A 56,682-nucleotide genomic window follows, 5' to 3' on the forward strand; every position below is an offset into this window, starting at 1 on the left:
CAGGGCTACCCCCGGGTCAAGGAGATCATCATGCAGGACCTCGGCGCCTCGCTGATCTACCTGCCCAGCCACGCCGCGGACTTCCTGTCCCCGCAGGTGCGGCCCTACCTCGACAAGTACGTGCGCGGCTCGAACGGCTACGAGGCCGTGGACCGGGTCAAGCTGATGAAGCTGATCTGGGACTCCATCGGCACCGAGTTCGGCGGCCGCCACGAGCTCTACGAGCGCAACTACTCCGGCAACCACGAGGGCGTGCGCGCCGAGCTGCTCGGCGCCGCCGAACAGTCCGGCATGGCCGGGGCGATGAAGGGCTTCGCCGAGCAGTGCCTCGACGAGTACGACCTCAAGGGCTGGACCGTGCCGGACCTGGCCAACAACGACGACGTGTCGATGTTCCGCAACCGCTGACCGGTCCGGTGGGTACCGGGCGCGCCGTCCACGCTCCGGCGTGGGCGGCGCGCCCGCGTCTGCGGCCTGTTCAGCGACCGCGGTCCCCGTCGGCGAGCCGCCGGTGGTGGGCGTTGCGGATCCGCAGGACGACCGTGGCCAGCAGCACCGCGGTCAGCGACCCGGTCAGCACCCCGATCTTGACGTGGTCGTCCTGCGGGGTTCCGGTGCCGAACGCCAGCTCCCCGACCAGCAGCGACACGGTGAACCCGATGCCGGCGAGCTGGGCCAGCCCGAGCACGTCCCACCAGCCGAGGTCCGGCGAGAGCCGGGCGGCGGTGAACCGCTGGACCAGCCACGTCGCACCCAGCACGCCGACGGTCTTGCCGACGACCAGGCCGACGATGATCCCCAGGGTCACCGTGTCGGTCAGCGCGGCGCCGAGGTTCCCGCCGCCGACCACGGTCACCCCGGCGGCGAAGAACGCGAACACCGGCACCGCGAACCCGGCCGAGATCGGCCGCCAGCGGTGCTCGAAGTGCTCCGAGAGCGACACCCCGTGCACCCTCCGGTGCCCGAGCACCGGCACCGCGAAGCCCAGCAGCACCCCGGCCACCGTGGCGTGCACGCCGGAGGCGTGCACCAGCACCCAGGTCAGTGCGGCGAGCGGCAGCAGCACCCACCAGGCACGGACGCCGCGCTGCACGGCCAGGGTGAACAGTGCCAGCGGCACCAGGGCACCGAGCAGTGCCGGCGCGGACAGCTGCTCGGTGTAGAAGATCGCGATGATCGTGATCGCCAGCAGGTCGTCGACGACGGCCAGGGTCAGCAGGAAGATCCGCAGCGCCGCGGGCAGGCTGGACCCCAGCACGGCGAGCACGGCGACGGCGAAGGCGATGTCGGTCGCGGTGGGGATCGCCCAGCCGACGAGCGCGTCCGGGTTGGACAGGTTGATCGCGACGTAGATCAGGGCCGGCGCGATCATGCCGCCGACGGCGGCGGTGCACGGGAGCAGTGCGTGGCGCGGGTCGCGCAGGTCACCGGCCAGGAACTCGCGTTTGAGCTCCAGCCCGACGACGAAGAAGAAGATCGCGAGGAGCCCGTCCGCGGCCCAGGTGGCCAGCGGCAGGTCCAGGTGCAGCGCGGCGGGCCCGACGGTGAACCCGGCCAGCGCGGTGTAGGCGTCGCGCCACGGGGAGTTCGCGAACAGCAGCGCGAGCACGGCGGCGCCGACGAGCAGCACACCGCCCACCACCTCCGCACGCAGCAGGTCGCCGAGGCGGCGGGCGGGCGAGGTGGCGGCGGGGGTGTTCACGGGCGCTCCGGGGGCGTCGGCGGGCAGCGGTCATCGCTCGCCGACCAGACTTCCCGGCACACCGGGAGGGACCCTACCGTAGGGCCGCCGCCACCGACGCCAGCTCCCGGATCCGGTCGACGTCCCCGGCGGCCACCGCGTCGGCCGGGGTCAGCCAGGTCCCGCCGACGCAGGCGACGTTGGGCAGCGCCAGGTAGTCCGGCGCACTGTCCACGGTGATCCCGCCGGTCGGGCAGAACCGCAGCTCCGGCAGCGGCCCGGCGACCGCCTTCAGGTACGGGCGCCCGCCGGCGGCCTCGGCCGGGAAGAACTTCATCGCGGTGTGCCCGCGTTCGGCCACCGCCAGCATCTCCGAGATCGACGACGTGCCGGGCAGCAGGTCCAGGCCCGAGTCCTCCATCGCGTCCAGCAGCCGCGGGGTGGTGCCGGGGCTGACCAGGAACCGGGCACCGGCGTCGGCGGAGGCCCGCACGTCGGCAGGCGTCCGGACCGTGCCGGTCCCCACGACGGCGCCGGGGACCTCGGCGGCGATCCGGCGCACGGCCTCGGTGGCGGCCGGGGTGCGCAGGGTGACCTCGATGACGGGCAGCCCGCCCTCGACCAGCGCCCGGGCCAGCGGCACCGCGGCCTCGGCGTCGTCCAGGACGACGACCGGGACGACCGGGGCCTGTTCCAGCAGCTTCTCGCTCATGACTCCTCCTGGGATCGTCGGTCGCCGTCCGCCGGGGCGGGGGCTCGCCGGGCGCAGGGCCCGTCGGGGTTCGGGACTACAGGATGACCGCGGCACCGCGGTCGGCCGGGCCCACGGCGGCCCGGAACGCGGCGAAGAGCTCCCGGCCGGTGCCGACGGCCGCACCGGGCACCCCGGTGCGCCCGTCCGGCTCGCGCCCGTCCGGCTCGCGCCCCTCCGACTCGCGCCCCTCCGACTCGCGGGCCTCCAGCTGGCGTGCTTCCAGCTCCTCCGGGGCGACCAGCAGCGACAGCGTGCCGTCGAGGGTGTCGAGCCGGATCCGGTCGCCGTCGCGCACCTGCTGCAGCGGCCCGCCCTGCGCGGCCTCGGGCGTCACGTGCAGCGCGGCCGGGACCGCGCCGGACGCACCGGACATCCGCCCGTCGGTCACGATCGCGACCTGCTGCCCCCGGCCCTGCAACACACCGAGCGCCGGGGTGAGCTTGTGCAGTTCCGGCATCCCGTTGGCCCGCGGCCCCTGGTTCCGCACGACGGCGACGAGATCGCGCCCGTCCAGCCGGCCGGCGTGGTAGGCGGCGAGCAGCTCGTCCTGGTCGTCGACCACGACCGCGGGGGCCTCGACGACGCGGTGGTCCGGCTCGACGGCGGAGGTCTTCACGACCGCGCGGCCGAGGTTGCCGTGCAGCACCCGCAGGCCCCCGTCCGGGGCGAACGGGTCGGCGACCCCGCGCAGCACCGACTTGTCCAGACTCTCGGCCGGGCCCTCCCGCCAGACCGGCGCGGCCGCGCTCCCGGAGCCGTCGCCGGAGGTGTCCAGGAAGGGTTCGCGGGTGTAGCGCGACAGTCCGGGCCCGTCGACGGTGTGCACGTCCTCGTGCAGCAGCCCGGCCCCGAGCAGCTCCCGGACCAGCACCGACGTACCGCCCGCGGCCTGGAAGTGGTTCACGTCGGCGGTGCCGTTGGGGTAGATCCGGGCCAGCAGCGGCACCACAGCGGACAGGTCGGCGAAGTCGTCCCAGGTCAGCTCGACGCCCGCGGCGGCGGCCATCGCGACCAGGTGCATCGTGTGGTTGGTGGACCCGCCGGTGGCCAGCAGCGCCACCACCCCGTTCACCACCGCCTTCTCGTCGACGATCTCGCCCATCGCCGCCGCCGGGTCACCGGCCGCGGCGAGCGCGCGGCGGGTCGTCTCCGCGGTCAGCGCGTCGCGCAGCGGGGTGCCCGGGTTGACGAACGACGACCCCGGCAGGTGCAGGCCCATGATCTCCATCAGCAGCTGGTTGGAGTTCGCGGTGCCGAAGAACGTGCAGGTCCCCGGGCCGTGATAGCTGCGCGACTCGGCCTCGAGCAGCTCCTCGCGGCCGGCCTCGCCCGCGGCGTGGGCCCGGCGGACGCGGGCCTTCTCCGCGTTCGGCAGCCCCGAGGACATCGGGCCGGCCGGGGCGAGCAGCACCGGCAGGTGCCCGAACGACAACGCGCCCATCACCAGGCCCGGAACGATCTTGTCGCAGACCCCGAGCAGGACGGCGGCGTCGAACATGTCGTGCGAGAGCGCGACCGCGGTCGACATCGCGATGACGTCGCGGGAGAACAGCGACAGCTCCATCCCGGCCCGGCCCTGGGTGATCCCGTCGCACATGGCGGGGACCCCGCCGGCGACCTGGGCCACCCCGCCGGCGTCCCGGGCGGCCTGCTTGATCAGCGCCGGGAACGTCTCGAACGGCTGGTGTGCCGAGAGCATGTCGTTGTAGGCGGTGACGATCGCGACGTTGCGCGCCGGCGACGCGGTGAGCGTCAGCTTGTCGGGGCCGCAGGCGGCGGCGCCGTGCGCGAGGTTCGCGCAGCCCAGCGACCCGCGGCTGGGACCGGCCGGTTCCTGTGCGGCGGCGGAGCGGATGCGCTCGAGGTAGGCCGCGCGACCGGCGGCGGACCGGGCGACGACCCGGTCGGTGACCTCGGCGAGGACGGGATGCGGTTCCGGGGCGGCTGTTCCGGGAGCAGCGGTCACGGTGCGGCGATCTCCAGGTGGTGGGGTGGTCTCGGACTGCGTGGTCTGCGTGGTCTCGGACCGTGCGGCGCGCGGGCGATGGTGCGTCGGCACCGGCGCAATACGCACCGTATCGAACCACTTCCGCACTCTCAAGACATATATGTGAGCTGATCAGCGTTTTGCCAGCTCAAAGCCCTGTGGTTCACTGGACGAATGCGAGGACGCACCCCGACCAGCGCGCCCGCGACCGCGGGCGAGATCTTCCGGCTGGTCCGGGACGGCGTGGCCGGCACCCGGACCGAGATCGGCCGGGAGACCGGCCTGTCCCGGACCGCCGTCGCCGCCCGCGTCGGGCGGCTGCTCGCCGACGGGCTCGTCACCGAGGTCATCGGCGCGGCCGCCACCGGCGGGCGGCCCGCCGCGCGCCTGGAGTTCAACGCCGCCGGCGGCACCGTGCTCGCACTCTCGATCGGCGTCAGCCGGTCGAAGGCCGCGGTCTGCGACCTCACCGGCACCGTGCTGGCCGAGGACGTGATCGACCTGCCGGCGGCGGTCGGGCCGCACCGGCTGATCGGCGACGCCGTGACCGTCCTGGAGAAGCTGCTGCTCGACGCGGGGACCGGCGACACCGGGATCCGCGGGATCGGCCTGTCGATCCCCGGCACGGTGGACGCCGCCCGGGGCTGGTCGGTCGGCGTGCCGTCGCTACCGGGCTGGGAGCGGATCCCGCTGCCACCGATGCTCACCGAGCGGTTCCCGGCCCCGGTCCGGGTGGACAACGACGTGAACGTGATGGCGCTGGCCGAGCAGGCCGCGCACCCGGACGTCGACGACCTGCTGATGGTCAAGATCGGGTCCGGGGTGGGTGCCGGCCTGGTCTCCGGCGGCGCCCTGCAGCGCGGCGCGTGGGGGGCGGCCGGGGAGATCGGGCACATCCCGGTCCACGACGGGCCGGGCATCGGCTGCGGCTGCGGCAACGTCGACTGCCTGGAGGTGCTGGCCTCCGGCCGGGCACTGGTGCGCGACCTGGCGGCCGGGCGGCCGGAGGGCGCGGTGTCGACGATCGCCGACGTCGTCGCGCTGGTGAAGCAGGGCGACCCGGACGCCGTGCGGCTGGTCCGGATCGCCGGGCGCCGGCTCGGTGAGGTGCTCGCCGCGGCGGTGAACCTGGTCAACCCGGCCCTGGTCGCGATCGGCGGCGACCTCGTGGGCGCGTTCGACCCGCTGGTCGCCGGGGTGCGCGAGGCGATCTACCGGCGCTCGATGGCGACCGCGACCCAGAGCCTGCGGATCGAGCCGGGCCTGCTCCACGGGCGCAGCGGCGTGATCGGCTGCGCGATCCTGGTGCTGGACGAGGTGCTCTCCCCCGCCTCGGTCGACGCGACGCTGTCGTCCTGACCCGGCCGGGAAGTCCTGGGCTCACCCGTCCTGCGGTCCTGCCCTCACACCGTGGGCGTGCGCAGCAGGTCGAACCGCATCGCCCGGGTCAGCGTGAAGCCCATCGCCCGGTAGAGCCGGATCGCGCCCTCGTTGGCCGCCGACGCGTGCAGCACCGGACGCTCGCCGCGGGCCACGATCCCGGCGGCGACCACGTTCACCAGGCGCCGGGCCAGGCCCTTGCCGCGGAACTCCGGGTCGGTGCACACGGCGCTGATCTCGGTCACCCCACCGGTCACCCCGCCGGTCGCGGCCGCGCCGCCGCCGTCCGGTCCGATCCGCATCCGCTCCCCCGCCATCGCGATCAGCCTGCCGTCGTGCCGGAACCCGACGTAGCGACCGAGCTCGGCGGTGCGGTCCAGCCACGGTCCGGGCCGGGTCCGTCCGGTCAGCTCGGCCATCGCCGCGTGGTCGGCCGGCCCGAGCTCGACGGCGTCGACGTCCGGCTCGCCGGGCACCGCGGCGCCGTCCATCTGGACGCCGGCGAACCGCTGCACCAGCTCCCAGCCCGCCGGCAGCACGGGCGGGACGTCACCGGCCCGCACCACGACGACCTCGCTGCCCGGGTCGCACAGTGCGGCGAGGTCGGCCCAGTCGTCGCCGGTGGGGTCGAGGGGCAGCCCGGCGAACGGGCAGACCTCCGGATGGAACCGGGCGGCGGCGCCGCGGACCGCGCCGAACGCGCGTTGCGGGCCGGTCAGCGCGGCCGGGACCGGGTTGCGCAGGACGGCGTCGAGCGGGTCGTCGGAAGAGGTCACAGGTTCGCTACGGTACCCGCCGGTCCGCCGCACCGGACCCGTGGCGCCGCCGACGTCGCCCGCGTTGCCGTCGCTGAACGCGCCCCCGCGCACGGGGCCGAACGGACCAGGAGTGCCCATGACCGTCGTCGCCGACGCCTTCGCCGCCCGTCACGGCGGTGCCCCGGCCGGGGTGTGGTTCGCCCCGGGGCGGGTCAACCTAATCGGCGAGCACACCGACTACAACGACGGCTTCGTGCTGCCGTTCGCGCTGCCGCACCGCGCGGTGGTCGCCGCGGCGCCGGCGACCGGGCCGGTGAGCCGGGTGCGGTCGGCGCAGGAACCCGCGGGCGCGGTCGAGTTCACCGCGGCCTCGGTCGCACCCGGTGACGTCGGGGGCTGGGCCGCCTACGTGGCCGGGACCTGCTGGGCGTTCCGCGAGGCCGGGTACCCGGTCGGCGAGGTCGTGCTGGAGCTGGACTCCGATGTCCCGGTCGGGGCCGGGCTGTCGTCGTCGGCGGCGGTGGAGTGCGCGGTCGGCGTCGCGCTGGCCGGGCTGGCCGGGGTGCAGGTCGCGCCGACCGAGCTGGCGCGCATCGCCCGGCGGGCGGAGAACGAGTTCGTCGGCGCGCCCACCGGCGGGATGGACCAGATGGCCGCGGTGCACGGCCGGGCCGGGCAGCTGGTCTTCCTCGACACCCGCGACGACACCGTCGAGCGGGTCCCGTTCGACCTGGCGGCGCACGGGCTGGAGCTGCTGGTGATCGACACCCGGGCGCCGCACGCGCACGCCGGCGGGGAGTACGGCGCCCGCCGCGCCGACTGCGAGCGCGCCGCCGCCGCGCTCGGGGTGCCCGCGCTGCGCGACGCGGTCCCCGCCGACCTCGACCGGCTGCCCGACGACCGGGTCCGCCGCCGCGCGCGGCACGTCGTCACCGAGAACGCCCGGGTGCTCGAGGTGGTGCGGCTGCTCGGCGCGGGCGCCGACCCGCGCGGGATCGGGCCGCTGCTCGACGCCTCGCACACCTCGATGCGCGACGACTTCGAGATCACCGTCCCGCACGTGGACGTGGCGGTCGAGGCCGCCCGCGCCGGCGGTGCGACCGGCGCCCGGATGACCGGTGGCGGCTTCGGCGGCTGCGTGATCGCCCTCTGCCCGGAGGACGCGGTCGGCGGGGTGACCGCCGCGGTCGAGCGGGCCTACGCCGAGCGCGGCTGGGCCGCACCCGCGGTGTTCCCCGGCACCCCGTCGGACGGCGCGGGCAGGCTCGCCTGAGCAGCCCGTGGCACCGGCGCCTACCGTGGTCGGCAGCAGAGTCTCGGGTGGGGGCATGACAGCAGCGGAACGGGACGGGGCCGGCGGTCCCGGCCACACGGGGACACGCGATGCCGCGGTCGAGGCGGTGCTCGCCGCGGCGCGGGTGCTGGTCGGGCTCAGCGCCCAGTCGGTGGCCGAGCTGGCCGACACCGTGACGCTGCCGCAGCTGCGGATCCTGGTCATGGTGGCCAGCCGGTCGCCGTCGAGCCTCCGCGAGGTCGCCCAGGAGCTCGCCGTCCACCCCTCCAACGCCACCCGCGCGGTCGAGCGGCTGGTCGGCGCCGGACTGCTGCGGCGTCGCGACGACCCCGCCGACCGCCGCAACCTGCTGCTCGAGCTCTCCCCCAGCGGGCAGGATCTCGTCGCCGGGATCATGGAGCACCGGCGGGCCGCGGTCGGCGCGATCGTGGACCGGATGCCGGCCGCGCACCGCGACGCCCTGGGCACCGGGGCCGCCGCGTTCGCCGACGCCGGCGACCCGATCCCCCGCTCGGCCGTCTGGTCCCTGGGCTGGCCGACCTGACCGGCTGATCGGCCCGGCACCCGGCCGTGTGCATCCGCCCGACCCTCGCTCCGCAGCGGTGAGCGGCGACACACCTCGATTGCGCTTGCGCAATCAGTGCGGCTACGCAACCGTGGAGGCGCGTCGACGAGGACGAACCGACAGGGGTTGTGGTGGACAGGCTTGTGATGGATACCGAGGACGAACGAGTGGTCGGCACGTCCGGCCCGATCAGCACGGCCGGCCCGGGACCGTCGGACCCCGAGTGGCTCGACCGACTGGTCGACATGCACGTGCTCAGCGAGAACGGTGACGCCGAGGCGGCCGCGGCCGCCCGGGAGTGGCTCGATCGCGATCCCGAGGCACGCCGCGTCTGGGGCGAGGTGCAGCGCACCTGCGAGCTGCTGCACACACAACCCAGCGGGTGATTCGGCAGTGATGTGATTCGGCGGGGCCCCGCGGTGCACGATCTCACGCACCACGGGCCCCGCTTCCGCTCTTGGAAGACGGATCCGAATCGGTACAGTACGGAAAAGGCCCGTACGGCCGACCAGGCACCAGAGGATCCCGTTCAACCCAGGAGAGGGCTCGTGCCGCACACGCTTCCCGTCATGGACGCCGCCGACATCGTCGTCTTCGGCGGTACCGGCGACCTCGCCATGCGCAAACTGCTGCCCGCGCTGTACCTGCGCGACCGCGACGACCAGCTCGCCGAGGGCACCCGCATCGTCGCCGTGTCCCGCTCCGGCCTCGGCGACGACGGTTACCGGGACAAGGTCGACTCCGAGCTGCGCCGGACCGCGCCCCGCTGGGCCGGCCCCGACGCCTGCGCCGACGACGACGTGCACTCCCGGTTCCTGCGGCGACTGCACCACGTGACGCTCGACGTCGCCGACGACGACTGGTCCGAGCTGTCCGGCCTGCTGGGGCCCGCGGACGAGGACGGAGCGCGGATCCGCGTGCTCTACCTCGCCTCCGCGCCGCAGCTGTTCGGGCGGATCTGCGTCGGCAGCGCGCAGGCCGGCATCGTCGACGACCGCACCCGCGTGGTGCTGGAGAAACCGCTGGGCCACGACCTGAGCTCGGCGCGCGAGATCAACGACGAGGTCGGCTCGGTCTTCGCCGAGGAGCAGATCTACCGGATCGACCACTACCTCGGTAAGGAGACCGTCCAGAACCTGCTGGTCCTGCGGTTCGGCAACTCGCTGTTCGAGCCACTGTGGAACGCCGGCCAGATCGACCACGTGCAGATCACCGTGGCCGAGTCGATCGGCGTCGGGAACCGGGCCGACTACTACGACGACAGCGGCGCGCTGCGCGACATGGTGCAGAACCACCTGTTGCAGCTGCTCTGCCTGGTCGCGATGGAGCCACCCGCGCGGATCGACGGCGAGGGGGTGCGCGACGAGAAGCTCAAGGTGCTGCGCTCACTGACCCCGCTCGAGGGTCCCGGAGTCGTCCGCGACACCGTGCGCGGGCGCTATACCGAGGGGCTGGTCGACGGCACCGCCGTGCCTGGCTACACGACCGAGCTGGCCGAGTCCCGGGCCGGTACGCCACGCGAGCAGGAGCCCTCGAACACCGAGACGTTCGTGGCGCTGCGCGCCGAGGTCGCGAACTGGCGCTGGGCCGGGGTGCCGTTCTACCTGCGCACCGGCAAGCGGCTGGCCCGGCACGCCTCGGAGATCGTCGTGCAGTTCAAGCCGGTCCCGCACTCGATCTTCCCGGCGTTCGGGGAGGAGCTGCCCGCGAACCGGCTCGTGCTGCGGCTGCAGCCCGACGAGGGCGTGCGGCTGCACATGACCGCGAAGGAGCCCGGGCCCGGCGGGATCCGCCCGATCCCGGCGCCGCTGGACCTGAGCTTCGCGCGCACCTTCGGCGACCGGCTGCCGGACGCCTACGAGCGGCTGCTGATGGACGTGCTGCGCGGCAACCCGACCCTGTTCATGCGCCGCGACGAGATCGAGGCCGCCTGGCGCTGGGTGGAACCGATCATGCGGACCTGGGCGGACACCGACCAGCAGCCGCGCCCGTACGCGGCGGGCAGCGACGGCCCCGCGGCCGCCGCGACGCTGATCGAGCGCGACGGGCGTACATGGGGCTCGTGAGTGGTTGTCGCGGCCCTGACCGCGACAACCACTCACGACCGGCTTCGCCCCACCGAGTACAGGTGTGAGTCCGGGAAGTGCCGGGCCGCGAGCGCCTCGCCGACGATGACCACGGCGGTGCGCTCGATCCCGGCCTCCCGGACCGCCGCGGGCATCCCCGCCAGGGTCCCGCGCAGCACGACCTCGTGCGGCCGCGACGCGTGCGCGACCACGGCGGCCGGGCAGTCGCCGCCGTAGGCCGGGGCGAGGGCCTCGACGACCTCGTCGATGCGGTGCACGGCCAGGTGCAGCACGACGGTCCCGCCGGCCTGCCCGAGGGCCACGAGCCCCTCGTGGTCGGGCATCGGGGTGGCCCGGGCCGCGATCCGGGTGAGGGTCACGGTCTGCGCGACGGTCGGCACCGTCAGCTCCCGGCCCAGCGCGGCGGCCGCCGCCGCATAGGCGGGGACCCCGGGACACACGTCGTACGGGACACCCTGCTCCTCGAGCCGGCGCATCTGCTCGGCCAGCGCGGAGAACACCGACGGGTCCCCGGACGCCAACCGGGCGACGTCGAGGCCGTGCCGGTGCGCGCGCACCATCTCGTCGGTGATCTCGTCGAGGGTCATCAGCGCCGTGTCGATCGTGCGCGCGTCGGGCGGGCAGATCTCGAGCATCTCCGGCGGCACCAGGCTGCCGGCGTAGAGGCAGACCGGGGACGCGGCGATGAGGTCACGGGCCCGCAGGGTCAGCAGGTCGACCGCCCCCGGCCCCGCCCCGATGAAGTGCACGGTCACGACTGGGATCCCTTCTGATAGCTCCACAGGGTCACCGGCATCGCCGTCCGCCAGCCGTGGAAGCTGTGCTCACCCACCCCGTCGGCTCCGCCTCCTGCCGTCCCCGGCCGGCGGCCGAGGGGTTCGGCGCGGGCCACCTGCAGCCGGACGAGCTCACCGCCGTGGTCGGCGTGCGCGGCGGCGAGCCGCGCCTCGGTCTGCACGGTGACGGCGTTGGCGACGAGCCGGCCGCCGGGCCGCAACGCGGCCAGGCAGGCGTCGAGGACACCGTCGCGGGTCAGTCCGCCACCGACGAAGATCACGTCCGGCTCCGGGAGCCCCGCGAGCACCTCGGGTGCCCGCCCGGTGACGACGCGCAGGCCCGGCACCCCGAGCGCGGCGGCGTTGGCCGCGACCCGGTCGGCACGCTCGGAACGGGACTCGACGGCGACCGCGCGGCAGGTCGGATGTGCCCGCATCCACTCGATGCCGATCGAGCCGGAGCCGGCGCCGACGTCCCACAGCAGCTCGCCGGGCCGCGGGGCCAGGTGGGCGAGGGTGACGGCCCGGACCTCGCGCTTGGTCAGCTGGCCGTCGTGGTCGTAGGCGGCGTCCGGCAGTCCGGGGGTCTCGCCGGGCGGGCGCAGTCCCGGGTCGGGGCGGCACTCGATGCCGACGACGTTGAGCGCGTCCGACGGGCCCCGCCAGCCGGCGGCGGTGCCGGTGACGATCCGCTCGTCGGGGGCGCCGAGCCGTTCCAGCACGGTCATCGCCGAACCGCCCCAGCCGGCGCCGGTGAGCAGCTCCGCGATCTCGGCCGGCGACCCGGCCCCGGCCGACAGCACGACGACGCGGGCCCCCGGGGCCAGGGTGCGGCGCAGCGCGTCGAGCGGGCGCCCGACGATCGACACCACCGGCACGTGCTCGGACGCCCAGCCCAGCCGGGCGCAGGCGAGGGCCACCGACGACGGGTGCGGCAGCACCCGGAGCCGCTCCGGTCCGGCGACGCGGGCCAGGGTCGCGCCGATCCCGAAGAACATCGGGTCGCCGGAGGCGAGCACCGCGACGCGGCGCCCGGCCAGCTCGTCCAGGATCCCGGGCAGGGCCGGGACCAGCGGCGACGGCCACGCCCGGCGCTCCCCCGGCACGGCGTTCTCCCGGGCAGTGTGCTCCCGGGCGGTGTGCTCCCGGGCAGTGCGCTCCCGGGCCGCCTGCTCCCGGCCGGTGTCGCCCTGGGCGGCCTGCTCCCGGGTGGTGCGGTCCCCGGCCCCGGGCAGCAGGTCGAGCTGGCGTGGCCCGCCGAGCAGCACCTCGGCCTCGCGCAGGGCGGCGCGGGCGGGTTCGCCGAGCCCGGCCCAGCCGTCCGCCCCGATCCCGACGACGGTGATCACCGGCCCGTCCGGTCCGGGATCACCCATCGGTCTTGTCCGTGACCCCGGCGCTGTCGAACGTCGCGACGTCGGCCATCGCGCGTGCCGCGCCCTGCAGCACCGGCAGGGCCAGCAACGCCCCGGTGCCCTCGCCGAGGCGCATGTCGAGCTCCAGCAGCGGCGTGCACCCCAGGTGCTCGAGCACCAGGCGTCCACCGGGCTCGGCGGAGCGGTGCCCGGCCAGGCAGTACCCGGGCACGTCCGGGGCGAGCGCCGCCGCGACGAGCGCACCGGCGCCGGCGATCACGCCGTCGAGCACCACCGGGGTGCGCAGCGCGGCGGCGCCGAGCACGAACCCGGCGAGCCCGGCGTGCTCGAGCCCGCCCACGGCGGCGAGCACGCCGATCGGGTCGGCCGGGTCCGGGCGGTGGCGCTCCAGGGCGCGGCGCACGACGTCGGTCTTGCGGGCCAGGGTCGCGTCGTCGATGCCGGTGCCGCGCCCGGTCACCGTGGCCGGGTCGGCGCCGGTGAACGCGCAGACCAGCGTGGCCGCGGCGGTGGTGTTGGCGATGCCCATGTCGCCGGTGAGCAGGCAGCGGTTCCCGGCGGCCACCAGGTCGCGGGCCACCTCGATGCCGTGCTCGACGGCGCGGCGGGCCTGCTCCCGGGTCAGCGCGGGCCCCTCGGTCATGTCGGCGGTGCCGTGGGCGACCTTGCGGGGCAACAGACCGGGCGCCGGGTCGAGGTCGGCGGCGACACCGACGTCGACCACCTGCACCTCGGCGCCGAGCTGACGGGCGAAGGCGTTCACCACGGCCCCACCGCCGACGATGTTGCCCACCATCTGCACGGTGACCTCCTGCGGCCACGGCGTGACGCCCTGGGCGTGCACCCCGTGATCGCCGGCGAACACGGCGACGGCGGCCGGTGCGGGTACCGGCGGGATCGGCGTCGCGGCGATCCCGGCGAGGGTGACCGCGACGTCCTCGACCCGGCCGAGCGCCCCGCGCGGCTTGGTCATCCGGTCCAGCCGCTCCCGGGCGGCGCCGCGGGCGGCCTCGTCGACCGGGCCGACCGCGTCCACCGTGGACTCCAGCAGCGCGACCGGCTCGGCGCCGGGCAGGCCACGGCTGCCCCAGCCCTCCTGGTGCACGGCCCACTCCAGCGGGCGGCGGCGGGCCCAGCCGTGCCCCTCCAGCTCGGGGCGGTCCGGGAAGGCGTCGACGTGCCCGACGCAGAGGTAGGCCACGACCTCCACGTGCGGGGGCAGGTCCAGCAGCTCGTGCAGCTCGGCCAGGCCGTCGTCGCCGAAGAAGCTCACCCAGCCGACGCCCAGGCCCTCGGCCCGGGCGGCCAGCCAGAGGTTCTGCACGGCCAGCGCCGCCGAGTACGGCCCCATCTCCGGACGCCCGTGCCGGCCCAGGGTGTGCCGGCCGCCGCGGGTCGGGTCGGCGGTGACGACGACGTTGAGCGGGGTCTCGCGGATGGCCTCGATCCGGATCGAGCGCAGCGCCTCGGCCCGGGCCGCGGGCAGCGAGGCCGCGTAGCGGGTGCGGTGCTCGTCGACCAGGGTGTGCACCCGTTCCCGGGTCGCCGGGTCGCGCACCAGCACGAAGTCCCACGGCTGGGAGAAGCCGACGCTGGGCGCGGCGTGCGCCGCCCGGAGCACCCGGGTGAGCACCTCGTCGTCGATCGGGTCGGGCCGGAACCCGGTCCGGACGTCGCGGCGGGAGTGCAGCACGTCGTAGAAGTCCTGCACCCCGGTCCTCCCGATGATCACGCTCTGGCGGCGAACGAGCCGACCACACGCCTGTGCAGCCGCGCAACCGACGTGCCGGGGGCGGTCGGGCACCTCACATACTGGCGGGCATGAACTGTCCCTGCGGCACCGGCCGTCCCGAGGACGCCTGTTGCGCCCCGGTCCTCGCCGGACGCCCGGCCCCGACCGCGGAGGCGCTGATGCGCAGCCGCTACACCGCGTTCGTCCGGGGTGACACCGCGCACCTGCTGGCGTCCTGGCATCCCTCGACCCGCCCGCGCCGCCTGGGCCCGGACCCGGGCACCGTCTGGACCGGGCTGGAGATCCTCGACCGCACCGGCGGGTCGATGTTCGAGACCGACGGCGTCGTCGAGTTCCGCGCGCACCACGCCGGCGGAGTGCTGCACGAGCGCAGCCGCTTCGTCCGCGAGGACGGCCACTGGTTCTACGTCGACGGCGTGCTGGACCCGACTACGTAACACCCTGTCTCCTGATCACGACTCATCGTGGGTTCCATGATCGGGGGTAGGGATGGGCAAGCCGGATCAACCACGCGACCCGAAGACCGGAAAGTGGGTTCGGCGTGGCGGGCTCGGTCTCGGTGCCGCCGCCATCGCCATCAGCGTTGCCGCGCTCGGTGGCGGGCTCGGTGCCAGCAGTGCGGTGGGGGGCGCGGCAGGAGGCGGGTCGTCCGTCTCGTCGGGCGTCGGCGGCTCCGGCTCCGGCTCGTCGGCGGCTCGCTCCGGCCGGGGCTCCTCCGAAGCACGCACGGTCCGCGCCCGTGACCGAAACCAGAGCGCTGTGGCCCGCCGGCTCGCTCGCGAGGGACGGGACGTCCAGCGGCGCGACGGTGACGTCACCACCGACTGTTCCGCGGTCTCCTACGGGCAGGTGCGGGCGTTCTTCACCGCGACCCCGTGCGACGCCGTCGGCCGCGCGCTGTTCGAGGTGCGGGAGGGCGGCGCCCGGGTCGTCGTCGCGGTCGCCGTGGTCGACATGCCCTCCGTGGACGGCGCGGTCGCCCTGAAGCGCCTGGTCGACACCCCGGGGACCGGGAACGTCCGCGAGCTGCGCACACCTCGCGGCGTGCGCTGGACGGGACACCACTACCGCTCGGCCCGGGACGCGACGACGGTCGTCAACGCCCAGGCCGAGCCGGTCGGCCCCGGCGCCGCGGCGGCCCGGCTCGCAGGTCGCGTGGCCCGGGAGGCCGGCACGGGCTGAGTGGTCCCGGCCCACCACCACCGCTCCATGATCGGGGAGTCGTGGTGATCCGGTGCCGGATCCGGCACCGGACCGACACGACTCCCCGATCACCGCCGGCTCACGGCGGCCCGGGACGGTCCCGGGACGGCTCGGCGCGCGGCCCCGCCGGGTCGGGCAGCCGGCTGCCGTACAGCCGCCACCCGCTCGCGGTCGGCTCCCAGTGCAGTTCCTCCCACGGGTCCGGGTCGATCAGCTCGAGCCGGGCCCAGAGCTCCTCGTGGGCGCGACCGGCGTCGCGCAGGGCGCGACCGAGCCGGACGAGGGCCCGGACGACGGCGCTGCCGCTGCTGTCGGGACGGGTGTTCGCACTGGTCATGACGTCGATCCTGGTCCCGGCGGGACCCGTCCGGAAGCGACAGGAACGACCGGGTTCGACAAGATCCCGCCACGGTTGTGAGCGCGCCGAGCGCGCGGCTAGCGTCCCCGGACGTGGATCACTCACCGCTCGGCGACGCGCCCACCGGAGGCCCCCTCGACGGCGTGCTGGTCGCCGACTTCTCCCGGGTGCTGGCCGGGCCCTACGCGACGATGATGCTGGCCGACCTCGGCGCGACCGTGATCAAGGTGGAGGGCCCGGGCGGGGACGACACCCGCACCTGGAAGCCGCCGGTGCTCACCGACCCGGAGCACGGCGACATCGCGACATACTACCTGTCGATCAACCGGAACAAGCGGTCGATCGTGCTGGACTTCACCGACCCGGACGACCTGGCGACCGCGCGGCGGCTGGCGCAGCGCGCGGACGTGCTGGTGGAGAACATGAAGCCGGGCGGGATGGCAAAGTTCGGCCTCGACCACGCCTCGGTCGCCGAGCACAACCCGTCGGTCGTGTACTGCTCGATCTCCGGGTTCGGCAGCCGCGGCGGCGCGCACCTGCCCGGCTACGACCTGCTCGTGCAGGCCACCTCCGGGCTGATGAGCCTGACCGGCGAGGCCGACGGGCCGCCGTACCGGGCGGGCGTGGCGGTGTTCGACGTGCTGACCGGGCTGCACGCGGCGCTGGCGATCTCCTCGGCGCTGCGGCACCGGGAACGGACCGGCCAGGGCCAGCTGCTGGAGACCAACCTGCTCTCGGTCGCGGTGTCGGCGCTGGTCAACCAGACCGAGGCCTACGTGGCCGCCGGGGCGGTGCCGCACCGGATGGGCAATGAGCACCCGAGCGTGTTCCCCTACCAGCCGATGCCGACCAAGGACGGCGAGCTGATCGTCATCGCCGCCAACGACGCGCAGTTCCGCAAGCTCGCCACCGTGCTCGGCGATCCGGCGATGGCCGAGGACCCGCGCTTCGCCACCATGTCCGACCGGATCTCGCACCGCGCGGAGATCGAGCAACGGCTGCTCGCCCGGCTGGCGACCCGCACCGCACAGGAGTGGTACACCGCGATCACCGAGGTCGGCGTGCCCTGTGGACCGATCAACTCGGTCGACGGCGGCGTCGCGCTCGCCGAGGAGCTCGGTCTCGAGCCGGTGGTCCGGGCGCCCGACGCGGCGGCCGTCCCGACGGTCCGCAACCCGGTCACCTACTCGGCGACCCCGCCGTCGTACCGCCGTTCGCCCCCGCCGGTGGGAGCGGACTCCGCGGAGATCCGGAGCTGGCTCAACGGATAGCGTCACTCCCCGCTTTTCGGATAGCATGAGTATCCGCTCAACGGAGAGGACGCGTCATGGCCCAGTACACCCGCACCACCAACGCTCCCACCGACGACGGGACCGGCATCGTGGTCTTCCTGATCGGCATGCGCTTCACCAGGCCCTGGCGGGTCGACGCCTGGCTGCCGGTGTTCCTCGCGATGCCGCGGATGCTCGCCGAGCTCGCCAAGGATCCGGGGTCCGGCCTGCTCGGGCACCGGCTGGTACTGGGCGGCGACGGCCCGCTGGTGATCCAGTACTGGCGGGACCGCGAGTCGCTCTACGCCTACGCCGGCGACACCGGACGGCTGCACCGCCCGGCGTGGGCGGCGTTCAACCGGCGGGCCCGCCGGGTGCCCGGCGCGGTCGGGATCTGGCACGAGACGTTCGTGGCGGGCGAGTTCGAGAGCATCTACGGCGACATGCCGCCCACCGGGCTCGCGAAGGCCCTGGGAGCACGCCCGATCGACCCGGCCACCGAGGGCGGCCGGCGGCGCCTGGCCGCCACCCGCCGGACGGCCTGACCGGCGCCGCACGACCCGCCGCGACCCGGCGGTGCGAACCGGGCCGGGTCGCCCACACGGCCCGCGACCCCGGGAACCCCTCGATCTCCCGGGGGCGGCGGGCCGCGTGACCTACAGGATCCGGCGCACCGGTCCGATCCGGCGCAGCGCCGCGGCCGCGGTCCAGCACAGCGGCGCGGCGAGCGCGAACAGGATCAGCGCCTTGACCGCCGCGGGTGCCGTCACCGCCGCCAGCGCCACACCCAGCCAGGCCACGATCGGCGCGTGCAGCACGTACACCGCGTAGGCGTTGGTCGACAGGAAACGCGCCCGCGGGCCGGGGCGGTCCAGCCACCGCCGCGCGGCGACCAGCACCACCACGATCGCGCACAGCGCGAACAACCCGTGCAGCACTGCCGCGACGGCCGAGATCGCGGTACCGCCCCCGGCCGCCGCCTCGCCCCCGAGCAGGCCGACGCCGACCAGCAGCGGCGCAAGGAGCACCGCGATCACGGCGGCGGTCACACCGGTCCGCGGGCGCAGCCGGTCGAACCAGCCGCGGCGGCCGCCCGCGACGCCGAGCGCGAAGCACAGCGCGTACTGCGGCAGGGAGCCGGCCGACGGCAGGACCGTCCAGAACGTGCCGTTCGGGACGACGACCCACCACGCCCAGGTCACCGCACCGAGCGCGAGACCCGCTGCGGCGATCGCGAGCACGCCCGGCACCCGGCCCGGCGCGCCACCCGGGCGCAGCGCACCCGCCGCCCGCAGTCCGGCGTAGACCAGCGAGAACACCAGCAGCAACAGCACGAACCACAGTGGACCGGGGTCCAGCGCGGTCAGCGCGAACCACAGCGGGTTCTCCTGCCCGCCGGCCGCCGGCAGGTAGTAGATCGGCTTGAGCAGGAGCACGAAGGCCAGGAACGGCACCCCGAGCCTCAGCAGCCGACCGCGCACGAACCCGGCCACACCGTGCCGGTCCACCGAGCCCGGCACGAACCAGCCGGAGATCAGGAAGAACGCCCCCATGAACCAGGCCTGGTTCAGCACGACGACCAGGTCCAGCAGCGAGGCCGACCCGTCGGCCGGCGGTTCGTGATACGTCCAGGCCGGGATGTGCGAGTAGGTGACGGCGCAGTGGTGGACGATCACCAGCGCGGTCAGCACCACCCGCACCGCGTCCGGCCACGCCGTGCGGAATCCGGGCAGCGCCCCCTCGGCCCCCTCGGCTCCGGCGGGCCCGGCCCGCTCCCCCGTCGTCGTCATGACCCCTCCCCCTCAGGTCGTCGGATCGCCGCCACCATCAGGTCGGCGAGTTCCTCGGCGTACGCGACGAGATCGGTCCCGGGATGGGCGATCCAGTACACGAACATCGAGTCCAGTGCGGACTGCACCGTCACCGCCATGACGCGGTGGTCGAACCGGCGGACCTCGCCGGCGGCCTCGGCCCGGCCGTACATCCACTCCAGACCGCGGTACAGCTCCTCGTTGTCGGCCATGCCGTACCGCAGCCGGCCGTCCTTGCGCCGCAGGTGCGTGACGATCTCCCCCACCGCCACCAGCTCGTCGCGGTGCTCCCGGCCGTCCCGGGCGACGGCGAGCACGTGTGCCCGCACCGTCTCCAGTGGACCGAGGCCCTCGAGCTGCGGCAGCACACGTTCGGCGATGCCGGTGTAGATCGCAGTCACGCACTCCTCCATCAGCTCCTCCTTGCCGGAGAAGTGGTAGGAGATGACCCCCTTCGAGATCCCCGCGGTGCGCGCGATCGCCGCCAGGGACGTGTTGCCGAAACCCTCCGCCGCCAGGGTGGCGACGGCCGCCTCGATGATCTGCCGTCGCCGCGCCTGCTCGATGAAGGTCTTCTGGCCTGTCGTCCCGGAATCTGACCGCACGGCCAGAAATTTAGCTGTCCGGACAGAGCGGGTCAACACGGTTCCCTCCGACGGCCCGGCGCCGGGGTGCGGTCGGAGCGGCCGCGGGTCGGGGCGAGGGCACGGAGCAGGCCGTGATGCCGAGCAGGCCGTGATGTGGAGCAGAGCCGGGCCGTGGGCCGAACCGGGTACGGGTCGGCGCAGCCCGCGGGGCCGGGCCCGGCGCGCATCAGCGCAGGCGGCTGAGGTCAGGACCGCTGGGGTCGGGTCCGGGTACGGGTCGGGCCGCGCACAGGACCCCACCGATGTGGGGCGGGAAGAGTGCGGGCGGGACCGTGCAGGTCAGGACCGATGCGGGCCGGGGTCCGGCGCCGCGCCGGTCACGGCGCGGCGTGCACCCCGACCTCGGGCGGGTCGTGCGGGTACCGGGAGACGGCGACGGCACACAGCTGGCCGCTGCAGCCCTGGGCCAGTGCCGAGGTCCCGCGGTCCCGGGTGAGGACGTTCGGGTTGCCGTGCACGCACAGCCCGTCGTCGCCGTGGCCGGGACGCTCCGGGTCCGGGCGCGGGTCCCACCAGGCACCGGTGGGCAGCTGCACCACCCCGGGCCGGATGTCGTCGGAGAGCCGGACCGCGGCCAGGCAGGCCCCCCGGTCGTTGTGGATCCGCACGACGTCGCCGTCGACGACGCCGATCCCGCCGGCGTCGGCCGGGTGGATGCGCACGACCTCGCGCCCGGAGCGCTTGGCCGCGGCGGAGTGCGCCCCGAAGTCCAGCTGGGAGTGCAGCCGGGTGGCCGGCTGGTTGGACACCAGCCAGAACGGGTGCCGCTCGTCGGGGGCCTCGGTGGGCTCCAGCCAGGCCGGGTGTCCGGGATGGTCGGCGAGGCCGTGCCCGGCGATCGTGGCCGACCCGACCTGCACCTTCCCCGACGGCGTCGGCAGCGGGCTACCCTGCGGGTCGGCCCGGAACCGGGCGAGGACACCGCCGTCGTCGGGCCGCTGCGGGAGCTCCAGCTCGCCGCGCTCCCAGAACTCCTCGAAGTCCGGGGCGTCGAGCCCGCGGTCGGCGAGTGCCTTGCGGGTGCGGTCGTACATGTGGACCAGCCAGTCGTGCGCGGTCCGGCCCTCGGTGAACTGCTCACCGTGCCCCAGCCGCCCCGCCAGGTCGGCGAGGATCTCGTAGTCGTCGCGGGCCTCGCCGTGCGGCGGCACGAGCTGTTTCATCGCGACGACCAGCGGGTCGGAGCTGGTGGCGCCGATGTCGTCGCGCTCGATCGTCATCGTCGAGGGCAGCACGACGTCGGCGTGCCGCGCCGTCGCCGTCCACATCGGATCGTGGACGACGAGGGTGTCCAGCTCGGCGACGGCGCGGCGCAGCCGGCGCAGGTCCTGGTGGTGGTGGAACGGGTTGCCGCCGGCCCACCAGGCCATCCGCACGTGCGGGTAGGTGCGCTCGGCGCCGTCGTAGACGTAGGTCCCGCCCGGGTCCAGCAGCATGTCCGCGACCCGGGCCACCGGGATGAACGAGCCGACCGGGTTCGGGGCGCGGGAGAACGTCGGCACCGGCACCGCGTTGCGGGTGCGGCCGTAGTGCCCGAGCGAGCCGAGCCCGTAGTTGAACCCGCCGCCGGGCAGCCCGATCTGGCCGAGGACGGCGGCCAGCGCCGTCCCGCCCCACACCGGCTGCTCGCCGTGCTCGGCGCGCTGCAGCGACTGGGCCACGGTGACCAGGGTGCGGCCGTAGGCGATCCGCCAGGCCAGCTCCCGGATCGTCGACGCGTCGATCCCGGTGATCGCGGCCGCCCAGCCGGCGTCCTTGACCGGTGCCGCGAACAGGTGGTCCCGCAGCTGCTCCCAGCCGTCGCAGTGGGTGGCGAGGAACTCGGCGTCCTCGCGTCCCTCGGCGACGACGGTGTGCATCAGGGCGAGCATCAGCGCGACGTCGGTCCCGGGCCGGATCGGCAGCCAGGTCGCGTCGAGCTCCTCCGGCAGGTCCGGACGCAACGGGCTGACCAGCACGAACACCGCGCCGCGGTCGCGGGCGGCGCGCATGGCGCCGCGTTCGACGTGCCGGCTCACACCTCCGGCGGCGATCGCGGAGTTCTTCAGCGCCATCCCGCCGAAGGCCAGCACGGTGTCGGTGTGCGCGGCGACCTGCTCCCAGGTGACGGCGTAGCGGGTGACGGCGTCGAACGTGCCCAGGACCTGCGGGAGGAGCACCTCGGCCGCGCCGCCGGAGTAGGTGTTGACCGAGCGCGTGTAGCCGCCGGTGACCGCGAGGAACCGGTGCAGCTGCCCCTGGGCGTGGTGGAACCGGCCGGCCGAGGCCCAGCCGTAGGACCCGCCGTAGACGGCCGCGTCGCCGTAGGTGCTGCGGACCCGCCGGGTCTCCTCGGCCAGCCGGTCCAGCACGGCGTCCCAGGAGACCGTCAGGTAGTCGTCCCGGCCGCGGGCCGGGTCCCGGCCGGGGCCGCGCTCCCACCATCCGCGCCGGACCGCGGGCGCGGCGACCCGGGCCGGGTGCCCGACGGCGGCCGGGACGTTGTCCAGCACCGGTGACGGGTCCGGGTCACCGGGGTGCGGGCGGACCCGCAGCCGGGCCCCGTCGTAGCGCGCCCGGAACACGCCCCAGTGCGCGCTGTGGGTCTTCTCGGTGCCGGGGTCCCGGGTACCGGATCCCCCCGGGCCGGCGGGTGCTCCGGCCGCTTCGTTGGTGTCGATGGTCCACTCCGCACGCGTCGATCCGTCCCGGCAGCCGCTGCCCACGCTATGCCGCGCGGGACCGCATGCGGAAGGGACGGTGCGGGAAGGTCTGGGCATGACCACTTCCGCGGAACTGCTCGTCGACCACTTCGGCCGCATCGACGAGCTGGTGCACGAGATCCTCGACGGCCTCACCGAGGCCGACCTCACCCGCCGCCCGGAGGGCGCCGGGCAGCCCGGCAATCCGATCGGCTGGCTGGTCTGGCACCTGCTGCGGGTCCAGGACGACCACCTGGCCGAGGCGTTCGACACCGGCCAGATCTGGATCGACGACGGCTGGGCCGAGCGGTTCGGACTCGACCTCGACCCGTTCGACACCGGCTTCGAGCACACCTCGGCCCAGGTCGACGCCGTCCGGACCACGACCGGGCTGCTGACCGGCTACGGCGAGGCGGTCCACGCCCGGACCGTCGAGCTGGTGGGCGCGCTGGCCGACGAGGACCTGTCGCGGATCCTCCCGCCGACCTACGGCGAGGGGATCAGCCTGGGTGAGCGGCTGGTCAGCGTGCTCGGCGACGACCTGCAGCACGCGGGGCAGGCGGCCTACCTGCGCGGGCTGTTCGGGGTGTGACCGCGCCGCCGCATAGGCTGACGCGGATGCCCACCTCAGCCGTCCCCGACCTGACCGCGCTCGCGCTGCTCGTCGCCGTCGCCCGCACCGGTGACCTGGCCGCGGCCGCGCGGGAGTCCGGGCTGTCGGTGCAGGCCGCCACCGCCCGGATCCGGGCGGTGGAGCAGCAGGTCGGCGCCCGGGTCGTGGAGCGCGACCGGCGCGGGCGGCGGGCCGGGCGGCTCACGTCCCGGGGCGTGCTGCTGGTCGAGTGGGCGGGCCCGCTGCTCTCCGCCGCCGACGACCTCGGCGTGGCGGTCGCGGCGTTGCGCCCGGCCCGCGACGGCGGGGAACCGGTCGTGCCGGTCGCGGTGGCGAGCGCCGCGGAGGGGCTCCTCCCGGGCTGGCTGGCCGAGCTCAACGGCCACGCCGGTGCGAGCCGCGTCGTGCTGGTCGACACCGCCGACCCGGCGGGCGCGGTCCGCGACGGCTCCGCCGCCGTCGGCATCGTGGAGACCGCCGGGCCGCTGCCCGGCCTGCACGCGGCGACGGTCGCCACCGACACCCTCGTGCTGGTCGTGGCCCCGGGCCACGCGTGGGCGGGCGGCCCGGGCGTCGACGCCGCCGAGCTGGCCGGCACGAGGCTGGTGACCCGGCTGCCGGGCAGCGGTTCCCGGCCCGCGCTGGCGGCCGCACTCGCCGCGGCGGCGCCGGACGCCCCGGTCGCCGCGCCGGCGCGCGAGCTGGCCGCCGACACCGCCGTCCGCTCGGCCGTACGGGCCGGCGCCGGCCCCGCGGTCCTCCCGCAGCAGGTGGTCGCCGCCGACCTCGCGGCCGGGCACCTGGTCGAGGTCGCGGTGCACGGCGCCGATCTCGGCCGCGAGTTCCGTGCCGTCTGGCAGGAGGGCACCTCACCGCAGGGGACGGCCCGGGACCTGCTCCGCATCGCCACCGGCGGCCGGATCCGCTGAGCGGGCCCGGCGGAGGGCGAGCCCGCCGATCCCGGCCGCGACCAGGCACGCCACCGCACCGAGGGCCAGGCCGCCACGGCCGCCGAGCTGCTCGCTGACCCAGCCCGCGACCGGGCCGCCGATCGGGGTGGAGCCGAGGAACGCCACCGACCACAGCGCCATCACCCGGCCCCGCATGCCCGGCGCCGAGGCCAGCTGCAGCGTGCTGTTCCCGCCGGCCATGAACGCCACGCTCGCCATGCCGACCAGCCCCATCGCGACCAGGGCGACCCACAGCACCGGTGCGAGCGCCGCCAGGCCCAGCACCACGCCGAACAGGGCCGCCGTCCGGACCAGCGAGGGCAGCCCGGTCCTCCCCCGCCCGGCGACCACGAGGCCGCCGACGACCGCGCCGACCCCCATCGCGCCGGTCAGGTAGCCGTAGGTCGCCGCGTCGCCGCCGAAGGTCTGCGACGCCACGACCGGCAGCACCACGGGGAACTCGTAGGCCAGGCAGCCGATCAGCGCCATCATCACCAGCGGCACGAACAGCTCGGGGTTGCCGCGCACGTAGGCCAGTCCCTCGCGCAGCTGTCCGGGCCCGCGCGGCGCGGGTTCGGCCGGGGTGAGCGCGGCGACGTCGAGGCGTAGCAGCGAGGTGACGACGGCGGCGAAGCTGGCCGCGTTGACCGCGAAGCACACGCCCGTCCCGCCGGCGACGATCACCAGCCCGGCGATCGCGGGCCCGACCGCGCGGGCCGCGTTGACCAGTACCGAGTTGAGGGTGACGGCGTTGCGCAGGTCGTCGCGCCCGACCAGCTCCTGCACGAACGCCTGCCGGGCCGGGTTCTCGAAGGCCTTGTTCAGCCCGAGCACGGCGGCCAGCACGTAGACGTGCCACAGCACGACCGCGCCGGTCAGTGTCAGGACCGCGAGCGCGAGCGCCTGCAGGCCCATGAGCGTCTGCAGCCCGATCATGAGCCGGCGCCGGTCGAGCCGGTCGGCCCAGACCCCGGCGTACGGGCCGAGCAGCAGCGTGGGCAGGGTCTGGATCGCGACCACGGTGCCGAGCACCGCCGCGGACCCGGTGAGCTCGTAGACCAGCCAGGACTGGCCGACCGACTGCATCCAGGTGCCGATCAGCGAGATCGACTGGCCGCCGAACCACAGCCGGTAGTTGCGCCCGGACAGCGCCGCGAAGGTGCGTTCGGAGAACGAGCGCACCGCGGTCCGGGCGCTCACCGGGCGTCCTTGAGCGACGACGCGAGTGCCTCCAGGGCGGGCAGCGCGCCGCGCAGGCCGCCGACCTGGTCCGCGGTCAGGCCCTCGACGTGCTCGGCCAGCAACCGGCCGCGCTCCTCGCGCTGGCGCCGGTGCTCCGCGGTCCCCGCCGCGGTCGCGGCGACGCGCACGGCGCGCCCGTCGGCCGGGTCGGTGTCGCGCACGAGCAGGCCCGCGGTCTCGAGCTTGCCGGCGAGCCGGGAGAGCATCGTCGGGTTGAGGCCCTCGACGGCCGCGAGCTCCCCCATCCCGATCGGGCCGCGCACCACCACGGTCCCGAGCACCGAGACCTGGGTGCGCGTCAGGTCGGCCCCGCGGGAGTGCCGGTCCAGCCCGCGCGCGATCCGGGCCAGGACGACGCGGAGCCGGGCGAGTTCGTCGGGGTCCAGGTCGCCCATCACGCTCCATTTGTTTGCCTATCGGCAAGCATATACCCGGGCAGGATCGCGGGCAGCCGGGAGCGCGGCGGGGTGGAGCGGGCGGGCCGTGGGTCAGCCGGAGGCCGGGCCGGGGTCCTCGCGCAGCCGGGACGCGAGCCGCTGCAGGTCGTCCCGCAGCCGGAAGAGCTCGTCGATCTCCATCCCGGTCGCCCGGATGACCTCCTGCTGGGCATCGGCCGCCTGCTCACGCAGCGCCCGGCCCGCCTCGGTCAGCGAGATCTGGACGGTGCGCTCGTCGTCCGGCCGGCGGGCCCGGGTGATCAGCCCCCGCTTCTCCAGGCGGGCGAGCATCGGCGAGAGCGTCCCGCTGTCGAGGAACATCCGGTCACCCAGCTCGCGCTGGGGCACCGAGTCCTCGGCCCACAGCACCAGCAGCACCGCGTACTGGCTGTAGGTGAGCCCGATCGCGTCGAGCACGGGGCGGTAGCACCCGGTCATCGCCCGGGAGGCCGAGTGCAGCGCGAAACAGAGCTGCTCGTCGAGCGCCAGCGGCGCGACGCGTGCCGGACGGTCCATCCGGACAGCGTAGGACCCCGCCCACCGGAGGACATCCCGCGGCGAACGCCGGCCGGCGCCGTCACGTGCGGTGCCGTCGTGTGGTGCCGGCATGTGCGGGGCCGGCGTGTGCCGGGCCCGCACATGCCGGGTCGTCGCGTGCCGGGTCGTCGTGTGCCGGGTCGTCGTGTGCCGGGCGCGGCGCGCCGGGACCACTATGGTCGGCCCCGAGCCGGAAGGGGTGGGCAGTGATGGACGAGCGCGACCGGAGGCACCTGCGGCGCTGTGTCGAGCTGGCCGAGGAAGCGCTCTCGGCAGGCGACGAACCGTTCGGGTCGGTGCTGGTGGACGGTGCGGGGACGGTCCGCGCCGAGGACCGCAACCGGGTCGCCGGCGGGGACCGGACCCGGCATCCGGAGTTCGAGCTGGCCCGGCGCTCGACCACGCTGCTGACACCCGACGAGCGGGCCGCGGCGACCGTGTACACCTCGGGCGAGCACTGCGCCATGTGCGCCGCCGCGCACGCGTGGGTGGGGCTGGGGCGGATCGTCTACGCCAGTTCGACGGCGCAGCTCGCCACGTGGAACCACGAGATGGGACGCCCGCCCGGCCCGGTGCGGCCGATGCCGGTGTCGGAGGTGGCGCCGGGGGTGCGGGTCGAGGGCCCGGACCCGGACCTGGCCCCACGGGTGCGGGAGTTGATCGAGCGCTTCCACCGCGGGAGCTGACGGCTCCCGGGAACTGGCAATGCCCGGGACTGGCAACGCCCGGGAGCCGACGCGGCCTGGGAGCCACGAGGGCGCGGAAGCCGAGGGAGGGTCCGGGGCGCGGCCGCCCCCGAAGCGGCCGCGCCCCGGACCGTGCGCACGACGGACCGGAAGGCTCCCCAGCACCCGGCCCGTTCCGAGGTCCGGTTCCCTTCGGGATACCCGCTCGCCGCGAGCCCGGCACGTGATCCGCCCGAGTTCACCCGATCTGCCCAGCGAGGACGGGGTGCGAGGTCCGGCCGGGCGAGGTCCGCGGCGCTCAGGCCGCCGGGCCGACCGGGAACCGCAGGACGGCACCCAGGCCGTCCGTGAGCGTGACGTCGTCGTCGGGGCGGGTGAGGACGACGGCACCGTCGGCCGCCGCCACGGCCCGGACCAGGGCGTCCGGCGCCGGCACCGGGGTCGTCGTCGCGTCGGGCAGGTCACCGGACCGCTCGGCGACCGCGGTCGGGTCGGCACCCACGACCAGCTCGGTGCCGGGCACGGCGGACGGGTCGACGAGCAGCGTCTCCACGGCGTGCGCCCGGGCCGCGGCGGCCACGCCGGCCACCCCGGTGACCGCGAGCCCGTCCGAGCGGCCGGAGGCGGTCGCGAAGCTCGTCAGGTACTCGCCGCGCCGGCGTTCGCGGACGTCGCCGGCGGCGGCCCGCACGGTGTCGTCGACCTGGTCGGGCACGGCGCCGCCGGTGTTCTCGATCTCGGCCATGACCTCCGCGGAGGCCGGGGTCAGCTCGTCGCGCAACCGCGCCCGGGCCGGGGCGTCCCCGGCCACCACGAGCAGCGCGGCGTTGCCGCCGCGGACCAGCTTGTCGACCCGTTCGGCGACCGCGTGGGCGTTGCGCTTCCAGGTCTCCTCGACCCGGGCGTCGGCACCGCCCTCGCCGGGTCCGGCCGTGCCGGCCTTGTGCACCGGGCCGGAGGAGCCGGAGTCGACCGTCTCGACCGTGCCGTCGACGGCGCGGATCTCGCCGCCGGCGTTGTCGATCGCCACGACGACGGTCGGGACGTCCTCCCCGACGGCGGCGAGCACCGGAAGCAGGTCCGGCACGCTCCCCCAGCTCGCGGTGCCCCGCTCCGGCGGGATCTCGGTGTGCCGGTCGAGCAGCACCTGCCGGGCGTCCGCGACGAGGACCCGGCCCGCGGTGCCGTCCGGCACGTCCGCGTCGGTGACCGCGTCGTCGAGCACCCCCAGCATCGCGTCGTCGGCGCCGGCGTCGGCGAGGCGCTCACGCAGGTCGCGCCACCGCAGCCGGTACTGCTCGGTCGCGTCGGCGGTGTCGTGCGTGGCGTCCATGACGACCGTCGCGAACGGGCCGTCGCTGTCACTCAGGGGTCGGATCCACTCGGTACGCATCGCCTTCGACGTTCCCGGCACACGGCCGGGCAAACCCGCTGTGCGTGACGGCCCGCGCGGCGGGTACCCCGGCCTACATGGGTGATGACTTCGAGGACCGGATCCTGCTCACCATCGGTCCGGACGCGGCCTTCACGTACCTCTCGGACGTGCAGAACCTGCCGGGGCACTTCGCGGCACTGCGCGACGCCCGCCTGGTCGCGTCCGACCGGGTCGAGGTGACCGCGGACGTCGGCGGCACGCGGGTCGAGGGCGAGGCGTGGCTGCACCTCGACAACGCCGCCCGGCGGATGACCTGGGGCGCACCCGGGCCGGGCGACTACCGCGGCGAGCTGACGGTGCACGACGCCGGACCGGGCTCGGAGGTCGTGGTGCGGCTGCACACCGAGCAGGCCGGCGGCGTCGACGTGCAGCAGGGGCTGCGCGACTCGCTGCAGCTCATCGGGGAACGGCTCGGGCAGGCCTGACGCCCCACCGCGGGTGGTTCGTGCGGTCCCTCCCGCTGCTCGGGCACACTCGGTGACCACTGCGGCAGGCGATCCGCTGCCGCGGTGTCCGAACCGACCAGCCCGGGAGTGTCGTGCCCGCACCGAACCAGCACACGTCCACACCGCACTCCCCTGTCGCGGCCGGACGGCCCGCGGCGCCGGTCCTGGCGCTGCGCGTGCTGACCCTCGCCACCGTCGTCGTGCTGGGCTGGCAGTTCGCCACGGCGGCCGGCCTGTTCACCGGGAGCGGCCCCGGCCCGCACGGGGCCGGGGCGATCGTCCTGCACGTCGTGACCGGCCTGACCGCGCTGGCCGCCGGCTGGCTCGGGGGCGTGCGCGGCGGTCCGTGGTGGCCGACGGTGCTCGCCGCGGCCGCGTTCGGGTTCACCTTCGTCCAGGCCGCGTTCGGCGAGATCTCCGGACTGGTCGTGCACCTGCCCGGCGCGATGGCGCTGACCGTGACCACCGTCTGGCTGGCCGCCTGGTCGTTCCTGCGCGCGCCGTGACGGTGGCGGTGTGGGCTTCAGGAGCGGTGTGGGCTTCAGGAGCGGTGTCCGATTCGCCGGGCGGGAACCCGCCGCCGCCCATAGTCTCTCCCGGACCGGTTCCACACAGGCCGGGTCCACACATCCGGCAGGGGCTCCCCACTGGCCCCACGGTTGCGGCGGAAGGCGGCATGATGGTGGTCGAGACGGAACAGGCCGGCCGACGGGAGCGGCAGCGCGCCGACCCGGACCCGGCCTCCCCGGCCCGCACCTGGACCGACGATACCCGGGACCGGGTCCGGGCCGTGGTCGACGAGACCGTGCGCCGCCGGTGCGCCGAGCACGTCCACTCCATGCCCGGCGCCGGGTTCGTCACCGACGTGCTGGTCGACTTCGTCTCCCGTGGCAAGTATCTGCGCTCGATGTTCGGCTACCTGGGCTGGCGGTGCGCCGCGCCCGAGTCCGCCGCCGCGCTGCACGCCGTCGCCGGCCTCGAGCTGCTGCACGCCTTCGCCCTGCTGCAGGACGACGTCATGGACGGCTCCCGGCTGCGCCGCGGGAACCCCACCGTGCACGTCCAGCTCGCCGGCTGGCACCGCAGCCGGCAGCTGTCCGGCGACCCCGACCGGTTCGGCGAGTCCGGTGCCACCCTGCTCGCCGACCTGTGCCTGGTCTGGGCCGAGCAGGCCATGCGCGAGAGCGGGCTGCCCCGCACCGCGCTCGACCGGGGCTGGCCGCGCTACGACACGATGCGTTCCGAGCTCGCGGTCGGCCAGTTCGCGGACCTGCTCAACGACGCCCGCCGCACCCCCGCGTTCGACGACGTCCTCGACGTCCTGCGCCGCAAGTCCGGCAACTACACCGTGCGGCGTCCCCTCGAGCTCGGCGCCGCCATGGCCGGTGCCGACGACGACCTGCTGGCGCTGCTCGGCGACTACGGCACGATGGTCGGCGAGGCGTTCCAGATGCGCGACGACGTCCTCGGCGTCTTCGGCACCGACGCCACCGGCAAGCCCACCGGCGACGACCTGGCCGAACGCAAGGCCACCAGCCTGGTCGTGCTCGCCCGCGAGCTCGCCGACGACGGCACCCGCGACCGGCTCGACGCCCTGCTCCACGGCCCGGGCCCGGCAGACCCCGCCGGCCGTCCCGACAGCCCCGCCGGCCCCGGAAGCACAGTCGGCCCCGGAAGCACAGTCGATGTACCGGCGGCCCGGACGCTGATCGAGGCCACCGGCGCCCGCCGCCGCCTCGAGGAGCTGATCACCACCCGGGTCGAGGGCGCGCTGCGGCTGGTCGACGGCGCGGTCGCCGAGGGGCGGCTGCCCGACGACGTGGCCGCCGTGCTGCGGGCGATGGCCGTGCGCTGCGCGGACCGGATCGCTTGAGCGGCACCCGCACGGCCCCCGCGACGGCGCCGGTTCCGTCCGGTCCTACCCTCCGGATCATGGTCGACACTCCTGTTTCCCGCGCCCCCCGTACCGGAGCCGTCGGCCGCGCCGGCCTGCCCCGCCACGAGGTGCCCACCCACTTCGACGACGGCGCGGGCGACTACGACCGCCTGGTCGGGATGAACCCCGGCTACCACGACCACCTGCGCGCGTCCGCCGCGCGGATGCGGCTGCCGCACGACGGCGCCGGCCTGCGGTTGCTCGACGCCGGCTGCGGGACCGGGGCCTCGACCGCCGCGCTGCTGGGTGTCGCACCGCGCGCCGAGATCGTCGGGGTCGACGCCTCGGCCGGGATGCTGGAGCGGGCGCGGACGAAGCCGTGGCCCGGATCGGTGCGGTTCGTGCACACGACCGCGGAGGCGATGGAGGGCGTCGAGGGGCCGTTCGACGCGATCCTCGCCGCCTACCTGCTGCGCAACCTCGACGACCCGGACGCCCAGCTGCGCCGCTTCCGCGAGCTGCTGCGCCCCGGCGGGACGCTGGCGCTGCACGAGTACTCGGTCGCCGACTCGCCGCGGGCCCGCGCCGTCTGGCACGCGGTCAGCTGGGGCGTGATCATCCCGCTGGGCCGGGCCGCCACCGGCGAGACGGCGCTCTACCGGCACCTGTGGCGCAGCGTGAACTCCTTCGACGGTGTCGGGCGGCTGCGGGACCGGATGCGGGCCGCCGGGTTCGACGCCGTGCACTCCGAGACGATGACCGGCTGGCAGAACGGCGTCGTGCACACCGTCCTGGGGACCCGCCCGTGAGTACCCGGCCGACCGACCCGCGCCGGGTGCACCACCCGCCCGCGGGCGGGCTCGGGGACGCGGGCCTGCTCGGCCGGCGCCCGCGCGCGGTCGTCGTCGGCGGCGGCATCGCCGGGCTGGCCGCGGCGACCGGGCTCGCCGAGCGGGGTGTCACGGTCGAGGTGCTCGAGCGCGAGTCCTACCTGGGCGGGCGGGTCGGCGGGTGGCGGGACCGCCTGCCGGACGGCACGCCGGTGTCGATGGGCCGTGGCTTCCACGCGTTCTTCCGGCAGTACTACAACCTGCGCAACCTGCTGCGGCGCGGCGACCCCGGCCTCGACCGGCTCGTCCCGCTGGAGGACTACCCGCTCGTCGACGCCGAGGGCCGGGTCGACTCGTTCCGCTCGCTGCCCCGCACGCCGCCGTGGAACGCCGTGCTGTTCGCCCTGCGCAGCCCCACCTTCCGGCCGTCGGACCTGCTGCGGCTGGACCCACGGGCGGCCGCGCCGCTGGCGAACGTGTCGGTGCCCGGGATCTACGAGGCCCTCGACCACGTCGACGCGGCGAGCTTCGTGGAGTCGGTCAACTTCCCGCCCGCGGCCCGGCACCTGGCGTTCGAGGTGTTCTCCCGCAGCTTCTTCGCACCCCCGTCGGCGATGTCGGCGGCCGAGCTGGCGACGATGTTCCACCTCTACTTCCTCGGCTCGTCCGAGGGGCTGGTGTTCGACGTCCCCGACGACGGGTTCGACGTCGCGCTGTGGGAGCCGCTGCGGCACTACCTGACCACCCGCGGTGTCACGTTCCGGACCGGCGTCACGGTCTCGTCGGTCAGCAGGGTCTCGTCGGCCACCAGGGGCTCCCCGGCCACAGGGGACGTCCACGGTGGATGGTTCCACGTGGATCATTCCGACGGCGGTACCTCCGGAGTGGACGCCGTGGTGCTCGCCCCGGACGTCGCCGGGCTGCGGGAGATCGTCGCCGCGTCTCCCGGCCTGGGCGATGCCGGCTGGCGCGCCGACGTCGCCGCGCTCGGCAGCGCTCCGCCGTTCCTGGTCCAGCGGCTGTGGCTGGACCGCCCGGTCCGCGCGGACCGGCCGCCGTTCCTGGGCACCGGCGGCCTGGACCCGCTGGACAACATCTCGGTGCTGGACCGCTACGAGCAGGACGCGGCGGCGTGGGCCGCCCGGCACGGCGGGTCGGTGGTCGAGCTGCACGCCTACTCGGCCGTCCTGCCGCCCGACGAGGTGCGCAGCCGCTGCCTGGCCCGGCTGCACAAGATCTACCCGGAGACCGCCGGGGCGCGGACCGTCGGCGAGCTCGTCGAGTGGCGCGCGGACTGCCCGATGTTCGGCGTCGGCGACTTCGCCCGCCGGCCCACCGTCGCGTCCCCGGTGGACGGCCTGGTGCTGGCGGGGGACGGTATCCGGATCGACCTGCCCGTGGCGCTGATGGAACGGGCGGCAGCCACCGGCTGGCAGGCGGCGAACCGGCTGCTGGCCGGCTGGGGGCTCGCCGGGCACCCGCTGGAGACGGTCCCCACCGGGGGGCGGCTCGGGCCGCTGACCCGTGCCGCCGCCCACGTGATGCGACAGCGCTGAGACCGGGCCGCGCCACGAGGTCGACGAGCACGAGGGCACCGAGCACGAGGGCGCCGAGCACCCGGAAGACGAGCACCAGGAAGACGAGCCCGAGGAAGAGGACCCGTGATGACCCTGCTGTCCCGTCTGACCGAGCGGTGGCCCGCGTCGTGGCCGCTGCAACCGCTGCCGGCGTCGCAGTGGGCGCGCCAGGGGCCCACCCACGCCGGGGCCGACCCGAAGCTGATCGCGGCGGCGCTGGAGCGGGCGCAGGCCCGCCCGTCGGGGAACTGGTTCGTGCTCGCGGCGAGCCGGCAGGTGCGGGCCGACCGGCCGTTCGGCACCACGGTCGGCGGGACCGAGCTCGTCGCCTGGCGGGACACCGCCGGTGTCGTGCGGGTCGGCCCGGGCGCCTGCCCGCACCTCGGCGCCCCGATGGCACTCGCCGCCGTCGACTGCGGGGAGCTGGTGTGCCGCTGGCACGGCCTGCGCCTCGGCGCGCAGTCCGGCCCGGGCTGGGCGCCCCTCCCCGCGCACGACGACGGCGTGCTCGTCTGGGTCCGGCTCGACGACCTCGGCGGGGAGGAGCCCACCGAGGCCCCCGTCGTCCCGGCCCGCCCGGCCGGCGCCGTCCTCGACGCGGTCACCACGCTCACCGGCGTCTGCGAGCCGGAGGACATCGTCGCCAATCGGCTGGACCCGTGGCACGGCGCGTGGTTCCACCCGTACTCCTTCCAGCGCCTCGACGTGGAGTCCGCCCCGGCCGTCACCGAGGTCACCGAGGCCGAGGACCGGTTCCTGGTGACGGTCACGTTCAAGGTCGGGCCGGGGCTCGGCGTCCCGGTGCGGGCGGAGTTCGTGTGCCCGGAGCCGCGCACCGTCGTGATGCGGATCGTGGAGGGCGAGGGCGTCGGCAGCGTCGTCGAGACGCACGCGACCCCGCGCGGGCCGGGTCACGACGGCCGGCCGCGCACCTCGGTGATCGAGGCCGTGGTCGCGGGGTCGGAGCGCCCGGGGTTCGCGGTCGCCTCCCGGGTCGCGCCGGCGATCCGGCCGATGATGGCCCGGGCCGCCACCCGGCTCTGGCGCGACGACCTGGACTACGCCGAGCGCCGCTACACGCTGCGGGCCCGCCCCTGATCGCGGGCCGTCCCTGATCGCGGGCCGTCCTGATGGTGGCCCGGCCCTGGTCACTCCGGGACGACGGCGGTGTCCACCGGACGGCCCGCCTTGCGCAACGCCCGCGGCGGCATCCCGAACCAGCGCCGGGCAGCCCGGGTCAGCACGGACTGCTCGGCCAGGCCGACCATCGCCGCCACCTGGGTGAACGGCAGGTCGGTGCGGGTGATGAGCCGCTCGGCGACGTCCCGGCGGGCCTCGTCGACGATCTCCTCGAACGTCGTCCCCTCCGCGGCGAGGTGGCGCTGCAGGGTGCGCGGGTGCACCCGCAGCAGCCGTGCCACCGAGCCGACCCGCACCGGGCCGGTCCCGAGCGAGCGGTCCACCGCCGTGCGGACCCGGTCGGTGACCCGGCGGCCCGGCCGGTCGAAGTGGGTCTCCAGGTACTCGATCGCGATGGCCCGCACGGTCTGGTCGCCGTCGAGCGGGCGGCGCAGCAGGTCGGCGGGCACCCGCAGCAGCGCCGCGGGCCGCTCGAAGCGCACCTCGGCACCGAAGAAGTCCCGGTAGCGCTGCTCCGGGGCCAGCGCCGGGTGCGGCAGGTGCACCGACCGCAGCCCGTACGCCCCGCCGGCGAGCAGTCCCACGATCCGGTGCAGCACCCCGGTCCCGAGATCGGCGACGTGCGGCGGCAGCGGCTCGGTGCTGCCGTACTCCACGCCGGTCACCCCGGCGACACGTTCCGGGTCGGGCACCGCGGCGACCGTCAGGACCGGTGAGTGCACGTAGAGGTAGCGCGAGGCGCAGTCCAGCGCGTCGCCCAACGTCGCCGAGTTCTGCACCGCGACGGCCAGCGGACCCAGCACCTCCGGGCCCTGCCGTTCCGCGAGCCGCAGCCCCAGGTCGGCGCAGTCGAGCTCGGCGGCCGCGGTCTCCAGCACCCGCGCCACCGAGCGGGTCGGGACCAGGGCGTCCGGGTCGGCACCGTCCACCGCGGCCTCGGGCAGCCGGAACCGGGCGAGCATCTCGCTGCCGTCGCCGCCCAGCTCCCCGATCAGCGCCGGCAGCCCGCGCAGCGCTCTCGCCCGGGTGAGCGATCCCATTCCCATGTCGTGTCAGGTTAAGTAGTTGTCGCGCGAGGTCAAGTTACTCGCGGTAGGTTTCGGGCACACTGGCCGCAGCGACGCACCAGCACGGTCGACGACGACCACAGGCACGGCAGAGCAGGAGGCCGCTCCATGACCCAGCCCACCGACTCCCCCGGCGCGGCCGAGCACCGGGACGTGATCATCGTGGGCGCCGGCCTGTCCGGCGTCGGCGCCGCGTGCCGGCTCCAGCAGGAGCTGCCCGGCAAGGACTACCTGATCCTCGAGGGCCGCGAGAACATCGGCGGCACCTGGGACCTGTTCCGCTACCCGGGCATCCGGTCCGACTCGGACATGTTCACCCTCGCCTATCCGTTCAAGCCGTGGCGGAACCGCAAGTCCATCGCCGACGGCGACAGCATCCGCGACTACATCGCCGAGGCCGCCCGCGAGTACGGCGTCACCGAGCGCATCCGGTTCGGCAGCCGCGTCGTCGGCGCCTCCTGGGACTCCGCGACCGCCCGCTGGACCGTCGAGGTGACGACGGCGCAGGGCACCCGGCACTACAGCTGCTCGTTCCTGTTCATGTGCTCCGGGTACTACGACTACGACCGGGGCCACCAGCCCGAGTTCGCCGGCCGGGAGGACTACGCCGGGACCTGGGTGCACCCGCAGTTCTGGCCGGAGGACCTCGACCACACCGGCAAGCGGATCGTCGTCATCGGATCGGGGGCGACGGCGGTGACGCTCATCCCGTCTCTGGCCGGCGACGCCGAGCACGTGACGATGCTGCAGCGCTCGCCGTCGTACCTGACGGTGCTGCCGAGCACCGACCCGGTGGCCGACCGGTTGCGCCGGTTCCTGCCGGCCCGGCTCGCCCACCGCCTGCTGCGGCTGCAGTACGTGACGCTGACCCAGGCGTTCTACCAGCTGGCCCGCCGCAGGCCCGAGCGTGTCAAGAAGGTGCTGCGCGGGCTCGCGCTGAGGTTCCTCCAGGACGAGTCCTACGTGGACGAGCACTTCACACCGTCCTACGAGCCGTGGGACCAGCGGCTGTGCGTGATCCCCGAGGGCGACTTCTTCACCGCGATCAACAAGGGCACGGCCTCGGTCATCACCGACCACATCGACCGGATCACCGAGCGGGGCATCCGGCTGCGCTCCGGCACCGAGCTCGAGGCCGACGTGATCGTCTCCGCGACCGGGCTGTCACTGAAGCCGCTGGGCGGCATGACGATCCATGTCGACGGCGAGCAGGTCGACATCGGCAAGACGGTCACCTACCGCGGGCTGATGCTCTCCGGCGTGCCGAACCTGGCGTTCTGCATCGGCTACGTCAACGCGTCCTGGACGCTGCGCGCGGACCTGGTCGCCCGGTACGTGCCCCGGCTGCTGGGGCTCATGGACCGCGAGCAGTACGCGGTCGCCACCCCGGTGCCGGCCGTGTCACCGGACCGCCCGCTGCTGGACCTGCAGTCGGGCTACGTCCAGCGCTCCGCGCACCTGTTCCCCCGGCAGGGCCGCCGCGAGCCCTGGCGGCTGCGGCAGAACTTCTTCCTCGACGCGATCGGGCTCGGCCGGGCCGACCTGCGCCAGGACATGTCGTTCACGCCGGCGTCCGCGGTGGGGGCCCGCTCGGCCGCGGTCACGAAGCCGTCCGTGGCCGGCATCGCCGTGGACCGGGCTCCGGCCCCGGACAGCGACACAGCCCCTGACAGCGACACAGCCCCGGCCGCTGCCACAGCCCCGGCCACCGACACCGACACCCCGGCCCTGCAGGAGGTCACCTCGTGAGCCGCACCCCGTTCCGCTTCGCCGAGGGCACCGCCGTGGTCACCGGCGCGGCCGGCGGCATGGGTGAGCACGTCGCCCAGATGCTCGCCGAGCGCGGCAGCGACCTCGTGCTCGTCGACCGCGACGGCGACCGGCTCGACGCGGTCGCGGCCGGGATCCGGGACCGCCACCCGGGCCTGTCGGTGACCGTCGAGACCGTCGACCTGGCCGTGCGCGACGACGTCGACGCGCTCGCCGCCCGGATCCTCGCCGCACACCCACAGCTCCGGCTGCTGGTGAACAACGCGGGCGTCGCACTGGGCGGCGACTTCGCCCGGCTCACCCTCGACGAGTTCGACTGGGTCATGGACGTCAACTTCCGGGCCCCGGTCCGGCTGACCCACGCCCTGCTGCCCGGACTGACCGCGCGACCGGGCGCGCACGTGGTGAACGTGTCGAGCCTGTTCGGCCTGATCGCGCCGCCCGGTCAGTCGGCGTACTGCTCGTCGAAGTTCGCGCTGCGCGGCTTCTCCGAGGTGTTGCGCGCCGAGCTCGCGCAGCTCGGCGCCACCGTCACGACCGTGCACCCCGGCGGGATCCGCACGGGCATCGCGCGGTCGGCCCGGGTCGGGGTGAACATCCCGGCCGAGGAGGCCGAGCGCGGGCAGCGGGACTTCGAGAAGCTGCTGACCTTCCCCGCCGACCGGGCGGCCCGGATGATCGTGGAGGCGATCGCGACGCGCCGCCCGCGGCTGCTCATCGGGGCCAGCGCCACGGTCCCGGACCTGCTGGCCCGGATCGCGCCCGCGCACAGCCTGACGCTCTTCTCCCGGCTGGTCGGCGCGTCGGGACGGCGCGCGACGCCGGCCGGAGCCCGGTGAGCGCCCCCGCCGTGCCGCGCACGGTCGACGTCCGTGGCACCCGCATCCGGGTCCGCGAGTCCGGCGACCCGGCCGGTGAGCCCGTCCTGCTGCTGCACGGCATCGGCCGCAGCCTGGAGGACTGGGACGACCAGCACGAGCGCCTCCCCGGTCACCGGGTGATCGCCGCCGACCTGGCTGGGTTCGGCTACTCGGACCGGGTGCCCGGGACCGCCACCGTGGAGAAGCTCGCCGACACCGCGGTCGCCACGCTCGACGCGCTCGGCGAGACCCGGCCCGCGCACGTCATGGGCAACTCGCTGGGCGGCGCGGTCGCCCTGCTGATCTCGGTGCGGCACCCGGCGCGGGTCGCCTCGCTGGTGCTCGCCGACCCGGCCGGGTTCGGGTCCGAGGTGTCACCGGCGCTGCGGATCCTCGGCGTCCCGCTGCTCGGCAGGTTCCTGCTGGGCCGGCTCGACGCCCGCGCCGCCCGCAGGGCCGAACGGGCGCTGTTCGTGGACGGGTCGCTGGTCACCGAGGAACGGGTGCAGCGCAGCGTCGACATCGGACGGCGGCCGGAGTTCGCCGCGACGTTCCAGGAGATCGCGACCGAGCTGGGCCACGTGCTGCGCGGGATCCGGCCGGGCTGGCGCCGCGCGCTGCTCGGCGCCGCCGCGCAGGCACCGAAGCCGACGCTGGTCGTCTGGGGCGAGCGGGACCTGATCCTGCCGGTGTCCCAGCTGCGGGCCGCGGCGCGGGAGCTGCCGCACGTCACGACGCACGTGTTCGGCCGGGCCGGGCACATGCCGCAGATCGAGGTGCCGGACCAGTTCGCTGCGCTGGCTCGTGAGTGGTTATCGCGGCCCTGACCGCGATAACCACTCACAGGTAGGGTCCCCCTCATGCGGACAGCGCCCTTCCACCGGGGCGGGGCGTGGATCGCCGCCCTCGCCTGCCTGCCCGTGCTCGTCGCGTGTGGCCTCGGCCCCAACCCGGTGACCAGCGCGGTGTCCGGGAAGGAGGCCCCGGTCGCGGCGGCCGCGGCCGACCTGGTCCCGGTCACCGTGCAGGTCCCGCCCGGGCTGGACGCCGCGCCGTTCGACGAGCCCCGTGAGGCGCTGGTCCCGCCGGGCTGGACGTTGTCGGTGTCCGCCCGCATCCCGGACGCCCGGCTGGCCGCGTGGACCCCGGACGGCGAGCTGCTGGTCTCCGTCCCGGACGCCGGACGCGTCGTGCTCCTGTCCCCCACCGGCGAGCAGCGCCCGCTGCTGGAGGGGCTGACCCGCCCGCACGGCCTGGCGTTCTCCCCGGACGGCGGCACCCTGTACGTCGCCGAGTCGAACCGGGTCGGGACCTACACCTGGGCCGGCGGGACGGCCACCCCGGCCGGCGTGGCCGTGGACGGCCTGCCCGACGCCGACAGCCCCGACCTGCGCGGCGCCTACGGCCACCAGCTCAAGTCGGTCGCGACCGGACCCGACGGCGCCGTCTACGTCTCGGTCGGGTCCACCGGCAACATCTCGGTCGAGGACCTGTCCGCGACACCGCCGCGGGCGTCGATCCTGCGGGTGCCGCCCGGCGGCGGACCGGCCGAGCCGTTCGCGGTCGGCGTCCGCAACGGGACCGGGCTGGCGGTCGCACCGGACGGCGCGGTCTGGTCCGCGGTCAACGGCCGGGACAACGTCCCCTACCCCTACGACCGGCCCTACGGCGACGCCTCCGGCTCCTCGCTGGGCCAGGTGATCGACGCCTACGTCAGCGACCACCCCGCCGAGCCGCTCGCCCGGCTCACCGCAGGCCGCAACCTGGGCTGGCCGTACTGCAACCCGGACCCGGACACCGAGCCCGGCGTGGCGGGCAGCCCGCAGGACCTCGCGGACGTGCCGCTGGTCGCCGACGCCGAGATGAACCCGGGCGGTCGCGAGCTCGACTGCACGACCCTGGCACCGATGGAGCAGTCGTTCCCGGCGCACTCGGCGCCGCTGGGCCTGTCGTTCACCTCCGGCGTGCTCCCCGGCCCCTACGCCGACGGCGCGCTCGCCGGAGTGCACGGGTCGTGGAACGCCGACCCGCCGGTGGCGCCCGAGGTGTCGTTCTTCCCGTACCGCGGGGGCGCCATGGGCCCGCAGCAGACCCTGGTCGGGGGCTTCCAGGACCCGTCCGGGGCGCGCTGGGGGCGCCCGGTCGCCGCGGTCGCCGGGCCCGACGGCGCCGTGTACATCACCGACGACGACGCCGGCGCGGTCTACCGGCTGGCCCCGCCCGCGTGAGCGGTACCGTCGGCCCCGGTGCCGGCACGGCACCGACCGGCGAGGAGGGGCGATGCGGATCGTGGACTGGGCCGACGACGCCGAGGGCGGCCCGGCCGTCGTCCTGATCGACCAGCGGGCCCTGCCGCAGCGCACCGACCAGCTGCACCTGGGCACCGTCGACGAGGTCATCGACGCCGTCCGCTCGCTGGCCGTGCGGGGCGCACCGAGCCTGGGTATCACCGGTGCCTACGCGGTCGCGCTGGCCGCGCACCGGCACGGCACCGCCACACCCGACGCCCGGGCCGCCGTCCGGGCCGACGCGGAGCGGATCGCGACCGCCCGCCCCACCGCCGTCCCGCTCTCGCTCGGCGCCCGGCGGGCGCTGTCCGCGCTGGCGGGCGGCCCCGCGGCCGTGCTCGCCGAGGCACGCGCAGTCGCCGCCGAGGCCGCCGAGGTGCACGCGGCCGCCGCCGGCCGGGCCGCCGACGAGGTGCTGCGGCACTGCGGTCCCGGCCCGGTGCGTGCGCTCACGATCTGCAACACCGGCCCGCTCGCCACCGGCGCCGTCGGCACCGCGCTCGGCGCGATCGTCGAGCTGCACGGGCGCGGGGCGCTGGCGGAGGCGCTGGCCTGCGAGACGCGGCCGCTGCTGCAGGGCGCGCGGCTGACCGTGTGGGAGCTGGCGCGCGCCGGGGTGCCGCACCGGCTGTGCGTGGACTCCGCGGGCCCGGCCGCGATCGCGAACGGCCTGGTGGACGTGGTGCTCGCCGGCGCCGACCGGATCGCCGCGAACGGCGACGTCGCCAACAAGATCGGGACCTACATGCTGGCCTGCGCCGCGGCCCGCTCCGGGGTGCCGTTCATGATCGTCGCGCCGGAGGAGACGATCGACCCGGGCACGCCGACCGGGGCGGACATCGTCGTCGAGGAGCGGCCGGGCGACGAGGTGCGCGAGCACGCCGGGACGCCGATGACGCTGCCCGGCACCCCGGTCTACAACCCGGCGTTCGACGTCACCCCGGCCGAGCTGGTGACCGCGATCGTCACCGAGTCCCGGGCGTGGGCGCCGTCGCCCGCACCTTCCGCGCCTGCACCGCGAACCGCCGCAGCGCCTCGCTGACCTCCGCCGCGGACAGCAGCCGCGGCTCGCCGACGGCACGGGCGCGCAGCCACACGTCGCACAGCCACTCCAGCTGGCGGGCACCGTCGTAGGCCTCGGCGAGGGTGTGCCCGACGACCAGGGTGCCGTGGTGGGCCAGGACGACGCCGGTCCCCACCCCCAGCGCCGCCATCGCGTTCTCGACCAGCTCGTCACTGCCGAACGGGGCGTAGTCGGCCACCTGCACGCTGCCGCCGAACATCGCGATCTGGTAGTGCACCGGCGGGACGTCGCGGCGCAGCAGCGACAGGGCCACCGCGGCGGGCGAGTGCGTGTGGACCACGGCGCCGGTGCCCGCGCGGGTCTGCGCGGCCAGGTGCAGCGGCAGCTCGCTGGTCGGCTCCCGGGAGCCCGCCACGACCGCGCCGTCGCCGGTCACGAGCACGACGTCGTCGGGGGTCATCGTCTCGTAGTCCACCCCGGACGGCGTGACGGCGATCAGGTCACCGGTGCGCACCGAGAGGTTCCCGGACGTGCCGACCACCAGGCCGTCGCGCACCATCCGGCGCGACCAGCGGCACAGGGCCTCGCGGGCGGCGTCGTGATCGGTGTCTGCGGGCATGGGTTCATCATGACCGCACCGCCGCCGGCGGGCCCAGACCCTCTTTCGCGCGGGCGGGCTCTGCCATGATCTGCGGCCATGGACACCCGCGCCGATGCCGTGGTGGTCGGGGCCGGGCTCGCCGGCCTGGTCGCCGCCGCCGAACTCGCCGACGCCGGCCGCTCGGTGCTCGTGCTGGACCAGGAACCGGAGCAGAACCTGGGCGGGCAGGCGTTCTGGTCCCTCGGCGGGCTGTTCCTGGTCGACACCCCGGAGCAGCGGCGCACCGGGATCCGGGACTCGGCCGACCTGGCGCTGTCGGACTGGCTCGGCTCGGCGGCGTTCGACCGCGGGGTCGACGACCCGGCGGGCGACGACTTCTGGGCCCGCCAGTGGGCCACCGCGTACGTGCACTTCGCGGCCGGGGAGAAGCGGGCGTGGCTGCACGCGCAGGGCGTGCGGTGGCTGCCCGTCGTCGGCTGGGCCGAACGCGGCGGCCACCTCGCCGACGGCCACGGCAACTCGGTCCCGCGCTTCCACCTCACCTGGGGCACCGGCCCCGGCGTGCTCGAGCCGTTCGTGCGCCGGGTGCGCGCGCACGAGGCGGCCGGGCGGATCACGCTGCGCTTCCGGCACCGGGTGGACGGCCTCACCGTCACCGACGGCACGGTGACCGGTGTGCACGGCACGGTGCTGGCCCCGGACGCCGCCCCGCGCGGGGTCGCCACGAACCGCGACGCCACCGGCGGGTTCACCGTGCACGCCGGCGCCGTGCTCGTCACCTCCGGCGGGATCGGCGGCGACCACGACCTGGTGCGCGCGAACTGGCCGCAGCGGCTGGGGCCGCCGCCGGCGCACATGATCTCGGGGGTCCCGGCGCACGTCGACGGCCGGATGCTCGCCCGTACCGAGGCCGCGGGCGGGCGGGTCGTCAACCGGGACCGCATGTGGCACTACACCGAGGGCGTGCTCAACCACTCCCCGGTGTGGGACGACCACGGCATCCGGATCATCCCGGGCCCGTCGTCGCTGTGGCTGGACGCGACCGGCCGGCGGCTGCCCGCCCCGAACTTCCCCGGCTTCGACACGCTCGGCACGCTCGCGGCGCTGCGCGCCACCGGGCACGAGCACTCCTGGTTCGTGCTCACCCGGAAGATCATCGAGAAGGAGTTCGCGCTCTCCGGGTCCGAGCAGAACCCCGACGTCACCGGCAAGGACCTGCGCGCCACGCTCGGACGCGTCCGTTCCGGCACACCGGCCCCGGTGGAGGCGTTCACGCAGCACGGCGCGGACTTCGTCGTCGCCGACACCCTCGACGAGCTCGTCGCCGGGATGAACCGGCTGACCGGGTCGGAGCCCGAGCTCGACGTCGAGCTGATCCGCCGCCAGGTCGTGGCCCGCGACCGCCAGCTCGACCATCCCTTCGGCAAGGACCTGCAGGTCATGGCGATCCACAACGCCCGGCGCACGCTCGGGGAGAAGCTCGCGCGCACCGCGCCGCCACACCGGCTGCTCGACCCGGCTGCGGGCCCGCTGATCGCCGTGCGGCTGCACGTGCTGACCCGCAAGACCCTCGGCGGGCTGCAGACCGACCTGTCGGGACGGGTGCTCGGTGCGGGCGGCTCGCCCGTGCCGGGGCTGTGGGCGGCCGGCGAGGTCGCCGGGTTCGGCGGCGGCGGGGTGCACGGCTACCGCGCTCTGGAGGGGACGTTCCTGGGCGGCTGCCTGTTCTCCGGGCGCCAGGCGGGGCGCGCGATCGCGCTGGCGACCTGAGCGCCGGCCGGGTCTAGAGGAGGTCGCTGCGGCTGATCACCCCGACCAGGACGCCGTCGTCGTCGACCACCGGGACCACCCGGAACCCGCGCTGCGAGAGCAGCTGGTCGGCGTCGGCGAGCGGGTCGCCGGGGCGCACGACCTCGACGTCGTGGGTCATCACGCCCGCGACCGTGCGGGCCCGCATCATGCGCCCGCCCTCCACCGAGCCGTGCATCAGGTCCGCCTCGGAGACGATGCCGAGCAGCCGGTCGCCGTCGTCGACGACCGGGACGGCGGTGAACCGGTAGGACAGCAGCACCTCGGCGGCCTCGTCGAGCGCCAGCTCGGGCGGGATCGCGACCAGCCCGCCGTCGGTCATCACGTCGGCGACCCGCAACGAGGAGATCGGGCGGGCGCCGACCCGACCCGCGCCGCGCGGTGCCATCGCCTCCGGCAGCGGTGCGGCGGCCACGCTGCCGCCGAGGCGCCGCGCCGCCCGGCGGAACACCCCGCCGGCGTTCCGCTGCCGGAGCAGGTCGCTGCGGGTGATCACCCCGACCACCACCCCCTTGTCGACCACGGGCACCAGGCGCAGCTCCCCGTACACCCGCATCCGGTGCGCGACGATGGACACGTTGGTGGTCGGCAGCACCGACAGGACCTGCTCGGTCATCGCGTCACCGACCGTCGCCTCGGGCTCCCCGCGGTGGCGCAGCACGTCGACCAGGCTGATGACGCCGACCAGGGAGAAGCGCCGGTCCACCACCGGCAGGGCGGAGAAGCGGGACTCGGCCATCCGCTCCTGTGCCCGGGTCAGCGACGCGTCGGCCCAGATCGTGACGACGCGTTCGGTCATGACATCCCGCGCTCGCAGCACCATGCTCCGACGGTAGCGCCGGTGCACCCCGGCCCCGGCGTTGCAGTCCGCAAGCGTGTCACCCCGGCCCGGGCTCGAGGTGCCCGAACCGGTGCCGGGTCCGACTGACGGCCTGCTCGCGCAGCACCGTGAGCAGCTCGCGACGGCCGTCGGTCAGCACCGGGGTGTCCACCAGCGACGCACCGGCGTGCGCCGCGGCGACCCGCAGCGTCCGCGGCAGCGCGCCGAGGACCCGGATCCGGTCACCGGGGCGCGGGTCGAGCTCCGGACCGGCGTGCACCCCGCCAGGGACCGGGCCGGCCGGGAGGCCGGGGCCGTGCAGGTGGACGAGGACCCCGGCGGTCGCGGCGGCGAGCAGCACCCGCAGCACCTCCGCCCGGGTCGCCCCCGCACCCACCCACAGCGTCAGCGACGGCAGCGGCCGGTAGCGGAACACGTTCGCCTCCGCGGCGATGCCGGTCGGGTCGTGCTCGGGCGCGAACTCCGCCCGCCAGGCCGCGGCGTCCGAGGCCGCCGCCCGACGCAGCCGGGCCCGGTCGGCGTCGCCCAGGTCCGCGGCCGCGGCCAGGACCCGGTCGGCGGCCCGGCCGGAGGTGTCATCGGGCCCAGCGGAGTTCAGGGCCTCGGTGGGTACCCGGTCCGGGGCGTCGTGCCAGGTCCCGAACTGGGCGACGTAGTTCGGCCCGCCCGGTTTCGCACCCGGCCCCAGCACCGAGCCCGTCCACCCACCGAACGACTGCCGTTGCACGACCGCCCCGGTGATGTGCCGGTTGACGTAGGCGTTGCCGACCTCCACGGTCGCGCACCAGTGCGCGATCTCGTCCTCGTCGAGGGAGTGCAGGCCGCCGGTGAGCCCGAACCCGGTGCCGTTCTGCCACCGGATCGCCTCGTCCAGGTCGCGCGCCGCCATCAGCCCCAGCACCGGGCCGAAGCACTCGGTGCGGTGGAACCAGCTGCCCGGGGCGACCCACGCACGCACGCCCGGGCTCCACAGCCGCGGGCCGAGCCGCCGCGGCCGGACCAGCCACCGCTCCCCCGGCTCCAGGGTCGTCAGTGCCCGCAGCAGCTTCCCGGACGGTTCCTCGATCAGCGGCCCCATCGTCGTCGACAGGTCCGACCCGGGCCCGGGGCGCAGGGTCCGGACGGCGTCGACGAGCTGGCGGCGCAACCGCCGCCCGGTCGCCGAGCCGGTCGCGGCCGGCCCGACCAGGATCGCCAGCGACGCCGCCGAGCACTTCTGGCCGGCGTGCCCGAACGCGGACCGGACGAGGTCGGCGACGGCCAGGTCGGGGTCGGCCGCCGGGGTGATCACCAGCGCGTTCTTGCCGCTGGTCTCGGCGAGCAGGTTCAGCTCCGGACGCCAGGACCGGAACAGCGCCGCCGTGCCGGACGCGCCGGTGAGCACCACCCGGTCGACGTCGGGGTGGGTCACCAGCCGTCGTCCGGCCTCGTCCTCGTCGGCCGGGAGCAGCTGCAGCGCGTCGCGCGGGATCCCGCCGCGGTGCAGCGCGGCGACCCCGGCCTCGGCGCAGGCACGCACCTGCGGGGACGGCTTGAGCAGCGCCGGGGCGCCCGCGGCGAGCGCGGCGAGGCAGCCACCGAGCGGGATGGCGAGCGGGAAGTTCCACGGCGGGGTCACCGCGACGACGCGGTCCGGGGTGAACGGCGCCCCGGCGAGCTCGGCGGCACGCTCGGCGTAGTAGGCGGCGAAGTCGATCGCCTCGGAGATCTCCGGGTCGGCTTCGGCGACGGTCTTGCCGCCTTCGGCGAGCATCACCGCGAGCAGCGTGCCCCGGGCCGCGGCGAGCGCGCGGGCGCCGCGGTGCAGGAGCGCGGCCCGGTCCGCGGCCGGGACGTCGCGCCACCCGGAGCCGGTGGCCCGGTGCACCGCCGCATCGACCTCGGCCGGGTCGCCGACCACCGGGACCCGCGGGACGGCGACGGTCCCGCCGGCCGCGGCCGCGGCGGCCCGGCGGGCCCACGCCCGGTTGGCCGGCCGCGCCGGATCGGTGTCGGGTTCGTTGCGGAACCCGGGCCCGGCCGGGGTGAGCGGGCCGTCCTCGCCGACCGGGGCCTCGACCGTGCGGTCCTGGGAGCGGCGCGGGCGGTCGGTGACGGTGTCGCGGTCGCGCACCGACGCCAGGAAGCGGTCCAGATAGGACTCCGGGCCGGCGGCCGTGTCCGCTGTGGCTCCGGTGGCTCCGGTGGCTGAGGTGGCGCCGGTGGCTGAGGTGGCTCCGGTGGCTGAGGTGGCGCCGGTGGCTGAGGTGGCGCCGGTGGCTCCGGCGAACAGCGCGTACAGGTAGCCCTCCGGCGAGGCGTTCTCCTCCAGCCGCCGCACCAGGTAGGACACCGCGGTGTCGAAGTCGCCGCGGTGCACGACCGGCGTGTAGAGCACCAGCTGCGACCCCGGACCGGACGCCGGCAGGTCCGCCGCGACGGCGCGGGCGAACGCCGGCGCCATCCCCTGCAGCATCTCGACGTCGATCTGGGCGCGGGCACCGCGGGCCGCCGCGAGCTCCAGGGCGAGCGCGACGTGGTGCAGGTGGTGCGAGGCGACCCCGAGGCGCAGCGGGTGGCTCCGGGCCGGGTCCCCGGCGGTCGAGTTCGCGGCGGTCGGGTTCCCGCGGGTCAGGTGTCCGCCGCCCGGGTGCCGGCCGTCGGGACCCCCGCCGATCGCCCGGTCCAGCAGGCGGACGTAGTTCGCGTCGACGTCGGACTTCGTCGGGTACGGGGCCTGCGGCCAGTCGTGGACCACGGCGTCCACCCGCTCCATCGCCAGGTTGGCCCCCTTCACCAGCCGCACCTTGATCGGCGCGCCCCCGGCGGCGACCCGGCGGGCGGCGAACCCGCCCAGCTCGTCCAGGGCGGCGACCGAGTCCGGCAGGTAGGCCTGCAGCACGATCCCCGCGGGCAGCGCGCGCAGCTCCGGGCGGGACAGCAGCGTGGTGAACAGCGCGACGGTCAGGTCGAGGTCCTTGTACTCCTCCATGTCGAGGTTGACGAACACGCCCTCGGCCCGCGCCGCGCGGTAGAGCGGCAGCAACCGGGTCACCAGCCGGTCGCGGCTGCCGTCGAGGTCCCACGGCACCAGCTGGGAGGCCACCGACGACGCCTTCACCGACACGTGGTCGACGCCCGGGCGGCGCAGCAGCGCGATCGTGCGGTCCAGCCGGCGGTCCGCCTCGTCCTCCCCGAGCACGGCCTCGCCGAGCAGGTTGAGGTTCAGCCGGTGTCCCTCGGCCGCCGCGGCGGCGAGCCGGCGGTCCAGTGCGCGCCCGCCCGCGTCGACGATCAGGTGCCCGACCAGGCGGCGTAGGCGGGCCCGGGCCGCCGGGACGACGACGTGCGGCAGCGCCGGGGCGATCCGGGCGCCGGCGCGCAGCAACAGCCGGTCGGCCCCGCCGACGAACGACGGGAGGTCCGCGCCGGGTCCGGCCAGCCGGGCCAGCGCGCGGGCCGCGACCCGGTCGTCGGCGGGCCGGGCGACGCGGTCGACGAAGCGCAGCGTGAAGTCCACCCCGCCGGGGTCGTGCATCAGGGCGGCCAGCCGGGCCGTGGCGGCGTCGGCGCCCGCCGGGCCCGTGCCGGTGGCGGTGTGGGCGCTCCAGCGACGCACCCGTTCGACGGCCCGCCCGGTCAGGGCCTCGTCGAGGTCGTGCCCGGGATCGGTGGAGTGCACGCTCACCCCGCACAGTGTGGCCCCTCCGACGCCCGCCCGCGCGCCGTCGAGTGTCACGCAGGTGCACCCGCGCGAGCACTCACGTGACATTCGGCCGGTCGTGGCACGGGGTGCGGGCGTTTCTGCTGGACCGGGCGTCGCCGTGGCGGGATCATCGGCGGCAGCGCAGGCCGGTACCCATGACCCGGTACCACCTGTGACACAGCGCAGGAACGCGACGGAGAAGGACCACCGTGAGCAGCCCACCGCCGTACCCGGGGCAGCCGGGCGACCCGCAGGACCCCCGGCACGGCTACCCGGAGCAGCCGACCCAGCAGTTCGGGCAGCAGGACCGGTTCGGGCAGGGCCAGGGTCCCTACGATCAGCAGTACGGCAGCTACCCGGGCCGCCCGTCGGCCCACGATCCGGGCGGGTACCCCGGCTACGGCGCGGGCCCCTCGCCCGCACCGCCGCGCAACGGCGCCGGCGTCGCGGCCCTGGTACTCGGCATCCTGGCCGTGCTCACCGGGTTGTTCCTGCTCGGCGGCCTGCTCGGGCTCATCGCGATCGCCCTGGGCATCGTCGGCATCACCCGGGCGTCGAAGGGCATCGCGACCAACCGGGGGGTCGCGATCGGCGGCCTGGTGCTCGGCGTGATCGGTGTCCTGATGACCGTCGCGGTGGTCGTGTTCGCGGTGTTCTCGCTGAACCTGTTCAACGACATCGACCAGGGCCAGTTCATGTCGTGCGTGCAGGACGCCGGCAGCGACCAGACCGCGCTGCAGCAGTGCCAGCGCGACCTCGAGGACCGGCTGCAGGGCGAGCTCGACCAGCTCGGCAACTGAGTTCGGCGACCGAGCTCAGCGATCGGCGAACGCACCGCCCGCACCGAACACCCGGGCGGCGAACCGCTCCCCCATCCGCTCGTGGGTCGCGGCGTCCGGGTGCAGGTCGTCGGGCAGCGGCAGCTCCGCGGCGTCGGCCTCGCCGTAGAGCTCCCGCCCGTCGAGGTGGGACAGGTGCGGGTCCTCGGCCACGCGGGCGGCGAGGATCGCGGCCAGCTGCTCGCGCACCACCCGCAGGGTCAGCCGGCCCGCGGCGACCTCGGCCGGGTCGCCGGTGGCGCGGAACCGCAGCGTCCCGTCGGAGACGTCCGGCGCCAGCGGGCCCGGGGTGTCCTCGTGGATCGGGCACAGCACCGGGGACACGACGAGCAGCGGGGTGTCCGGGTGCCCGTCCCGGATGGTGTCCAGGAACCCGTGCACCGCGGGCCCGAACGCCCGCACCCGCATCAGGTCGGCGTTCACCACGTTGATCCCCAGCTTCAGGCTGATCAGGTCGGCCGGGGTGTCGCGGATCGCGCGGGCGACGAACGGGTCGAGCAGGCAGGAGCCGGAGAATCCCAGGTTGAGCAGCTCGACGCCCGCCGCGCGGGCGGCCACCGCCGCCCAGGTGGTGCTCGCCCCGGCGGCGTTCGAGCCCTGGCTGATCGAACTGCCGTGGTGCAGCCACACCCGCTGCTCCCCGGCTGGGACGGGCGCGAGGGGTGCGTCCGTGCGCAGCGCCACGACCTCGGTCAGCTCGTTGTGCGGCAGCCAGATCTCCACCAGCGCGTCCCGGCCGGGCAGCGGGAACCGGACGCTGCCCGCCGGGCCGTCGGTGATCTCCCGGGCCCCGGTCGCCGGGTCGATCATGTGCAGCCGGCCCCCGGTGGTGGCAGCGGACCCGGCCGGACGGCCGTCGACCAGCAGGTCGTAGGCCCCGTCCGGGCGCAGCGGCGCGCCGACCAGCCCGATCCGGGTGCGCACCGTCTCCAGCTCGACGACGGTCGCGGTGGTCCGGAACACCACCCGCACGCCCGAGGGCTGCGACTCGGCCCCCGCCAGCTGCGGGTCGGTGTTGCGGGCGCGCGCGGCCGGTGGGAGCCGGTGCGGGACCAGACCGGCCGGGCCGGGAGTGGTGTCGAGTGCGCCGCGGAGCAGCTCCGGGCCGACCGGCGTCGTGATCATGGAGGGCACCCGGTGGAGCCTTCCAGACCCACCCGGCTGCCCCGCGCAGCGCCGGTGCCCGATCATTGCGGGGTGATCGACGACGAGCAGCGCACCGCCACCGACGACCGCAGCCACACCCGGATCGAGCGGGCACTCGTGATCGCGGCCCACCCCGACGACATCGACTTCTCCTGCAGCGGCACCGTCGCCGTCTGGTCCGACGCCGGGGTCGCGGTCACCTACTGCCTGGTGACCGACGGCGACGCCGGCGGCTTCGACCCGGCCGTGCCCCGCTCGGAGATCGCCGGGATCCGCCGGGCCGAGCAGCGCGCCGCCGCGGCCCACGTCGGCGTCGAGGACCTGGTGTTCCTCGGCTACCCGGACGGACGGCTGACGGTCACCCTCGAGCTGCGCCGCGACCTGGCGCGGGTGATCCGGCAGGTGCGTCCGGACCGGGTCGTCGTGCAGCGCCCGGTCCGCGACCTCGCCAGCATGTACGGCAGCCACCCGGACCACACGGCCGCCGGGGAGGCCGCGCTGTGTGCGGTGTACCCGGACGCCCGCAACCCGTACGCGTTCCCGGAGCTGGCCGACGAGGGGTTCGCGGCGCACACCGTCGAGGAGGTGTGGGTGATCGAGGAGGCCGCCGGGGAGGACCCGTCCGCGGCCCGCGACGTCGACATCACCGCCACGTTCGACCGCAAGATGGCGGCGCTGCGGGCGCACGAGAGCCAGACCGCCCACATGACCGGGCTCGAGGACATGATCGGCCGGTGGGCGGGCGCGCAGGCGAAGCGGGCCCGGTTCCCGCACGGCGCCCTGGTCGAGTCGTTCCGGGCCCTCGACACCCGCTGAGCCACTGCCGCCGGACCCCTTTCGCGGCAGCCGCGGCGAGGAGTAGAGTTAGCCGTACCGAACTCGGGTGTTCGGGACGTGTTCACAGCAGGGATCGCGTCGACTGCGTCGTTCAGGTAGGTGGTCACCATGTTCCGCGCCGCCCCGCAACGCCCGGAGCCGGCCCGCACGGTCGTCCTCGCCGCCCTGCTCATGGTGCTGCTCGCCGCCGCGACGATCACCTCGGTCCCGGCCGCACCGGTCGGTGTCACCCTGCTGCTCGCCCTCGCCGCGTTCTCGGTCCGCCCGCTGGTGGTGCTGCACCACCGCCACGCCGCGGGCCGGGTCACCCTCAGCCGCCGCTGAGCCGCACCGCCAGCTCCGCCCGGGACCGGACGCCGACCTTGGTGTAGATCCGGGTCAGGTGGTACTGGATCGTCTTGACCGACACCTGCAGCTCGGCCGCGGTCTCCCGGTTGGTCCGGCCCTGGGTCACCAGCTCGGCGACCGCGCGCTCCTGCGGGGTCAGCTCGGTCGCCGCCCGTTCCCCGCGGGCACCGGCGTGCACCCCGCCCGCCTTGAGCTCGCGGTCGCAGCGGCGCACGTAGACCGTCGCCCCGAGCCCGGCGAACATCTCCCGCGCCGCGGAGAGCACCGCGTCCGCGTCGCGCCGCTTGCCGGCCCGGCGCAGCGTCAGGCCGTAGGCGAACCGCACCCGGGCCCGGTCGTAGCGGTGCGGGAGCCGGTCGGCGACCCGCAGTGCCTGCTCGAACGCCGACCACGCGGCGTCCTGCTCGCCGCGCGCGCCGAGCAGCCGGCCCCGCACGTACCCGAGCCGGGCCAGCGTGGACCGGTGCCCGCGCTCCGCGGCCCGCCGCTCGTGCGGGATCAGGAACTCCTCGGCCCCGTCCAGGTCACCGGTCATCACCAGCGCGTTGGCGAACACGTCGGTCCACGGCCACCAGCCCGGCTCGGCGGTGCTCCCGCCCGCGGTCCGCAGCGGTTCGAGCGCGCGCAGTACCGCCGGGTAGTCGGCCCGGGCCTCGGCCGCGTGCGCGCGGGCCAGCATCGCCGGCACCCGCGCGACCTCGTACTCGGAACCGCCCGCCTCCGCTGCCAGCGCCGCGCCCTCGGCCCGCTCGGGCTGGTCGCGCAGCGCGTGCACCTGCGCCGCGGTCCACTCCAGCAACGGGGCGACCAGCGCGATCCCGGTCCGCGCGGCGAGCTCACGGCCCTGGTCGGCGGCGCGCACCGCCCCGTCCCAGTCGCCGAGGAGGAACCGGGTCCGGGCGAGCCAGCCCAGCGCCCACAGCGAGATGCGGGAGGAGCCGCCGAGCACCGTGGTCGGGACGGCGCTCTCCAGGTCGGTGCGGGCCCGGTCGAGGTCGTCCTGCACCAGGTGCAGCCAGCCCCGGCCCATCGTGACCCGCTGTACCTGGGCGCCCTCGCGGACCTGCTCGGACGCCGCCGCGTAGGCGGTGCGGGCCTCCTCCTGCCGTCCGGCCGCGGAGAGCCCGAGCCCGCGGATCGCCGCGGCCTCGACGCCGGGCGGGGTGTCCGGTCCGGCCAGCGCGATGGTGCGGTCCGCCCAGGTCACGAGCTCGTCGCCGCGGCCGCGGGCGAGCGCGTGCAGCACGTAGCGCTGGGCGACCTGGGCCCCGGACGCCCGGTCGTTCTCGCCGGACCCGGCCTGCTCCCAGGCGCTGCCCAGCCGGGCCGCGGCCTCGCCCGCCTGGCCGAGCAGCACGGCCAGGTACCCGAGCACCGCACCGCGCAGCGGGGTCTCCCGGGTGGCCTCGACGACCGGGACGAGCGCCTCGGCGGAGCGGCACTCCCCCGCCCCGACCAGCGCGTCCACCGCCCGCACCAGGCGTTCCTCGCGCAGCCGCCGGTCACCGGTGAGCCGGGAGGCCTCGGCGAGCAGCGAGGCGACCGTGCTCCACGCCCCGCTCGCGGCCTCCTCGGCGGCCCTGGCGTCGATCTCGGCGGCCAGCGTGTCGTCGCGGCCGGACACGGCGCCGGCCAGCAGCGTCAGCCGGCGGGTCGGGTCGTCGACGACCTCCCCGGCGCGGCGGCGCAGCGCGGCGACGACGTCGGCGCCGAGCTCGTCGAGCACCGCGGCACGCACCATCGGGTCGGCCGGGACGGCGGCGGGGCCCCACCGGCTGCCGGCCCGCGCCACCAGCCCGGCCCGCGCGGTCTCGGCGAGCGCGGCCAGCACGCCGTCGGGGTCACCGGTCACCGCCCCGATCTCGTCGGCCTCGCCGGGCCGGTCCAGCACGGCGACCACGTCGAGCAGCGCCCGCGCCGGTTCGGACAGCGCCGCCCGGCGGTGCGCGACCGACGCGGCCACCTCGGGTGGGGCGGGCAGCCGGGCGTGCGGGTCCGCCCACACCTCGGCGGGCAGCTCGTCGAGCAGTGCCAGGACGTGGCGCGGGCGGCCCGCGGTGTGCCGGGCGAGGCGTTCCGCGGCGGGCTCGCCGAGCGGGACCCCGCGGGCGGCGGCGACGGCGGCGACCGCGCGGGAGTCGAGCGGGCGCAGCGCGACCGTGGTCCCGGCGACCCGGCGCAGCAGCTCCGCGCTGCCCGGCGGCCCGTCGGCGGGGCGGGCGGCCAGCAGCACCGTCACGGCGAGCGCCGGGTGGTGCGCGACGAGCGTGGAGAGCACCTGCAGTGACCACGGGTCGGCGTCGTGGGCGTCGTCCACGACGAGCAGCGTGCGGGCGTCGGTGGCGCAGGCCGCGGCGACCGCGGCGGCCGCGGTGAACGCAGCATCCGCGGTGGACGCGGCATCCGGCGTGGGCTCGGTGTCGTCAGGCGAGGGCGCTGTGCCGGACGGCGAGGACACTGGGCCGGACGGGAACACCGCCCCCGGGACCAGCTGGGCGAGCACCCCGCCGGCGCGGCCGGCCTCCCAGGACGCGCCGCGGGCCCGGTGCACCGGGCCGTCGTGCCCGGCGGCGACGGCGCCGACCAGCGTGGACACCCCGATCCCGGGTGGGCCGGTCACCAGGCCGGCCCGGGGCCCGTCCGCCCGCCCGCCGGTCAGCAGGCCGCGCAGCCGCGCGGCCTCGTCCGCCCGCCCGGCGAGCCCGGAGGCCCCCACCTCGACGGGGTCGTCAGCCACACCCCGGACCGTACCGGGCCGGACACGGCGATGAGGGGCACCCTCGGGGCATCGTGTGCCCCGAGGGTCCCCCTCGTGCGGACCTCGGCCGGGTCAGCCTTGGTCGCCGCCGGCGACCGGGAGAACGGTGCCGGTGATGTAGGACGCTTCCGGCGAGGCCAGGAACGTGATCGCCGCCGCCTGCTCGTCGAGCGTCCCGTACCGCTTCATCAGCGACGACTCGGTGGTCTGCTCGACGATCGTGGAGTACCAGTCCTGCTCCTGCTGCGACTCCGGGGCGGGCCCGCGCGGGATCCGCCGCGGCGGGGCCTCGGTGCCACCGGGTGCGGTGGCCAGTACCCGGACCCCGTGCGGGGCGAGTTCCATCGCCAGCGCCGAGGTGATCGCGTTGACGCCGCCCTTGGCCGCCGCGTACGGGACGCGGTGGAGCCCGCGGGTGGCGACCGAGGAGACGTTGAGGATGGTGCCCGCGCCCTGCTCGACCATGTGCGGTGCGACGGCGCGGCAGGACCACAGCGTCGGCCACAACGACCGGTCGATCTCGGCGCGGATCTGCTCCGGCGGGTAGTGCTCGAACGGCTTGGCCCAGATCGTCCCGCCGACGGTGTGGATCGCGACGTCGACCCGGCCGTAGCGCTGCAGCGCCGCCGCGACGACGGACTCGGCGCCCTCCCAGTGCTCCAGGTCCGCGGTGACCGCCTCGGCGGGCACGTCGTCGGCCGCCAGGTCGCCGGCCAGCGCGGTGACCTGGTCGGACCGGTCGGCGAGGACGAGCGAGCCGCCCTCGGCCCCGACCCGGCGGGCGACCGCCTCACCGATTCCCTGGGCCGCACCGGTGACCAGCACGACCAGCCCGTCGTACCGGCCCGGGGTCACGAACCGGGGCCGCCGGGCCCGGGCCGCGTCCCGCATGGCCCGGCGCATGGTGGCCTTCGAGTTCTCCGCGTGCGAGCTGATCAGCTCCCGGGCCCGGGTCCGGTCCCCCGCCTCGATCGCGTCGACGATGTCGAGGTGGTCCTGCGCGCAGTCCGGGTGGCACCACACGGCCGAGCGCAGCGTCTCCGACATCGCACCCTTGACCCCGAGCGCCTGGTAGGCGCGCAGCAGGTGGGTGTTGCGGGTGCGGGTGAACAGGTAGTCGTGGAACGCGGCGTTGGTCTCGGTGTAGGCCTCGGCGTCGGTGAACCGCTGGGCCCCGCGGTCGACGTAGGGCACGGTCGCCTCGGCCAGCAGCCGGTAGCCGGCGACGTCGCGCGACGACAGCCTGCCCAGCACCAGCTCCAGCGCACCGAGCTCCAGCGCCTCACGGGCGTCGAAGATCGCGTCCGAGGAGTGGATGTCCGGGTGCTCCTCACCGATCTCGTAGCCGTCCTCGGACACGGTGGCGCGCGTTCCGCCCGTCGCGACGAGCGGGTCGATGTCCGACGCCGGCAGCACCGGCATCGACTGGACCGACCGCGCACCCTCCGGTGCGACCAGCAGCGGCTCGTCGTCGTCCAGCGCGCGCGGCTCGCCGGGCGAGGGCGCGAACACGCGCTGCCCGAGGATCGCGTACTCCGGTTCCCCGCTGCCGGCCGAGGCCGGTGCGCCCGCGTGCAGCGGCTCCGGCTCGCCGAAGCGGGTCAGCGGCTGCCCGAGCAGGGCGTGGCCCTCCCGGCCGCCGAGGGTGAGCAGCGCGTCCGCCCCCTCCCGGCGCGACGACGGTGACGACGGTTGTGCCGACGACTGCTGGGCCGCGACGGCGCCGGGCCGCTCGTCCCCGGCGCCGGCCGGCACCGGCGGCACCGCGGCGGCGGGCTCGGGCTCGGCCTGCTCCCCCGGGTCGCCCGCCCCCGCGCCGGTGTCGGGCACCGCGGCGAGGGCGAACTTCTCGTAGTAGAAGCCGACCGGGTCCAGTCCCCGCTCGCGCAGGTCGCCGCGGACCGCCTCGACCATGGGCGGCGGGCCGCACAGGTAGACCGCGCCCGTGCCGTCGTGCAGGTGCTCGGGGCCGAACAGCGAGGTCACGTAGCCCTGGTTGGGGGCGGACGTGGCGGGGTCGGCCACGCAGTAGTCCCAGCTCAGGCCGGTCGCTGCGGCCAGCTCGCGCACGGTGTCCAGCTCGACGACGTCGTCGTCGGTGGTGGCGCCGTAGACCAGGTGCACGGTCCGCGAGCTGCCCTGGGCACGCAGCGTGCGCAGGATCGACAGGATCGGCGCGAGCCCCGTGCCGCCCGCGAGGAGCAGCAGCGGCGCGTCCGACTCGCGCAGGAAGAAGCTGCCGTGCGGGCCGGTGAACGCCACCTCGTCCCCGACCTGCGCGCGGTGCTCCAGCCACTCCGACATCACCCCGCCCGGGCTGAGCTTGATCAGGAAGCTCAGCTCCTTGTCGTCCGGGGCGGAGGAGAACGAGTACGAGCGGGTGATGTCGGTACCCGGGACGGCGATGTTGACGTACTGCCCGGGCAGGAACGCCAGCTTGTCCCGGTCGTCGATCTCGACGGCCAGCCGCACCGTGGTCGGCGAGAGCCGGTCGAGGCCCGTCACCCGCCCGGCGAAGGTGGCCGCGGCGGTCTTCGCGACCGCGGAAGTGGTCGGGATCTGCACGACGAGGTCCGTACGCGGCTTCGCCTGGCAGGCCAGCAGGTAGCCCGCGTCCGCCTCGTCGTCGGCCAGGGCGTCGGCGATGTAGGACCCGCG

General features: G+C 75.7%; 50 protein-coding genes (1 of these 50 only partly in view). 28 read left to right on the forward strand and 22 right to left on the reverse strand.

Going from position 1 to position 56,682, the window contains the following annotated elements:
• On the forward strand, window positions 1-408 hold a 408-nt coding region (locus BM093_RS22430), incomplete at its 5' end, for a 4-hydroxyphenylacetate 3-hydroxylase C-terminal domain-containing protein (RefSeq protein ID WP_281248725.1).
• Between the two features lie 70 nt (window positions 409-478).
• On the opposite strand, the gene nhaA is transcribed toward BM093_RS22430, so the two are convergent.
• From nhaA to edd, 3 genes are all read right to left on the reverse strand, one after another.
• Entirely contained in the window at window positions 479-1,702 is a 1,224-nt protein-coding gene (gene nhaA, locus BM093_RS22435; RefSeq protein WP_245773717.1) for a Na+/H+ antiporter NhaA, read from the reverse strand.
• 73 nt (window positions 1,703-1,775) lie between these two features.
• The gene (gene eda / locus BM093_RS22440; protein ID WP_093348545.1) at window positions 1,776-2,393 is read right to left on the reverse strand and encodes a bifunctional 4-hydroxy-2-oxoglutarate aldolase/2-dehydro-3-deoxy-phosphogluconate aldolase; all 618 of its coding nucleotides are present in this window, start codon (window positions 2,391-2,393) and stop codon (window positions 1,776-1,778) included.
• 76 nt (window positions 2,394-2,469) lie between these two features.
• Window positions 2,470-4,401: a phosphogluconate dehydratase gene (gene edd / locus BM093_RS22445; protein WP_093348548.1), complete on the reverse strand. Its 1,932-nt coding sequence runs from the start codon at window positions 4,399-4,401 to the stop codon at window positions 2,470-2,472.
• Window positions 4,402-4,596: 195 nt separating this feature from the next.
• Between edd and BM093_RS22450 the strand changes: the two genes are divergently transcribed.
• Window positions 4,597-5,781: an ROK family transcriptional regulator gene (locus BM093_RS22450; protein WP_093348551.1), complete on the forward strand. Its 1,185-nt coding sequence runs from the start codon at window positions 4,597-4,599 to the stop codon at window positions 5,779-5,781.
• 44 nt (window positions 5,782-5,825) lie between these two features.
• Here the strand turns inward: BM093_RS22450 and BM093_RS22455 are convergent, their stop codons facing one another.
• On the reverse strand, window positions 5,826-6,578 hold the full coding sequence (locus BM093_RS22455; RefSeq protein ID WP_245773718.1) for a GNAT family N-acetyltransferase: 753 nt from the start codon (window positions 6,576-6,578) through the stop codon (window positions 5,826-5,828).
• 118 nt (window positions 6,579-6,696) lie between these two features.
• Here BM093_RS22455 and galK point away from each other — a divergent pair, with 118 nt between their 5' ends.
• The 4 genes from galK to zwf all read left to right on the forward strand — a co-directional run bounded on the left by galK (window position 6,697) and on the right by zwf (window position 10,485).
• Complete coding sequence (gene galK / locus BM093_RS22460; protein ID WP_093348560.1) at window positions 6,697-7,833, forward strand: galactokinase; 1,137 nt, start codon at window positions 6,697-6,699, stop codon at window positions 7,831-7,833.
• A 55-nt stretch (window positions 7,834-7,888) separates the two neighbouring features.
• Window positions 7,889-8,398, forward strand: coding sequence for a MarR family winged helix-turn-helix transcriptional regulator (locus BM093_RS22465; RefSeq protein ID WP_093348564.1), 510 nt, complete (start codon window positions 7,889-7,891; stop codon window positions 8,396-8,398).
• A 188-nt stretch (window positions 8,399-8,586) separates the two neighbouring features.
• On the forward strand, window positions 8,587-8,805 hold the full coding sequence (locus BM093_RS22470; RefSeq protein WP_093348567.1) for a hypothetical protein: 219 nt from the start codon (window positions 8,587-8,589) through the stop codon (window positions 8,803-8,805).
• A 183-nt stretch (window positions 8,806-8,988) separates the two neighbouring features.
• Complete coding sequence (zwf, locus tag BM093_RS22475) at window positions 8,989-10,485, forward strand: glucose-6-phosphate dehydrogenase (RefSeq protein ID WP_093348572.1); 1,497 nt, start codon at window positions 8,989-8,991, stop codon at window positions 10,483-10,485.
• 32 nt (window positions 10,486-10,517) lie between these two features.
• Here zwf and cobM read toward each other — a convergent pair whose 3' ends face one another.
• The 3 genes from cobM to cobT are packed head-to-tail and all read right to left on the reverse strand — an operon-like array spanning window position 10,518 to window position 14,390.
• The gene (gene cobM / locus BM093_RS22480; RefSeq protein WP_093348577.1) at window positions 10,518-11,261 is read right to left on the reverse strand and encodes a precorrin-4 C(11)-methyltransferase; all 744 of its coding nucleotides are present in this window, start codon (window positions 11,259-11,261) and stop codon (window positions 10,518-10,520) included.
• Window positions 11,258-12,658 carry a precorrin-6y C5,15-methyltransferase (decarboxylating) subunit CbiE gene (gene cbiE, locus BM093_RS22485; protein WP_093348582.1) on the reverse strand — a complete coding sequence of 467 codons (1,401 nt, stop codon included), beginning with the start codon at window positions 12,656-12,658 and terminating at the stop codon, window positions 11,258-11,260. The genes cobM and cbiE overlap by 4 nt, the downstream gene beginning before the upstream one ends.
• The gene (gene cobT, locus BM093_RS38215) at window positions 12,651-14,390 is read right to left on the reverse strand and encodes a nicotinate-nucleotide--dimethylbenzimidazole phosphoribosyltransferase (protein ID WP_218162877.1); all 1,740 of its coding nucleotides are present in this window, start codon (window positions 14,388-14,390) and stop codon (window positions 12,651-12,653) included. Before cobT ends, cbiE begins: the two co-directional genes overlap by 8 nt.
• Before the next feature lie 89 nt (window positions 14,391-14,479).
• Between cobT and BM093_RS22495 the strand changes: the two genes are divergently transcribed.
• The gene (locus BM093_RS22495) at window positions 14,480-14,848 is read left to right on the forward strand and encodes a YchJ family protein (RefSeq protein WP_093348592.1); all 369 of its coding nucleotides are present in this window, start codon (window positions 14,480-14,482) and stop codon (window positions 14,846-14,848) included.
• Between the two features lie 322 nt (window positions 14,849-15,170).
• Complete coding sequence (locus BM093_RS22500) at window positions 15,171-15,593, forward strand: hypothetical protein (RefSeq protein WP_093348597.1); 423 nt, start codon at window positions 15,171-15,173, stop codon at window positions 15,591-15,593.
• A 100-nt stretch (window positions 15,594-15,693) separates the two neighbouring features.
• On the opposite strand, the gene BM093_RS22505 is transcribed toward BM093_RS22500, so the two are convergent.
• Complete coding sequence (locus BM093_RS22505) at window positions 15,694-15,951, reverse strand: hypothetical protein (protein WP_093348602.1); 258 nt, start codon at window positions 15,949-15,951, stop codon at window positions 15,694-15,696.
• A gap of 113 nt (window positions 15,952-16,064) precedes the next feature.
• Here BM093_RS22505 and BM093_RS22510 point away from each other — a divergent pair, with 113 nt between their 5' ends.
• The gene (locus BM093_RS22510; RefSeq protein ID WP_093348607.1) at window positions 16,065-17,243 is read left to right on the forward strand and encodes a CaiB/BaiF CoA transferase family protein; all 1,179 of its coding nucleotides are present in this window, start codon (window positions 16,065-16,067) and stop codon (window positions 17,241-17,243) included.
• A gap of 56 nt (window positions 17,244-17,299) precedes the next feature.
• Window positions 17,300-17,788, forward strand: a complete 489-nt coding sequence (locus tag BM093_RS22515; protein ID WP_093348612.1) for a DUF4188 domain-containing protein — start codon at window positions 17,300-17,302, stop codon at window positions 17,786-17,788.
• Window positions 17,789-17,899: 111 nt separating this feature from the next.
• Here BM093_RS22515 and BM093_RS22520 read toward each other — a convergent pair whose 3' ends face one another.
• The 3 genes from BM093_RS22520 to BM093_RS22530 form a co-directional block, all read right to left on the reverse strand.
• Window positions 17,900-19,033 carry an acyltransferase family protein gene (locus BM093_RS22520; RefSeq protein ID WP_093348617.1) on the reverse strand — a complete coding sequence of 378 codons (1,134 nt, stop codon included), beginning with the start codon at window positions 19,031-19,033 and terminating at the stop codon, window positions 17,900-17,902.
• Window positions 19,030-19,659: a TetR/AcrR family transcriptional regulator gene (locus BM093_RS22525; protein ID WP_093348622.1), complete on the reverse strand. Its 630-nt coding sequence runs from the start codon at window positions 19,657-19,659 to the stop codon at window positions 19,030-19,032. Before BM093_RS22525 ends, BM093_RS22520 begins: the two co-directional genes overlap by 4 nt.
• A 359-nt stretch (window positions 19,660-20,018) precedes the next feature.
• Window positions 20,019-22,406, reverse strand: a complete 2,388-nt coding sequence (locus BM093_RS22530) for a molybdopterin-dependent oxidoreductase (protein ID WP_245773719.1) — start codon at window positions 22,404-22,406, stop codon at window positions 20,019-20,021.
• A 52-nt stretch (window positions 22,407-22,458) separates the two neighbouring features.
• Between BM093_RS22530 and BM093_RS22535 the strand changes: the two genes are divergently transcribed.
• Both BM093_RS22535 and BM093_RS22540 read left to right on the forward strand, forming a co-directional pair.
• Window positions 22,459-22,974: a mycothiol transferase gene (locus BM093_RS22535; RefSeq protein WP_093348628.1), complete on the forward strand. Its 516-nt coding sequence runs from the start codon at window positions 22,459-22,461 to the stop codon at window positions 22,972-22,974.
• 26 nt (window positions 22,975-23,000) lie between these two features.
• On the forward strand, window positions 23,001-23,924 hold the full coding sequence (locus BM093_RS22540) for a LysR family transcriptional regulator (RefSeq protein WP_093348631.1): 924 nt from the start codon (window positions 23,001-23,003) through the stop codon (window positions 23,922-23,924).
• Here BM093_RS22540 and BM093_RS22545 read toward each other — a convergent pair.
• From BM093_RS22545 to BM093_RS22550, 3 genes are all read right to left on the reverse strand, one after another.
• A complete protein-coding gene (locus tag BM093_RS22545) occupies window positions 23,865-25,145 on the reverse strand; it encodes an MFS transporter (RefSeq protein ID WP_218162878.1) in 1,281 nt (426 codons plus the stop codon). The two genes, BM093_RS22540 and BM093_RS22545, sit on opposite strands and share 60 nt — an antisense overlap.
• Window positions 25,142-25,582, reverse strand: a complete 441-nt coding sequence (locus BM093_RS36715; protein WP_218162879.1) for a MarR family winged helix-turn-helix transcriptional regulator — start codon at window positions 25,580-25,582, stop codon at window positions 25,142-25,144. Before BM093_RS36715 ends, BM093_RS22545 begins: the two co-directional genes overlap by 4 nt.
• A 93-nt stretch (window positions 25,583-25,675) precedes the next feature.
• The gene (locus BM093_RS22550) at window positions 25,676-26,140 is read right to left on the reverse strand and encodes a MarR family winged helix-turn-helix transcriptional regulator (RefSeq protein WP_093348833.1); all 465 of its coding nucleotides are present in this window, start codon (window positions 26,138-26,140) and stop codon (window positions 25,676-25,678) included.
• Between the two features lie 230 nt (window positions 26,141-26,370).
• Between BM093_RS22550 and BM093_RS22555 the strand changes: the two genes are divergently transcribed.
• Window positions 26,371-26,847, forward strand: coding sequence for a deaminase (locus tag BM093_RS22555; RefSeq protein ID WP_425439191.1), 477 nt, complete (start codon window positions 26,371-26,373; stop codon window positions 26,845-26,847).
• Between the two features lie 298 nt (window positions 26,848-27,145).
• On the opposite strand, the gene BM093_RS22560 is transcribed toward BM093_RS22555, so the two are convergent.
• Window positions 27,146-28,240, reverse strand: coding sequence for a baeRF2 domain-containing protein (locus BM093_RS22560; protein ID WP_093348644.1), 1,095 nt, complete (start codon window positions 28,238-28,240; stop codon window positions 27,146-27,148).
• Between the two features lie 77 nt (window positions 28,241-28,317).
• Here BM093_RS22560 and BM093_RS22565 point away from each other — a divergent pair, with 77 nt between their 5' ends.
• The 6 genes from BM093_RS22565 to BM093_RS22590 all read left to right on the forward strand — a co-directional run bounded on the left by BM093_RS22565 (window position 28,318) and on the right by BM093_RS22590 (window position 34,109).
• The gene (locus tag BM093_RS22565) at window positions 28,318-28,707 is read left to right on the forward strand and encodes an SRPBCC family protein (protein WP_143105487.1); all 390 of its coding nucleotides are present in this window, start codon (window positions 28,318-28,320) and stop codon (window positions 28,705-28,707) included.
• A 113-nt stretch (window positions 28,708-28,820) separates the two neighbouring features.
• Window positions 28,821-29,234: a hypothetical protein gene (locus tag BM093_RS22570; RefSeq protein WP_093348653.1), complete on the forward strand. Its 414-nt coding sequence runs from the start codon at window positions 28,821-28,823 to the stop codon at window positions 29,232-29,234.
• Window positions 29,235-29,404: 170 nt separating this feature from the next.
• Window positions 29,405-30,601, forward strand: coding sequence for a polyprenyl synthetase family protein (locus BM093_RS22575; protein ID WP_245773720.1), 1,197 nt, complete (start codon window positions 29,405-29,407; stop codon window positions 30,599-30,601).
• Between the two features lie 59 nt (window positions 30,602-30,660).
• Window positions 30,661-31,413 (forward strand): class I SAM-dependent methyltransferase, encoded by a 753-nt coding sequence (locus tag BM093_RS22580; RefSeq protein ID WP_093348658.1) that lies wholly within the window; start codon window positions 30,661-30,663, stop codon window positions 31,411-31,413.
• Window positions 31,410-32,990 carry an FAD-dependent oxidoreductase gene (locus BM093_RS22585; protein ID WP_093348662.1) on the forward strand — a complete coding sequence of 527 codons (1,581 nt, stop codon included), beginning with the start codon at window positions 31,410-31,412 and terminating at the stop codon, window positions 32,988-32,990. The genes BM093_RS22580 and BM093_RS22585 overlap by 4 nt, the downstream gene beginning before the upstream one ends.
• A 108-nt stretch (window positions 32,991-33,098) precedes the next feature.
• A complete protein-coding gene (locus BM093_RS22590; protein ID WP_093348664.1) occupies window positions 33,099-34,109 on the forward strand; it encodes a DUF5914 domain-containing protein in 1,011 nt (336 codons plus the stop codon).
• Between the two features lie 50 nt (window positions 34,110-34,159).
• Here BM093_RS22590 and BM093_RS22595 read toward each other — a convergent pair whose 3' ends face one another.
• Window positions 34,160-35,197: an AraC family transcriptional regulator ligand-binding domain-containing protein gene (locus BM093_RS22595; protein WP_093348667.1), complete on the reverse strand. Its 1,038-nt coding sequence runs from the start codon at window positions 35,195-35,197 to the stop codon at window positions 34,160-34,162.
• Between the two features lie 129 nt (window positions 35,198-35,326).
• Here BM093_RS22595 and BM093_RS22600 point away from each other — a divergent pair, with 129 nt between their 5' ends.
• Genes BM093_RS22600 through mtnA form a run of 5 tightly spaced genes read left to right on the forward strand, consistent with a single transcriptional unit; the run spans window position 35,327 to window position 41,178 of the window.
• A complete protein-coding gene (locus BM093_RS22600) occupies window positions 35,327-36,967 on the forward strand; it encodes a flavin-containing monooxygenase (RefSeq protein WP_093348669.1) in 1,641 nt (546 codons plus the stop codon).
• Window positions 36,964-37,827, forward strand: coding sequence for an SDR family NAD(P)-dependent oxidoreductase (locus BM093_RS22605; protein WP_093348671.1), 864 nt, complete (start codon window positions 36,964-36,966; stop codon window positions 37,825-37,827). Before BM093_RS22600 ends, BM093_RS22605 begins: the two co-directional genes overlap by 4 nt.
• Window positions 37,824-38,675, forward strand: a complete 852-nt coding sequence (locus tag BM093_RS22610; protein WP_093348673.1) for an alpha/beta fold hydrolase — start codon at window positions 37,824-37,826, stop codon at window positions 38,673-38,675. Before BM093_RS22605 ends, BM093_RS22610 begins: the two co-directional genes overlap by 4 nt.
• A 33-nt stretch (window positions 38,676-38,708) precedes the next feature.
• Entirely contained in the window at window positions 38,709-40,076 is a 1,368-nt protein-coding gene (locus BM093_RS22615) for a PQQ-dependent sugar dehydrogenase (protein WP_093348676.1), read from the forward strand.
• A 52-nt stretch (window positions 40,077-40,128) separates the two neighbouring features.
• Window positions 40,129-41,178 carry an S-methyl-5-thioribose-1-phosphate isomerase gene (gene mtnA, locus BM093_RS22620; RefSeq protein ID WP_093348679.1) on the forward strand — a complete coding sequence of 350 codons (1,050 nt, stop codon included), beginning with the start codon at window positions 40,129-40,131 and terminating at the stop codon, window positions 41,176-41,178.
• Here the strand turns inward: mtnA and BM093_RS22625 are convergent.
• The gene (locus BM093_RS22625; protein WP_093348683.1) at window positions 41,102-41,779 is read right to left on the reverse strand and encodes a class II aldolase/adducin family protein; all 678 of its coding nucleotides are present in this window, start codon (window positions 41,777-41,779) and stop codon (window positions 41,102-41,104) included. The genes mtnA and BM093_RS22625 overlap by 77 nt on opposite strands.
• A gap of 78 nt (window positions 41,780-41,857) precedes the next feature.
• Here BM093_RS22625 and BM093_RS22630 point away from each other — a divergent pair, with 78 nt between their 5' ends.
• Window positions 41,858-43,531 carry an FAD-binding dehydrogenase gene (locus tag BM093_RS22630; protein WP_093348688.1) on the forward strand — a complete coding sequence of 558 codons (1,674 nt, stop codon included), beginning with the start codon at window positions 41,858-41,860 and terminating at the stop codon, window positions 43,529-43,531.
• A 13-nt stretch (window positions 43,532-43,544) separates the two neighbouring features.
• On the opposite strand, the gene BM093_RS22635 is transcribed toward BM093_RS22630, so the two are convergent.
• Together BM093_RS22635 and BM093_RS37490 are read right to left on the reverse strand one after the other, a co-directional pair.
• A complete protein-coding gene (locus BM093_RS22635) occupies window positions 43,545-44,393 on the reverse strand; it encodes a CBS domain-containing protein (protein ID WP_093348692.1) in 849 nt (282 codons plus the stop codon).
• A gap of 55 nt (window positions 44,394-44,448) precedes the next feature.
• Window positions 44,449-48,078, reverse strand: coding sequence for a bifunctional proline dehydrogenase/L-glutamate gamma-semialdehyde dehydrogenase (locus BM093_RS37490; RefSeq protein ID WP_245773721.1), 3,630 nt, complete (start codon window positions 48,076-48,078; stop codon window positions 44,449-44,451).
• Between the two features lie 227 nt (window positions 48,079-48,305).
• Here BM093_RS37490 and BM093_RS22645 point away from each other — a divergent pair, with 227 nt between their 5' ends.
• Window positions 48,306-48,896, forward strand: a complete 591-nt coding sequence (locus BM093_RS22645) for a hypothetical protein (RefSeq protein WP_093348702.1) — start codon at window positions 48,306-48,308, stop codon at window positions 48,894-48,896.
• Between the two features lie 15 nt (window positions 48,897-48,911).
• On the opposite strand, the gene BM093_RS22650 is transcribed toward BM093_RS22645, so the two are convergent.
• Window positions 48,912-50,060 carry an SGNH/GDSL hydrolase family protein gene (locus BM093_RS22650; protein WP_177238644.1) on the reverse strand — a complete coding sequence of 383 codons (1,149 nt, stop codon included), beginning with the start codon at window positions 50,058-50,060 and terminating at the stop codon, window positions 48,912-48,914.
• A 72-nt stretch (window positions 50,061-50,132) separates the two neighbouring features.
• Between BM093_RS22650 and BM093_RS22655 the strand changes: the two genes are divergently transcribed.
• Together BM093_RS22655 and BM093_RS22660 are read left to right on the forward strand one after the other, a co-directional pair.
• The gene (locus BM093_RS22655) at window positions 50,133-50,897 is read left to right on the forward strand and encodes a PIG-L deacetylase family protein (protein WP_245773722.1); all 765 of its coding nucleotides are present in this window, start codon (window positions 50,133-50,135) and stop codon (window positions 50,895-50,897) included.
• 129 nt (window positions 50,898-51,026) lie between these two features.
• A complete protein-coding gene (locus BM093_RS22660; protein ID WP_143105488.1) occupies window positions 51,027-51,242 on the forward strand; it encodes a hypothetical protein in 216 nt (71 codons plus the stop codon).
• On the opposite strand, the gene BM093_RS22665 is transcribed toward BM093_RS22660, so the two are convergent.
• Entirely contained in the window at window positions 51,229-54,003 is a 2,775-nt protein-coding gene (locus tag BM093_RS22665) for an AAA family ATPase (RefSeq protein ID WP_245773723.1), read from the reverse strand. The two genes, BM093_RS22660 and BM093_RS22665, sit on opposite strands and share 14 nt — an antisense overlap.
• A 93-nt stretch (window positions 54,004-54,096) precedes the next feature.
• Window positions 54,097-56,682: the 3' portion of a benzoate 1,2-dioxygenase electron transfer component BenC gene (gene benC, locus BM093_RS22670; RefSeq protein WP_093348710.1), read on the reverse strand. 189 nt of this gene lie beyond the right edge of the window; 2,586 of the gene's 2,775 nt are visible here — the last part of the coding sequence; its start codon lies off the right edge, out of view; it ends in the stop codon at window positions 54,097-54,099.

This window comes from Pseudonocardia ammonioxydans (assembly GCF_900115005.1).
Taxonomy (GTDB): Bacteria; Actinomycetota; Actinomycetes; order Mycobacteriales; family Pseudonocardiaceae; genus Pseudonocardia; species Pseudonocardia ammonioxydans.

What these genes read in the sequence shown, in the direction of transcription:
- BM093_RS22560 (WP_093348644.1), bottom strand. Translation starts at nt 28,240, where the DNA reads ATGCGTACCGAGTGGATCCGACCCCTGAGTGACAGCGACGGCCCGTTC.
- BM093_RS22590 (WP_093348664.1), top strand. Translation starts at nt 33,099, where the DNA reads ATGACCCTGCTGTCCCGTCTGACCGAGCGGTGGCCCGCGTCGTGGCCG.
- BM093_RS36715 (WP_218162879.1), bottom strand. Translation starts at nt 25,582, where the DNA reads ATGGGCGACCTGGACCCCGACGAACTCGCCCGGCTCCGCGTCGTCCTG.
- BM093_RS22550 (WP_093348833.1), bottom strand. Translation starts at nt 26,140, where the DNA reads ATGGACCGTCCGGCACGCGTCGCGCCGCTGGCGCTCGACGAGCAGCTC.
- BM093_RS22660 (WP_143105488.1), top strand. Translation starts at nt 51,027, where the DNA reads ATGTTCCGCGCCGCCCCGCAACGCCCGGAGCCGGCCCGCACGGTCGTC.
- BM093_RS22555 (WP_425439191.1), top strand. Translation starts at nt 26,371, where the DNA reads ATGGACGAGCGCGACCGGAGGCACCTGCGGCGCTGTGTCGAGCTGGCC.
- cbiE (WP_093348582.1), bottom strand. Translation starts at nt 12,658, where the DNA reads ATGGGTGATCCCGGACCGGACGGGCCGGTGATCACCGTCGTCGGGATC.
- BM093_RS22580 (WP_093348658.1), top strand. Translation starts at nt 30,661, where the DNA reads ATGGTCGACACTCCTGTTTCCCGCGCCCCCCGTACCGGAGCCGTCGGC.
- BM093_RS22465 (WP_093348564.1), top strand. Translation starts at nt 7,889, where the DNA reads ATGACAGCAGCGGAACGGGACGGGGCCGGCGGTCCCGGCCACACGGGG.
- BM093_RS22565 (WP_143105487.1), top strand. Translation starts at nt 28,318, where the DNA reads ATGGGTGATGACTTCGAGGACCGGATCCTGCTCACCATCGGTCCGGAC.
- BM093_RS22515 (WP_093348612.1), top strand. Translation starts at nt 17,300, where the DNA reads ATGGCCCAGTACACCCGCACCACCAACGCTCCCACCGACGACGGGACC.
- BM093_RS22540 (WP_093348631.1), top strand. Translation starts at nt 23,001, where the DNA reads ATGCCCACCTCAGCCGTCCCCGACCTGACCGCGCTCGCGCTGCTCGTC.
- BM093_RS22625 (WP_093348683.1), bottom strand. Translation starts at nt 41,779, where the DNA reads ATGCCCGCAGACACCGATCACGACGCCGCCCGCGAGGCCCTGTGCCGC.
- BM093_RS22575 (WP_245773720.1), top strand. Translation starts at nt 29,405, where the DNA reads ATGATGGTGGTCGAGACGGAACAGGCCGGCCGACGGGAGCGGCAGCGC.
- BM093_RS22520 (WP_093348617.1), bottom strand. Translation starts at nt 19,033, where the DNA reads ATGACGACGACGGGGGAGCGGGCCGGGCCCGCCGGAGCCGAGGGGGCC.
- BM093_RS22630 (WP_093348688.1), top strand. Translation starts at nt 41,858, where the DNA reads ATGGACACCCGCGCCGATGCCGTGGTGGTCGGGGCCGGGCTCGCCGGC.
- BM093_RS22650 (WP_177238644.1), bottom strand. Translation starts at nt 50,060, where the DNA reads ATGATCACGACGCCGGTCGGCCCGGAGCTGCTCCGCGGCGCACTCGAC.
- eda (WP_093348545.1), bottom strand. Translation starts at nt 2,393, where the DNA reads ATGAGCGAGAAGCTGCTGGAACAGGCCCCGGTCGTCCCGGTCGTCGTC.
- BM093_RS22595 (WP_093348667.1), bottom strand. Translation starts at nt 35,197, where the DNA reads ATGGGAATGGGATCGCTCACCCGGGCGAGAGCGCTGCGCGGGCTGCCG.
- BM093_RS22535 (WP_093348628.1), top strand. Translation starts at nt 22,459, where the DNA reads ATGACCACTTCCGCGGAACTGCTCGTCGACCACTTCGGCCGCATCGAC.
- BM093_RS22495 (WP_093348592.1), top strand. Translation starts at nt 14,480, where the DNA reads ATGAACTGTCCCTGCGGCACCGGCCGTCCCGAGGACGCCTGTTGCGCC.
- BM093_RS22505 (WP_093348602.1), bottom strand. Translation starts at nt 15,951, where the DNA reads ATGACCAGTGCGAACACCCGTCCCGACAGCAGCGGCAGCGCCGTCGTC.
- BM093_RS22450 (WP_093348551.1), top strand. Translation starts at nt 4,597, where the DNA reads ATGCGAGGACGCACCCCGACCAGCGCGCCCGCGACCGCGGGCGAGATC.
- BM093_RS22635 (WP_093348692.1), bottom strand. Translation starts at nt 44,393, where the DNA reads ATGGTGCTGCGAGCGCGGGATGTCATGACCGAACGCGTCGTCACGATC.
- galK (WP_093348560.1), top strand. Translation starts at nt 6,697, where the DNA reads ATGACCGTCGTCGCCGACGCCTTCGCCGCCCGTCACGGCGGTGCCCCG.
- zwf (WP_093348572.1), top strand. Translation starts at nt 8,989, where the DNA reads ATGGACGCCGCCGACATCGTCGTCTTCGGCGGTACCGGCGACCTCGCC.
- BM093_RS22615 (WP_093348676.1), top strand. Translation starts at nt 38,709, where the DNA reads ATGCGGACAGCGCCCTTCCACCGGGGCGGGGCGTGGATCGCCGCCCTC.
- mtnA (WP_093348679.1), top strand. Translation starts at nt 40,129, where the DNA reads ATGCGGATCGTGGACTGGGCCGACGACGCCGAGGGCGGCCCGGCCGTC.
- BM093_RS22600 (WP_093348669.1), top strand. Translation starts at nt 35,327, where the DNA reads ATGACCCAGCCCACCGACTCCCCCGGCGCGGCCGAGCACCGGGACGTG.